Here is a 55,792-nt window from a genome sequence, read left to right on the forward strand (position 1 = left end):
CCCGGCGGCTGGCGCGACGACCCCGCCCTGCGCACCGCCGCCCAGACCCGCTTCACCGCCGCACGAGCGGCCGGGTACGACCTCCTGGTCGAACGCTTCCTGTACCGCTGGACACCGGAGCACGGACTGCCCGAACGGCCCGGGCGGCTGGTGTTCCGCGCCGAACCGGACGACGGCGTGTTCTTCGACGCGCTGCGCCGCATCCACTCCGTCACCCTCGACGCCCACGCGCTGAAGGCCATCGAGGAGGGCGGGCTCGACCGGGCCGCCCAGGAGGAACTCGACTTCTTCCGGTGGTGCCCGTCACCGAGGCAGTGGTGGCAGCTCGCCTGCACGCCCCAGGGCGAGCCGGTGGGCATCCACATCCCGGCGCACAATCCGTCGGGTCCGTGTGTCGGCTTCATCGGCGTCCTGCCGGAACATCGCGGCCGGGGCTACGCCTACGACCTCCTGGCCGAGTGCACCCACTTCCTCGTGGAGCGGGGCGCGGAGTTCGTCAGCGGGGCCACGGACCAGGGCAACTTCCCCATGGCCGCCAACTTCACCAAGGCCGGCTATCCGGTCGTCCGGGAACGGTTCAACTTCCAGCTCACGTTCCATCTCACGCAGAACGGCGCGTAGCACGAGGGAAGTTGGAAGGGAGCCGGAAGGGAGCCGGAAGGGAGAGGACGGGGAGGGGCGAGGGAATGCCACTCCTCGCCACTCTCAACGTATAGCCCACCGGGGGGCTTGCGGCAAGACCCCGATCGTGCCGCAGAATGCGCAGGCCGAGGCCAGTACCTGCGGAAACGAGGGATTCACCCAGTGTGTTTGTTGTTATCGGTTCATGGGACGTGCGCTCCGCCGGACTTCGCGGGCACCACCTCGGATCGGAGCTGACGTGACCTTGCTGACCACCAGTGCGTTCGACCTTCCCGACCAGCTCTCCGCCAAGGCGGACCCGAAGCTGATCGCGGGTGACGAGCAGCACTTCGCGGCCATCGCGGAGTGCCTTGAGCAGGCGATCGCCGAAGTGTCCGACCGCCTCGACGCCGAGCGCAGGGCGCCCGGCGGCCTCGGCCGGGAGGCGATGGACCGGGACGTCGAGATCCACCGGCTGACCGGTCGCCTGCGCGCCCTGCGCCGCTTCGGCCTGGACCTGTGCCTCGGGCGCATGGTCGGCGCGGACCACGCCGAGCCCGTGTACGTCGGACGACTCGGCCTCACCGACAGCGCGGGCCGGCGGTTGCTGCTCGACTGGCGATCCCCCGCGGCCGAGCCGTTCTTCGCGGCGACCCACGCCGACCCGATGGGGCTGACCAGCCGACGCAGGTATCGCTGGACCCACGGCCGGATCAGCGACTACTGGGACGAGGTGTTCACCGCCGACGAGCTCGAAGGGCATGCCGCGCTCGACGACCAGTCCGCCTTCATCGCCGGCCTGGGCAGCGCCCGGTCGAGCCGGATGCGAGACGTGCTCGCCACCATCCAGGCCGACCAGGACGCCATCATCCGGGCGGGATCCCGCGGCGCCCTCGTCGTCGACGGCGGCCCGGGCACGGGCAAGACCGTCGTCGCTCTGCACCGCTCCGCCTACCTCCTCTACTCCGACCCCCGCCTCGGTCACCGTCGCGGCGGAGTGCTGTTCGTCGGCCCGCACCGGCCCTACCTGGCCTACGTCGCCGACGTCCTCCCCAGCCTCGGAGAGGAGGGCGTGCAGACCTGCGTCCTGCGGGACCTCGTCGCCGGGGGAGCCGGAGCAGCGATCGACACCGACCCGGACGTGGCCCGGCTGAAGTCGTCCGCGAACATGGTGAAGGCGATCGAGACGGCCGTCAGGTTCTACGAGGAGCCGCCCACCGAGGGGATGACGGTCTCGACCCCCTGGTCCGACGTCTGGCTGAGCGCCGACGACTGGGCCGAGGCGTTCGAGGCGGCAGAACCAGGGACTCCGCACAACGAAGCCCGCGACCAGATCTGGGAGGAACTGGTCAGGATCCTGATGGACCGGCACGGCGGCGACGTCTCGCCCGGCCTGTTCCGCAGGTCGTTGCTGCAGGACGAGGAACTGACCGGGACGCTCGACCGTGCGTGGCCGCTGCTCGAAGCGGCTGACCTGGTCGGTGACCTCTGGTCGGTGCCCGCCTATCTGCGGATGTGCGCTCCGTGGCTCAGCCCCGACGACGTCCGGAAGCTGCAGCGAAAGGACGCTCAGGCCTGGACGGTGTCCGACCTGCCGCTCCTGGACGCGGCACGGCAGCGGCTCGGCGACCCGGAGGCGTCGCGGCGCAAGCGCCGGCACGAGGCCGCTGTCGCCGCCGAACGCGAGAGGATGCGCGACGTCATCGACAACGTGCTCGCGGCCGATGACGACGGTGAGGGCGCCGTGACGATGCTGCGTGGCCAGGATCTGCAGGACAGCCTGATCGACGAGACCGCACTGCCCGGCACCGAACCGGACCTGCTCGCCGGTCCGTTCGCGCACATCGTCGTGGACGAGGCCCAGGAACTGACCGACGCGGAGTGGCAGATGCTGCTGCTGCGCTGCCCGTCCCGCAGTTTCACCATCGTCGGGGACCGCGCCCAGGCCAGGCACGGGTTCACGGAGTCGTGGCAGGAGCGGCTCGAAGGGGTGGGGCTCGACCGGATCGACGTGGCGTCCCTGAGCATCAACTACCGGACGCCGCAGGAAGTGATGACGGAGGCCGAGCCGGTCATCCGGGCGGTGCTCCCGGACGCCAACGTGCCGACCTCCATCCGCAGCAGCGGCATCCCCGTCGCGCACGGCTCTGTCGCGGATCTCGACTCGATCCTCGACACCTGGCTCGCCACACATGCCGACGGGATCGCCTGCGTCATCGGCGATCCCACGTTCCGTGCGACGCCCCGCGTCCGGTCGCTGACCCCGGAACTGTCGAAGGGGCTCGAATTCGACCTGGTCGTCCTGGTCGACCCGGAGGCGTTCGGCGAGGGAATCGAAGGAGCGGTCGACCACTATGTCGCGATGACCAGGGCGACCCGGCAACTCGTCATCCTCACGAGCTCCTGAGGTCGGCCGGGACAGCGCATACGTCGCCGACCGGGCATACCGCCGTGACCGGCTAGCGTGCGTCGCTGTCCAGCAGGGCCTCGGCCGCGGCCAGTATCTCCGTGACCCGCAGGCCGAACGCGGCGTCGCACGGGTGCGCGCGCCCCGTACGGACGGCGGCGAGGAGGGCGTCCGCGGCCCGGCCCAGTGCCGGAACCGCTCCTTCCGAGCTTTCCGGAAGGAGCGTCACCCCGGCCCCGCCGCGCAGCTCCACGGCCGCTCCGGCCGCAGCGGGCGGGGCCGTCAGACTGAGGGTGAGGGTGCTGGAGGCGCCGCCCACATGGTGGAGGACCAGGTGGACGGTGTCCCCGGCACCGTGCGCGGCCGCCACCACGCGTCGGGCGTCACCGAGGACCGGCAGCAGCACGGACAGGGCATGCGGACCCACGTCCCACAGAGCGCCCTTCTCCCGCCGCCACGGCGAGTCGGCGAACGGGCTGTCACTGGTGAACACCGAGCCGAGCCACTGGGCCCGCGCCGTGAACCAGTCCTGTCTGCCCGCCTGTTCGGTGATCCACGCCTCCGTCTCGGGCTGGAAGCGGGTGGTGAAGAAGACGACCGAGGCGACACCGGCCTCCTCGGCCGCCTCGACCACGGCCCGCCCCGCCTCCACCGTCGCGGCGAGCGGCTTGTCCAGCAGCAGATGGCACCCCGCGCGCGTCGCCCGCACCGCCAGCTCGGCCTGTACAGATGGGGGCAGCGCGACGGCGACGGCGTCCACGTCGGCGAACAGCGCGTCGACGTCGTCGTAGGCCCGCGTGCCGTGACGGCCGGCCAGCTCCTTGGCGGCCTCCACCCGGCGACCCCATATGCCGGCGAAGTCCAGATCGTCGTGCCCGCTGAGGGCAGGGGCGTACGCCATCTGAGCCCAGGGGCCGGTGCCGAGCAGTCCGATGCGCATACCGTCGCCTCTCCACAGAGCCGAGCCTGATGACGACCGGCACCCACGGCGACCGGCCGAGGGTGAGCGTGCCACACGAACCGGGCGACAGCGCAAGCCCCTCTCGCCAAGCGCCGAGCCAGCAGCCCAACGGGGCTGGCAGCCTTCGGTTGGCATGCCTACCTCCCCTTGCCGAGTGCATGGCCTGGGGGGACCGGCTCCGGCGGCACTGTCAGATCGCGAGCGCGGCCTCCAGAATCGCGATCTGGGCAGGGCTGGTGCAGCCGTCGAGCGGGGGCGAGTTCGGCACCTGCGCGGTCCCGCCCTGATCCCCGGAAAGCCGGCGGCATCTCGGTGTCTCGCCTTCAGCGCGGTGTCGCCCTGCCCGGCGCGGAGGGAGAAGAAGGCCCGGAACTGGTCCCATTTCATTCATGTGGACGTGGGTGGGCGGTTTTCGCTGGTGCCGGATCGGGGTGTGAGCGTTGACGGCGCGGCTTGGTGCGGCTGGTCAGCGGGCTCTGCCTGGGGCTGGGTCGCTGCCAGGCTGGCCAGGAGCTTGATTCGGTCTTCGGAGGTGGTGCCCGGTTCGGCGGTGTAGAGGGTCAGGTCGTGCATGGCCCGGTGGGACAGGGGCAGGTCCAGGGACTGGTAGGTCAGCTCCAGGTCGCCGACCTCGGGGTGCCACAGTTTCTTCACCAAGAACCTCGCCTGACCGCAAGTGCCCCCGACAGGCCGGTACCGCCACCGGCCTGCCGGGGAGCCCCCGTGACCGCAACCGAGGCGGCAGGCAAACTGCCCAGCGGAAGCAGCCCGCCGTCGCGACCCCCATCTTCCCTTGGCCAAAGTCACAGGGGCACCCCCGGCCACCACATTCAGTTACGCGAGTGCTGGATGCGTTCTCTTTCTTCTATTGGACCTCTGCCTCCAGCTCAGCCAGGCTGGTGTACGTCCGGACGCCATCGCTGGGGAGCGACAGCCGAAATGAGGTCACGAGCACATGCACACTCGCCGTATCGGTGATGTCGAGGTCAGCGCGATAGGCCTGGGCGCGATGCCCATGTCGATCGAGGGACGGCCGGACGAGGACCGTTCCCTCGCCACCATCCACGCCGCTCTCGACGCCGGCGTGACGCTGATCGACACCGCGGACGCCTACCACCGGGACGCCGGCGAGGTAGGACACAACGAAACCCTGATCGCCAAGGCCCTCGCCTCCCATGACCGGGGCGGAGACGTCCTGGTCGCCACCAAGGGCGGCCACCTGCGTCCCGGGGACGGCAGCTGGACCCTGGACGGCAGCCCCCAGCACCTCAAGGCGGCCTGCGAGGCGTCCCTGCGGCGGCTCGGTGTCGAGGCCATCGGGCTCTACCAGTTCCACCGCCCCGACCCCCGCGTCCCGTACGCCGACTCCGTCGGCGCGGTGCGCGAGCTGCTGGACGAGGGGAAGATCCTCATGGCGGGGATCTCCAACGCGAACCCCGAGCAGATCAAGCAGGCGAACGAGATCCTCGGCGGCAGGCTGGTCTCCGTACAGAACCAGTTCTCCCCGGCCTTCCGCTCCAGCGAGCCGGAGCTCGCCCTGTGCGACGAACTCGGCATCGCGTTCCTGCCCTGGAGCCCGCTCGGCGGCATCGCCAAGGCGCGTGAACTGGGCTCCGCCTACGCGCCGTTCGCCCGCGTCGCCGAAACCCACGGGGTGAGCCCGCAGCGCGTGTGCCTTGCGTGGATGCTCGCCAAGTCGCCGGTGGTGATCCCGATCCCGGGAGCCAGCCGCCCCGAGACCATCCGCGACTCGATCGCCGCCGCGGAACTGACCCTCACCGCCGAAGAGATCGCCGAGCTGGACGCCGTCTGAGTCGCGACGGGCCAGGGGCGGGAGAACCCTCAGCCTCCCGCCCACCGGCCCCAAGCACCCGAAAATCAGGGCAGGTTGACGTCTGCCACACCTTCATCGCGTTCGTGCACTGGTTTCGGCAACCGCAACGTCCCTAGCATGTACTCTCGGTCATGCCAGTGCAGGTGGTGCGGTACGAGCTGGGGGAACGATGCAGACCGACAAGCAGCTGTCCACGGAGATCGATGCCAACGTGCCGACAGCAGCTCGCATGTACGACCACTACCTGGGCGGCAAGGACAACTACGCCGCCGACCGGGCGGCGTGCGAGCAGCTCGACAAGGTCGTCCCCAGCACCCGCGCACTGGCCGTCAACAACCGGCGCTTCCTCCAACGGGTCGTCAGGACGCTGGCCGCGGACTACGGAATCCGGCAGTTCCTCGATCACGGATCCGGTCTGCCCACCCAGAACAACGTGCACCAGGTCGCGCAGGGCATCGACCCCGATGCGCGCGTGGTCTACGTCGACAACGACCCGATGGTGCTGGTCCATGGCCGGGCGCTGCTGGAGCAGAACGACCGCACCGCCGTCATCCACGCCGACATGCGGCACACCGACACCATCTTCTCCCACGCCGAAACCGAGCGCCTCATCGACTTCTCGCAGCCGGTGGCCGTGCTGTTCAACTCGGTCTTCCACTGCATCCCCGACAGCGAGACCGACGGCCCGCCGGCCGTGGTCCGTCGCGTCGCCGAACGGCTCGTGCCCGGCAGCTACCTGGTCATGTGCCAGCTCGTGAGCGAGGATCCCGAGGTCCGAGACTTCGTCACCAGCTTCATGGACCAGGCGACGCAGGGACACTGGGGCCGCGTACGCCAGGAGAAGGACGTGGCCGAGTGGTTCGAGGGCATGGACGTCCTCGAACCGGGCCTGGTGGAAGTGTCCACCTGGCGGCCCGACAACGAGGTGGCTCCCCGTCAGCTCACGCAGGAGTGGATAGAGTTCGGCGGGGTCGGCCGCATCCGCTAGTCACAGCAGACGCGGGCGGCAGCGCTCGGCCCCTGCGCACCACGGGCCGCCGCCGCCTCTCGCGGCGGCCCTCAGCTCTCGGAGTAGCGCTGCTGCACAGTGTCGCGCAGCAACCGCAGGGACTCACGGGGTGTGAGCGCTTCGTCCGCCAGCCGGTCCAGGGCGAGCCGGTACTCCTCCGTCTCGTCCCGGTCCTCCAGGAAGTTGGCGCTCTTGATGTGCTCCAGATAGACGACGTCCGGCAGGTCGAGGCCGCCGAAGCGCAGATAGGTGACCGGGATCGCCGGAGCCGAAGCGTTCGTCACGTCCAGCGGCACCACCTGCAATGTCACATTGGGGCGCTGAGCCATCTCGACGAGGTGGTGCAGCTGCGCCCGCATGACGTCCCGGCTGCCCAGTACCCGCAGCAGGACGGATTCGTCGATGATCGCCCACAGCTGCGGAGCATCCGCGCGCGTCAGCAACTGAGCACGCCGCATGCGGAGTTCGACGCGCCGCTGCACCTCGCTCGCCGGCGCGTTCGGCAGGCCGCGCTCCACCACCGCCTGTGTGTACGCCGCCGTCTGCAGCAGACCGGGGACGTACTGGATCTCGAAGGTCCGGATGGTGGCGGCCGCCTCCTGCAGCCCGACCAGCCGGTCGAACCACTCGGGCATCAGACGCTTGTCGTAGCGCTGCCACCACCCGGGCTCACCGGCGCGCTGCAACAGCTTGAGCAGCACCGACGCCTCGTAGGGATCGGTGCCGTACAGCTCCAGCAGCGCGCGGACGTCGCGCTCGGTCGGGGGCCTGCGGCCCTTGCCGGACTCGATGCGCGAGAGCTTCGCCCCGCTGAACCCGAGTGCGCGGGCCGCCTGGTCCTGCGAAAGCCCGGCATCCTCACGGAATCCAGCCAGTTGAACACCGACGAGCATCTTCAGCAGGGTCGGAGCCGGCTCGGTCCGGTCGAGGTAGGGCTCAAGACGGGAGAGGCGATGCGGCGCGGCGGACATCCTGTACTCCCAGCAGACCGGCAGACTTGAGAAATCACACTAGCGCAATCCGCCGGGCCCCGGGGCCCGATCACACAGAACTCCGGGGCTCACAGGCGAGTCGGCTCCGTCTCACAGCAGATGGTCGAACTCGCCGTCCTTCGCACCGGCCACGAACGCCGCCACCTCCGCGGGCGTGTAGACGAGCGCGGGTCCGTCAGGATCGCGGGAGTTGCGCAGCGCGATGCCCCCGTCGACGGCAGCGACCTCGACGCAGTTGCCCTCGGCGTTGCTGTGCCGGCTCTTCATCCAGCGGGCGTCCAACGAGCTGGCCCGCACTCCGTTCTGCACTGGTGGCACCGCAGTCTCCTTGCTGTTCAGGTTCCCCGCCGTGCGCCGTGTGGGGAACCGGCCGCCGGGGGAGGGAGCGCGGACCGCGCCTCGTCGGCCCTACCGGCTCCCCACCGAATTTCGCGCAATTTCTCGTGCAATTGCACGCGAGCGCTGTCAGCGTGGATAATAGCTGTGGCGTCAACCCCCGGGTTAACGCCCTGCCTTGACGTCGCATCAGGGAGATGCCGTGTCATCACCTGCGCCCAGAGCGCTTCGGCCGCTGAGCCAGCTCGCGCCACGGGCGGGTGCGATGGGCCAGGTCGGCGGGCTGTCCCGCACGGCACGATCGGCCTCCGCGGGGGAGCGGCCGATCGCGCAGCCCGGGTCACCGGGCGGCAGGCCCGTCTCGGTCGCGCTGCGCATCGCGTGCGACCGGGACGGGTTCGCCCGCGCCCGTGCCTTCACCCGCGACACGCTGCGCGGGTGGTCGCTCGACCATCGCAGCGACGATGCCCTCCTGGTGATCACCGAACTCGCCTCCAACGCCGTGACACACGCGATGCCGTCGGCCGCGGCAGGGGGGACGGAGGTCGGGCTGGGGCTCGCCCTCGACCCGGGACATCTGACGCTGAGCGTCTGCGACTCCGATGACAATCCGCCCGTCTACCCGCCGCCGGACGGCGCCGACCTCGACGAGCACGGCCGCGGCCTGTGCATCGTCGACGCACTGTCGGAGGAGTGGGGCTGGACCCCCAGACCCCCCGCGGGCAAGACCGTCTGGGCCAGATTGTCGACCGTGTCCCCTCATCTGACATGACTGCCGCGGAAAGGCCCCACGCCATGCGCACCGCTCCGATCCAGCAGCCGGGCACCCAGCGCACAGAGCGCCACGCGCCGCCGAACAGGCCGGCCAGGACCGCGCCCCTCGCAGGGCTCGGCCAGGTGCCCTGGGCCGAGATCCAGGACTCCACCGGCTCCGCCGCCGCCATCCCCCTGCTGCTCAACAGCGTCGCCTGGGGGAACCCCGGCACCGCCCAGGCCGCCCTCGACGACCTGCGGAAACGCATCTGCCAGTACGGCTTCGTGGTGGAGCAGGCGACCGCCGCGACCGTCCCCTTCCTGTGGGAGCTCGCGCAGCTTCCCCAGGTGACCTGCCGCGCGCAGATCATCCAGCTGCTCAGGAACATCGCTGACGCCCGGCAGTGGGAGAGCACCGCCGCCGTCTACCCGAAGCTGCTCAACCACCGCGAAAATCCCGTGGTCTGGGAACGCAAGGCCCGGCAGGCCGTCCGCGCCCGGCGGAGCGCCCTGCGACACCTGCTGGCCGAAGAGGACGCCGAGATCGCCCAGGCCACGACGGAACTGGCACGCACGCTGGGGGAGTGAACCGACGCCTGCCACCGGCGGATTCCCGGAGTACGAAACGGTGTGGCGGCCTCCCTGCCGACCCGACGGGAAAGCGCTTGCCGCACCTTCGGCAACCAGGGAGGACCACCGCCGACGGCATCGCCGCTGGAGAGACCGCTCGACCACCGCTACCGGGGCGAGCATCCGGTCCGCACACTCGCCTACCTGTTCCGCGCCGACCGCCGGCGGCTGGCCACGGCCGTCGGCGTCATCACCGTCAAACACAGCCCCATCTGGCTGCTGCCCCTGATCACCGCGTCCATCATCGACACCATCGTCCAGCACCAGCCGGTCGGCCGGCTCTGGACCAGCACCGGGATCATCCTGCTCATCCGGTGATCAACTACCCGCTGCACGTGCTCTACGTGCGTCTCCTGTACGGCAGCGTCCGCCGTATGGGCACGGCCCTGCGCTCCGCCCTGTGCACCCGCATGCAGCAGCACTCCATCGGCTGTCACTCACGCGTCAGCGCCGGAGTGCCGCAGGCCAAGGTGGTGCGCGACGTGGAGACTGTCGAGCAGATGGTGCAGCAGACCGCGGAGAACGGCCTCGGCGCGCTCACCGTGCTCACCGGCGGCCTCGTCATCATCGCCGTCCGCACACCGGAGTTCCTGTCGCATGGACGGAACGCTGCGCCGACTGCTGACCTCCGGGATGCGTCTCGACCTGGTCAACGGCCGGTTCGGCTCGCTGGCCTGGGTCGTCCTCAACGTGATCGGCGTACTCGTCCTCGCCGGCGCGGGGCTGATCTCGTACTACGGCGTCTGGGGCGGCACGCCCGGCGACGTCGTCATGCTCAGCGCGTTCCTCACCACTCTCACCAACTCCACGACGACGCTGGCAGGACTCGCTCCGGTCATCACCAAGGGGCTGGAGTCCGTCCGATCGGTCGGCGAGGTGCTGCAGGCGCCCGAGCCGGAGGACAACGAGGGCAAGGCGGAGCTGCCCTCCCTGCGCGGGGCCGTGCCCTTCGACGCCGTCGGCTACTCCTACGAGACCGACGGACGTGCCGCCGTACGGGACTTCACCCTCGCCGTCGAACCCGGCGAGACCAGCGCTGGCGCTTCGTGTCGGTGGTGCCGCAGGAGTCGATCCTCTTCGACGGCACGGTCCGCGAGAACGTCGCCTACGGCAGGGACGACGCCGACGAGGAGACGGTGCGCGCGGCGCTGCGCGACGCCAACGCGCTGGAGTTCGTCGACCGGCTGCCGCAAGGCCTCGACACCCTGGTCGGGGAACACGGCGCACGCCTGTCCGGCGGGCAGCGGCAGCGCCTCGCCATCGCCCGTGCGCTGATCCGGGACCCCCGGATCCCGATCCTGGACGAGGCGACCTCGGCGCTGGGACACCCGCTCGGAGGCGCTCGTCCAGGAGGCGCCGGCGCGGTTGCTGCACGGACGCACCACGTTCGTCGTGGCGCGCCGGCTGTCCACCGCGCGGGGCGCGGACCGGATCGTGGTGATGGGGGACGGCCGGATCCGGGAGATCGGCACGCACGACGAACTCCTGCGCCGTGGCGGGGCGTACGCGGCCTTGCACAGCGGCCAGGCCGCCTGACCGCCGACCGGTGGCGGGCCTCACCCGGGGCCCGTCATGCGGCGCTGCTCCTTCGTGCCCGGTGGGCGCAGGTCGCGTCATGGTCGGTGCCGAGGCTCGTCCACCAGCGCTCGCAGCAGGCGGCGCCGAGCTCCGCGCTGACGATCACGTCGGCGACGCCGGCGTGCCCACGCGCCCGGGCCACCCGCTCGGACAGCCGTACCACGACACGGCGTTGGTCACGGATCACCGTTTCGCGGGCGGCGGCGACGACGGGCACGAGACTGGCGGCCCCGAACAGACACGCGGCCCACCAGGGGCCGTACCGGTACTCCAGGACCGCGATCCAGGCGAGCCCGGTGCTGGTGGAGAGGTAGAGGACGCAGAGCAGACGGCTGGAGCAGTTCATCGGGACACCGTTCCTGTGAGGGGGTTTGCTCTCTGCTCAACTGCGCGCGACGCGTGGGGAAGCGGGTGGTTCCGCTCCTTTTTGGGTAGGGCGCTGACCATTCGAGCTGACGGTCGGTCAGTTATCGAAAGTTTTTCGCCAACCAAGGACAAGTGAGGGCGGTGTGTGAATGTTTCGCCCCTGTACGGGCATACGCAGCGAAAATCGAGAGAGGGGCGCTTCGTGCTCGTACCGGACCCGAAGGTCGTCAGAGAGTTGCTGACGCGGTACGCGTCGCTGCAGATCGCTCAGGCTGAGCGGTACACGCCGGCGGCGGCACGTGAGCTGGAGGATGTCAGCTACACACTGTGCGTGATGATGGGCAAGACCGGCATCCACGACGCGATCGCCGAGGCGGACGCCCTGCTGCTGGCCGGCAGGCGCACGGTCGATGCCACCGAGGTGACGGATCCGGACGGGGAGAGCGGTCTGTCGCTGGCCGTCTGACACCGCCGGAACGGGGCCTGTCCTGCGGATCAGGCCGATCCCGGGCTGATCCGCAGGACAGGCCCCAGTCATCATCGACAACGAGGCGAGGTACGTCCGGACGGACGGTCAGGCGCTCGCCGAAGGGACGGCCTTCTTCCCGTGGAAGGCCGTGCGGTAGGCGTGCGGCGTCGTGCCGACCACCCGGCGGAAGCGCTCTCGGAACGCCGTGGGGGAGCCGAATCCGGCCTGCTGGGCGATCCGTTCGATCGGGTGGTCGCTGTTCTCCAGCAGATACTGAGCGCGTCGCACCCGCGCGCGGAGCAGCCACTGCAGAGGCGTGGTGCCCGTCTGCTCGCGGAACCGGCGGCTGAAGGTGCGCTCGCTCATCCCCGAGCGTGCCGCCATGGCCCCCAGGGTGATCTCCCTGGCCAGATTGTCCTCGATCCACTCCAGGACCGGTTCCAGCGCAGACCCCCGCGGTACCGGCGGATGCTCGTGCACGATGAACTGCGCCTGCCCGCCCTCCCGTTCCAGCGGCATGACGCTCATCCGGGCGGCGTCCGCGGCGACGGCCGAGCCGAAGTCGCGCCGGATCATGTGCAGGCACATGTCCAGACCGGCGGCGGCACCGGCCGAGGTGAGGATCTGTCCGTTGTCGACGTACAGCACGTCCGGCTGCACCTCCACGCGCGGAAAGCGGCGGGCCAGCATGTCGGCGGCCACCCAGTGCGTGGTGGCGCGCAGCCCGTCCAGGAGCCCGGCCTCGGCGAGGACGAAGGCACCCACGCACACGGACGCGATCCGCGTGCCCGCCTCCGCGGCCTGCCGCAGTGCCGCCACCACCCGGGCGGACGGCGGCCCCGCCTCGTCGGAGCAACCCGGCACGATGATCGTGTCGGCGTCCTCCAGTGTGTCGAGCCCCCGGTCGACCCGGAGAACGAAACCGCCGTCCGCCACCACTTCCGGCGACTCCGCGCACAGGCGCACCCGGTAGGGGTGCCGCCCATCGGGCAGCCGTGTCCAGTCGAACACCTGCATGGGGGCCGCCATGTCGAACGGCACCACATGATCGAGAACCAGGATCGCCACGGAGTGCATGCCGGCAACGATAAACGGATTCCCGCCACATGGATCTGCCTCGGCATACCGTCGGCATCGGGCCGACGGGCCTGGCCGAGGCATTGGCGAGAATCCGTTGGAACCTGTCATTTCAGCCTCTGTGCGCTCACGCTGCGGCTCCCTAGCGTGGGCTCGGCGCGTTGATCACTTGATGGCCGCGCCGCCCGCCCCTGCCCCTGTCCTCCGGAGCCCGCCCGATGACCAAGATCCTGCTGTCCCTCCACGTCCTGGCCGCCATCATCGCCATCGGGCCCGTCACCGTCGCGGCCAGCATGTTCCCGCCGGCCGTGCGCCGCGTGGCCCACGGCGGGGAGGGGGCCGGCGCGGCGGCGCTGAGCACGGTCCGGCTCCTGCACGGCATCTGCCGCGTCTACGCCGGTATCGGCGTGGCGGTGCCCGTTCTCGGTCTCGCCACCGCGCTGGCGATGGGCGTCCTGGGCAGCGGATGGCTCGTCACGTCCATCGCCCTGACCACCGCGGCCGCAGGCATCCTCGTCGCCTTCGTGCTGCCCCGCCAGGGCGAACTCCTCGAAGAGCTGGCCGCCGGACAGCCCGTCGAACACGGCAGAACGGTACAACTCGCCATGCTGACCGGCGTGTTCAACCTGCTGTGGGCCGTCGTCACCGTCCTCATGATCGTCCGTCCCGGCTCGACGACCGGTGCCTGACCCCGTGTCAAGTCCCTGGGGGTGATGCATACGCCCGGGCGCGTGGGCGCCTAGACTCGGCACGCGCGCCCCGGCATGGGGGCGGACGACAGGAAAGGCGCGTTGACGGGTGTTCCAGGATTCCCCCATCTACGACCGACTCGTCGCGGAATGCGGCGACGTACCCACGCAGGTGCGCCGGGAGGCCGAGCGCGTGAGCAGGGAACTGGAGGTCGCCATGCGTCCGCTCGCTCCCGGTGTGCTGTCCGGCGCCGAGCGCCCTCCCTCCCAGGGCGCGGGATGGCAGCGGACCGCCATGCTGCCGGGCCCGCGCCCGAGCTGACTCCGCCGCAGCGGACGCGCGCCGTATCGGTGACGACTCCTCGGCCGGTTCGTCGAGGAGGGCGACACGGTCGTCGCCCTCAGCGGCAGCGGCAGCGGTGCCCGCAGGCGGCACGGTGAGGTGCTGCGGTTCGTCCTGACCGTCACGCGCCGCGGTCAGGGAACCGTCGTGCTCGTCCCGTTGACGCGCACCGGTTCCTCCGGGACGGGGCGGGCGAGCCACTCGGCGATGGTGCGCGAGATCGGCTGCTCCGTCTCCACCTCGACGAAGCCGAACTGACCCGACTGGTTGCACTCCAGAAACCACCAGGTCCCGTCGCCGTCCTCCGCGAAGTCGAAGGCGCCGTACGCCAGCTGGGCATCCCGCAGGTATGTGCGGACGGCCGCGGCGATGCGCGGCGGGACGTCGACCGGGTGCCACGGCGTGTCCGACGAGGCGAAGCGGACGTCCACCTCGTGCGGGTCCGCGTCCGGTGCGATCGCCTTGCGGGCGGCCAGCAGCCGGTCGCCCACCACGGTGAGGCGGACGTCGGCCCGCTTCGCGACCCGGCGTTGCAGCAGGGTGGGGCCGAACGCGACGGCGGAGAAATCGGCCTCCGGCGAGACCCGGCTGGTCGGCACGGCTCTCGGCGGATCCTGTGGATGCGCGCCCGAGACGGCCTTGACCACCAGATCCGGGTAGCGGTCCGCGAACTCCCGGGCGGCCCGCGGAAAGGTCGTGATCAGTGTGGCCGGCACGGGCAGGCCGCACCGCTGGGCGAGCCGGAGCTGCCAGGGCTTGTGGCGTGCCCGGCGGGCCGCGTCGGGGTCGTTCATCCAGCGTGCACCGCAGTCGCGGAGCATGCCGTACAGCGCCTGTGAGGCCTCCTCGGTCAGCCATGCGGAAGGGTGGGCCGCCCGCGCGGCCGGTGTGCCCGGCCTGCGTACCCAGATCGCCCGCAGTCCCCCGATGCTCACCAGCCGGCCCCCGGACGACAGGTGGCCGCGGAAGGCGCCGTGGACGTACTCGCCGGAGAGCGCGACCCCGCCGGTCAGGTCGGCGGGATCGAGACGGACCACGGGGACGCCGGATGCGTTCAGGTGCACGACCACCATGTCCGCAGTGACGTCTTCTTCACAGGTCAGAATCAACACGGTCATTGTCGGTTTGTCCGCGTTCAGTCGTCGAAGTGGGTCTTCGATCCCGCGGTGGAGGTCGTGGTCCCCAGCTCTCTCAGCAGGGCGTGGTCGCAGGCCGCCACCCGCCCGTCCGAGAGCACGTTCAGCTGCAGCCCGGCGTCATAGACGTACGGAGTGGTGGCCTCCAACTCCACTGCGGGACGTGCGTAGTTGAGCACGAACGGCTGCATTGTCTCTCCCTCGTAGGTGCTGAGCCGATCGGGTGACGGCCCCACTTCGCCGTCGCCCGGTCCGCCGACGTTCCTCGGCTTCCTCGGCTTCCCAGAGACTTATACGAATCGAACGGGTGGTTGGTTTCCTTACGGAGCGTAGTCATGGGGCGAGTTGTGGTCCGGCTGCCGCGCCACCGTGCGCCCCCGTGCGCCGAGGGAGCCGTGCACGGAGCGCAGAGCGAGGAGAAGGACACCTATGTCGTCCAGGTACACCGGGTCGGGCAACAGGTCGGTCGGCAGAACGAAGTAGAGGACGGCTCCCCAGAAAACCCAGCGTGGGCCGGTCGGCAGCCCGGCGCGCCGCAGTCGGCGTCGGGCGCGGACCAGCCGCACCAGGACCCCGATGGCCAGAGCGAGGAGAACGGCCGCCAGTACCACGGCCGAGACGATCACTGCTGTGGTCGAATCCACCGGCCCTCCTCCGGGGTGCCATGACACACGCGTCCTCTTCCCGATTCCCGGTCAGGGCCCGGTTATGGCGTTCGGAGGACGACTCATCTGCGTACTCATCCCCGTGGCTCACCCGAGTGGCACGGCGTCACACCCGCGCCTAGTAATGGTCCACAACGCCGCGTGTGGCACGTAGGGACGCAGGATCGGCCGCACCCTCTCTATGGAGCAGACCATGACGACCGACTCTTCATCACCGGTTTCGAACGAGTTGGCCACAGACCCGATCGAGCTGTCCGCACTCCAGAAGGAGGCCGCGTCGCCGGCCGGTGACCCGGTCCGCGACCTGGTGCGGGCCGCCGTCGCCGACCGGCCCCTGGAAGAGGTCGTCGACCTCATCACCATGCTGGAGCAGTCACCCGAATACGCGGACGCGACCATCGACGCGCTCCGCGCGGTCGGCGTGAACCGGTCCGTTGAGGACCTCACCCGGATGGTCGCCCTGCTGACCCGTCCGCCACGCCATGCCGGCAGCGCGGACGAGGCGATCCGCGCCGCGGCCGAGGGCCGCTCGGTGGAGGACGTGACCCGGCTGATGGAACTGCTGCGCCGGACACCGCTGGTACCCCACTGCGGGCAGGAGGCGGTACGGGCGGCCGCCACCGGCCGGCCCGTCGAGGACCTCGTGGAGCTGATCGGCCGGCTCGCCGCGGAGCGACGCGGACGCGCGGACCGACCGGAGGCGGTGCCGCCGCAAGCGCTCGTGGAGACCGAGGCGCCGAAGCCGGCCGGACGCCCGGCCGGGCCCGTCGGCATCCCGTCGCGCGGGACGCGTCCGGTGCGCGGCATCCGGTGGCCGTCGACGTGGTCTCCCGGCACGGGGAGTGTGGCCCGGCAGGCCGACGGAACCCCGGCCTGGCCGGGCTGGCTCGCTGTCGGGATGCTCGCCGTATGCGGAGTCCTCTACTTCCCCCTGCGCCCGCAGGGCACCCCCCTCCAGGCCTACGGGATCGCCCTCGGGCTGTCGGCGCTCTGCCTCGTTCTGGCCCTGCTGCTGACCGTGCGGCACACCGTGCCGGTGCTCGCGGCGGCGGTCCTGGCTCCGGCTGCGCTCGCCGTGGCCAAGGTGTACGAAAGCCCGACGTCGTCGCTGGGGCTGTCCCGTGCCATGAACATCACGCTCGCACCGTCCTATGTCGCCGCTCCGGCCGCCGTCCTGGCGTCGCTGATCGGGCTGGCGGCGCTGCTGGGGCGGATGTCGTCGCAGGTGTCGGACGGGCGCTGGGCCGCACAGCCGATGGTCAGGGCGCGCCGCACGGCCGACTGACCCGTGCGTCACGTAGCCCGGGGCCGAGCCGAGGTGTCCGCACGGATCACCTGCCTGACGTCCCCGTGTGCCCGCTCCGTGCGAGCAGCCCGGTCAGCACCCGGTCGGGGGTGAGCGGGAGTTCCCGGAAGCGGACCCCGGTGGCGTGATGGACGGCGTTGCCGATCGCGGCCGCCGTGCCGACGATGCCGATCTCACCGATTCCCTTGCTCCCCATGGGATTGAGATGCGGATCGTCCTCGTCGACCCAGTGTGCCTCCACGGCGGGAACGTCGGCGTGCGCGGGCACGTGATACGACGCCAGATCGGACTCGGTGAAGTCGCCGAACGCCGCGTCCATGGTGCTGCCCTCGGTCAGCGCCATGCCCAGGCCCATCGTCATGCCGCCGACGAACTGGGAGCGTGCGGTGCGGGCGTTGAGGATGCGGCCCGCGGCGTACACCCCGAGCAGACGCCGGACGCGGACCTCGCCGGTGACCGTGTCGACCGCGACCTCGGCGAAGTGCGCCCCGAACGCGTGCCGCGCCCAGGGGCTGTCGGCGTCGGCCACTCCGGCGGTGTCGCCACGGGCCTCGACGCCCTCCTCGGGCAGCGGCCCCGTATGGCCGGAGAGGCGTTCCGCCAGCCGGGTGCACGCCTGGTGGACCGCCCAGCCCCAGGAGGCGGTGCCGGAGGAGCCTCCGGCCAGCGAAGCGGACGGCAGGTCGCTGCTGCCCACCTCGATCCGGACCCGCTCCAGCGGAGCGCCGAGGACGTCGGCGGCGATCTGCGCGAGGACCGTGCGGGCCCCGGTGCCGATGTCGGTGGCGTTGACGCGTACCAGGAAGGTCCCGTCGGGCAGTGCGATCGCCGTGGCCGTGGAAGGTCACGCCATGAAGGGATAGGTGGCGGCGGCCACCCCCGTCCCCACCAGCAGCGGACCGGCGGAGCCCGACGAGCGCGGCCGGGGATCGCGCCGGGACCAGTCGAACCGGCGGGCGCCCTCGCGCAGACACTCGACGAGATGCCGGCTGCTGAAGGGCTTGCCGCTGTCGGGCTCGGTGTCCGGCTCGTTGCGGATCCGCAGTTCCACCGGGTCCATGCCGAGTTCGCCGGCGAGTTCGTCCATGGCGGACTCCAGCGCGTACATGCCGGGTGCCTCGCCGGGTGCGCGCATCCAGGACGGTGAGGGCACGTCCAGCGCCGTCACGCGGTGGACGGTACGGCTGTGTGGCGCGGCGTACATCACGCGCGCGGGCGTCGCGGCCTGCTCCACGAACTCCGTGACACGGGAGGTGTGGGTCATGACCTCGTGGACCAGGGACGTGAGGCGACCGTCGGCATCGGCGCCGAGGCGGAGCCGGTGCAGGGTGGGAGCGCGGTGCCCGACGACGGCGGGCAGGTACCGGCGGGGCAGCGCCAGGGTGACCGCCCGGCCCGTGTGCCGCGCCGCCATCGCGGCGAGCACCACATCGGGGCGGGGCGTGCCCTTGGACCCGAAACCGCCGCCGACGTGCTCGGCGACGACGCTCACCCGGTCCTCCGGTATCCCGAACATCCCGGCGAGCACGGCCCGTACGACGGTCGTGCCCTGACTGGAGGTGTGCACCGTGAGCCGGTCGTCGTCCCAGCGGGCGGTGCTGGCGTGCGGCTCCATGGGGTGGTTGTGCAGCGGCGGAACCTCGTACGCGACGTCCACCCGGGCCGCCGAGGAGTCGAAGGCGCCGTCGGGATCGCCGTGTTCACGGCTGGCCGGATAGCCGCCGTTGGCCTGCTCGGGCACGTACGCGTCGGGGTGCGAAGGCGTCAGCGTCACGTCGTGCTCCTCCACGTCGTACGCGACGTGGACGGCGGCGGCACCGGCCCGGGCCGCTTCCAGGGTCTCGGCCACCACCAGGGCCACGAACCAGCCCCGGTGCGGCACGCGTGCGTCCTGCAGCACCGCGAGCGTGGGGTCGTCCGGCTCGGTGAGCCGCGGCGCGTTCTCATGGGTGAGCACGGCGAGCACACCGGGCACGGCGAGGGCGGACGCGGTGCCGACGTCGGTCACCCGGCCGCGGGCCACGGCGGCCGGTACGGGCCAGGCGTGGGCGCGGCCGGGGGAGTGGTACTCGGCGGCGTAGCGGGCCGTGCCGGTGACCTTCTCCCGCCCTTCCCGGCGCTCGGCCGGAGCGCCCACGGCGGTGTGGGTGACGGTCATCAAGTCCTCCTCGTGGACGCCGTACCGGACGCGATCCGGGTCAGTACGTCCAGGGCGAGCCGACGGGCGAGCGGCACCTTGTACGTGTTGTCCCGCAGGGGTTGCGCGGCGGAGAGCTCCAGGTCGACGGCGTGCTCGAAGGCCGCCTCGGTGGGAGCCGCGCCCAGCAGCGCGCCCTCGGCCCGCCGCGCCCGCCAGGGCCGGTGCGCCAGCGCCCCGAACGCGATCCCGGCCCGGTCCACGACCCCGTCCGTCACGCGCAGCACGGCGGCCACGGAGGCCAGAGCGAAGGCGTACGAGGCCCGGTCGCGGGCCTTGCGGTACGCCGACGGCAGCCCGGCCGTGGCGGCCGGCAACAGCACTCCGGTGACGAGTTCGCCGGGGCGGGCCTCGGTGTCCCGTTCGGGGTGGTCCCCGGGCAGCCGGTGGAACTCGGCGGCGGCGACGCTCCGGGCGCCCTCGGTGCCGTACAACTCGACGCGGGCGTCGAGGGCGGCCAGCGCGACCGCCATGTCGGAGGGATGGGTGGCGATGCAGTGCGCGGAGTGCCCGAGGACCGCGTGGTCGCGGTGGACGCCGTCCCGCGCGCCGCAACCGGTGCCCGGCGCACGCTTGTTGCAGGGCTTGGACAGGTCCTGGAAGTAGGGGCAACGAGTGCGCTGCAGCAGGTTCCCGCCGGTCGTGGCGGCGTTCCGCAGCTGTCCGGAGGCGCCCGCGAGCAGCGCCTGGGACAGCGCGGGGTACCGGTCCCGTACGACCGGATGGGCCGCCAGGTCGCTGTTGCGGACCAGGGCCCCGATCCGCAGCGAACCGTCGGGCAGCTCCTCCACCGCGTCGAGCGGGAGCCGGGTGACGTCGATGAGGGCGGCGGGCTTCTCGACGCCGAGCTTCATCAGGTCGACGAGGTTGGTGCCGCCCCCCAGATAGCGGGCGCCGGGCCGGGAGGCGTACGCCTCGGCGGCCTCCTCGACGGTCCCGGCCCGGACATAGGCGAAGGGCTTCACGGGATCACGTCCTCCACCGCCTCCGCGATCCGCGGATACGCCCCGCAGCGGCACAGGTTGCCGCTCAGCCGCTCCCGGATCTCCTCCCGGTCCAGCGGCATCGGCTCGCCCGAGGGCGCCGCGGGGTCGGTGACGTGCGAGGGGTGGCCGGCCGCGGCCTCGGCGAGTGCGCCGACCGCCGAGCAGATCTGGCCCGGCGTGCAGTACCCGCACTGGAAGGCGTCGCGCTCCAGGAACGCCCGCTGCAGCGGATGCAGTTCCTCCCCGTCACCGGCGAGCCCCTCGACGGTGGTGACCTCGCAGCCGTCCAGCGTCACCGCTAACAGCAGACAGCTGTTGACGCGCCGTCCGTCCACCAGAACCGTGCAGGCACCGCACTGCCCATGATCACAGCCCTTCTTGGCGCCCGTGAGGCCGAGGTCCTCACGCAGCACGTCCAGCAGGACGCGCCGGTTGTCGACGGTGAGAGTGCGCGGCTTGCCGTTGACCCGGAGCGTGGTGTCCGAGTGGTGATGGCTGTCCATGACGGGAATGACCTTCCGGGACGGGCCGTTCTGCTGTGCCCACCGCGTATCCAGGTTGCGTCGACTGACACGTGGGGTGCCCCCTTCCGGGGCCCTTGCCTAGGCTGCCGCCATGACCATGGGATGGCAGTACCACACCGATCCGGTCCAGCCGCTGCGCGACTCCTACGAGGCCCTCGCCGCCGTCGTACGCCCTCTCGGCGACGAGGAGTCCTGGCAGCCGACCGGCTGCGCCGGCTGGGCCGTGCGCGATCTGGTCTTCCACTGCCTCGCCGACGCCCAGCGGGCGCTGGTCGCCCTGCACACCCCTGCCGACGGCCCGACCGACCGGGACGCCGTGACCTACTGGGAGGACTGGCGGCCCGACGCGGCCGGCGCGGCGAACGGCCGGCGCTGGGTACGGGTCTGCGCGAGCATGTTCCTCGACTTCGGGCCGCTGCGGGAGCTGTACCTGGAGACCGCGGCGGCCACCGTGAGGGCCGCCGCCGCGGCAGCGCCGGACCACCGCGTCGCCACCCAGGGCCACACCCTGACCGCCGGCGACCTCATGACCACCCTCGCCGTCGAGGCCACCGTCCACCACCTCGACATGACCCTGCGGCTCCCGGCCGCGCCCGGACCGTCACCCAGTGGCCTGACCGCGGTCCGCGCCACCCTGGACGGCCTGCTGGGCCGCCCCGTTCCGGTGGACTGGAGCGACGAGCAGTACGCCCGCGCCGCCACCGGCCGGGCCCCGCTCACGGAGTCCGAACGCCATGCCCTGGGCACCGACGCGGAGCGCTTCCCGCTCTTCAGCTAGAGCCCGTCCTGGATCGGGAAGCGGTGGCCTGTCGACCACCGTGTGCGAGCAACAGCAGGTTTCCGGCGGAGACCGTCATCGGACGGATGTGCGAGGATCCCCGGGTGAACGATCTACGTGTCCGCCCGGCCGCTGAGGCCGATCTGGCCACCCTCGTCCGCCTCCGCGACGCCGCCGCCCGCTGGATGCTGGCCCACGGCATCACCGGGCAGTGGCGGCCGGGGGAGCTGGACGAGGGCCACTTCCGCCGGGTCATGGCGCATGGCGAGGTCTGGCTCGCGGAGGCCGGCGGGCACATCGCCGGCGCCTGGGAGCTGTGGTGGGAGGACGAGGCGGCCTGGGGTCCGCAGCCGCCCGTGGCCGGGTACGTGCACCGGCTCATGGTGGACCGGAGCACCGCCGCGCCAGGGACGGGGCGGCTGCTGCTGAGGGCCGCGGAACGCCGAGTGGCTGCGGTGGGACGGACGGCTGTGCGCCTGGACTGCCTGGCCGGTAACGCTCAGCTCAACGCCTACTACCGGAAGGCCGGTTACCGCGTCGTCGGGCTCAAGGAGGGCAAACCACAGCCGGGTGCGGCGCCGAAGTCCTTCACGTTGCTGGAGAAGGAGCTCCGGCACCCGGGGGAGCGCGGAGACCGGGGAGCTTCCGAACTCCCGTCGCCACCCGGACGCGGTACTGGGGGACCGAGGCCCGACTGGGCGCTCTGAAAAGCGAGGCCTTAGTCCTTCCGCGCCCACGGCCGCAGCTTCTCCGGGTTGCGGACCGCCCAGATCCGGGCGACGCGCCCGCCGGAGACGTCGAACGAGGCTACGGTCACGACGACGCCGGCACGCTGGGCCACCAGGCCCGGCACACCGTTGACCGACCGCTCCAGGAGTTCGAGCCCCGGAGCCTTGTCGGCGATGGCGACCATGTACTGGGCGATGCGCGCGCCGCCCTCGACCGGGCGCAGGACGGTGCCGACCATGCCGCCGCCGTCGGCGGTCATCACGGCAGCCGGGTCGAGCAGACCGACGAGGGCTGCGATGTCCTTGGTCTCCCATGCCTCTTTCACGTGCCGCACCACGTCGGCCTGGCCGGTCGCCGTCACCGGAGCGCGCGTGACGCTCACCCGCCGCCGGGCGGAGGCCGCCAGCTGCTTGCAGGCGGCAGGGGTGCGGCCGAGAACATCGGCGATCTCGGCGAACGGGTACCGGAAGACGTCGTGCAGGACGAACGCCACCCGCTCGGCGGGTGTCATCGACTCCAGGACGACGAGGAAGGCCATGGTCACCGACTCGTCCAGAACGATCTGGTCGGCCGGGTCCGCGGGACCGGTGGGGCCGGCGCCGCCCGCGTGGTCCCACTCGGTCCGGTCGGGCAGCGGCTCGGGCAGCCACGCGCCGACATAGCGTTCACGGCGGGCCCGCGCCGAGCCGAGCAGGTCCAGGCAGATGCGGCTGGTCACGGTCGTCAGCCAGGCGCCGGGGGACAGGACCTCCTCCTGCCGGCTTCGCGGCAGCCCGTACCAGCGTGCGTAGGCATCCTGGACGGCGTCCTCGGCCTCGGACACCGAACCGAGCAACCGGTAGGCGACATTGATCAGTTGGCGTCGCTCGCCGACTATCTCGTCTGCGTCGGTCCCGGCAGTCCCCATACTTGGCCGCCCCCTCGCCTTACCTTTCGCAGGCCCGCGTCGTCGGGCTGATGAGACCTTATCGATCTACTTACTGCCCGAGGGCGGAAAAGGGGACTGTGACATGGCCACTCAGGTGACGGCGAACGCACGACGCGGCTCCTCGTTCCTGCAGATCGCGATCGGCCTGCAGACCTTGACCATCTTCCTTCAGGCGGTCTCCGCCGGACTGCTGCTGACCTCGGCCTACGGAGAGACGCTGCACAGTGTCGGAGCCCGTGTGATGTACGGGGCGTCGATGCTGTACGTGCTCGCGGCGGTGCTGGCGTGGAAGCCGGGCGGCGGCTCCCCCCGGCCTGTCTGGCACGCGTCAGGATTCCTCGTACTCGCCTCGGTCCAGGTCGTGCTGGGCATCGCGCACGTCCCGTCGGTCCATCTCCCCCTGGGGGTCCTGATGTTCGGTCTGAGTGTGCTGGCGCTGGCCCGCCGCTGAGGTACGTGGTCCTAGGCGTCGCGGACCTCGCGGCTGTCCTCCCCGGATGTGCCGTCTCCCCTGACGGGTGCCGGACGCAGTGCCTTGGCGTTGTCCACGAGCTTCTCCAGTCTCCGCGTCAGCTGCCGCAGCGGGGAGCCGGTCTCCGGGTCGGGCTGCTGCGGCACGGGTGCGGCCGCGGCGGACTCGCGGTAGGCGGCCAGTGCCTCGTTGGCGCGCTCGGCCGCCTCCCGGTACAGGTCCCGGGACTTCGTCATGGCCTCCAGCGCCTCGCGGTACATCGTCACGAGCTCACGCGCGCGGGCCAGTTCCTCCTCCAGCGTGAGCAGACGCCACTCCTCCCGCAGTGCCGTCAGCGCCCTGTCGCCTTCCTCCGGCAGCGGCCGCGTCAGGGCGGCGAACCCCGTCACCGCCGCGATCAGCTCGGACGGCTCCGAGCCGTCCAGGAAGACGGTGCGTACGGAGAAGTCCTGGGCGTCGTAGCCGGACGGCACCGGCGTCCCGGGCAGCACCACCGCGCCGCCGCGCGGCACCTCCACGTCCACGTCCCGCAGCGCCCAGTTCACGACCCGCAGCTGGTGCGGCGCGGCCCGGTGCTCCACGACCCGGTGCCGCAGCCCCGGCGGCAGATGCTCCGCCAGCGGTACGCGGCCCCGGTGGTCGGGTGTCATCGCCTCGTGGACGACGATGTGGATGTTCCACGGGCTGCGTACGGCGTTCCTGAGCACCCGCCGCACGTCCTTGTCGTCCTCGGGCAGGCGGTTGATGCCCCGGAAGCGCAGGCCCGTGGCGATGTCGCGGTCCCAGGTGCTGTCCGGATCCCGGGGCCAGAACACGGCGGCCGGTGAGGGCCACTCAAGGCTCCAGGGCCGCTCCGCCTCGGCCACCAGGGTCCACTCCTGCCCGCCGCCAGAGGCGTGCGTCAGCGTCAGCCGGGCGCGGACCGTCACCTCCTCGGGCACCTTCCAGCGGGCTTCGAAGACCGGCCCCGCGGCGTCCTCGGCCTCCGGCGGCTCCAGGAAGTCGTCGATGACCTGGCTGTCCTTGAGCTGTCGGAGGGTGCGCCGGACGGCGTCCTCCGCGGCGGATCCGAGGTGGCGGCCGCGGGCCAGCCAGACGGTGGCGGGAGTGGTGGGGCGGTCGGTGGAGGAGGTCGGCATGAGTCCATCTGTGAGCGGGGGCACGTGCGGATGCCAGTATCGTCGCCCCAGGTCAACGGAGATCAACCGGGGGTCTTTCCGTGTCACCGCGCACCATGGGCACTGCCGTCGGCGATTCCTACCCCTGCTCACCCTCCCTGTCGGGGTGCGCCTCGCGGCCCGTGACGATGTCCGTCACCCCGGACTCGTCGGCCGCGTCCTCGCCCGGGCGGGGCGTGCTCCGGCCGCCGGCCTGGCCGCCACCGGTGGTGCCGTAGCCGCCCGGCACACCGGGGACGCTGTCCGCGTCGGCCTGCTCACGGCTGATGTGCCGGGTGGCGCGCACTCCGGCACGCCGCTCCTCATGGCGGTAGCTGAAGGGGCGGGCCTTCGCACGCTCCTCCTCGGCCTGCTCGGCCGCCCGTGCCTTGTCCTGTGGGTCGGGGGTCTTGTCAGTCATGGCGTCCGCGTACCCACCGGTGGCGGCGCCATGACCGGCTCATTCGTCCGGCGCCGCCCGCCGTCGGTCCTGGTCGTCCCAGGCGCGGGTGTCGCGGGGCTCGACGTACGGCTCGCTGTCGGGCGGATAGCCGGCGGCCATGACGCGCTGCCGGGACAGCTCTGCGTCGAACTCCAGGCCGAGAAGGATGGCGATGTTGGTCACCCACAGCCAGACCAGGAAAATGATCACGCCGGCCAGGGTTCCGTAGGTCTTGTTGTACGAGCCGAAGTTCGCCACGTAGAAGGCGAACCCGGCGGAGGCGACCAACCAGATCACCAGGGCGAGAAGACTGCCGGGAGTGATCCACCTGAAGCCCCGGACCCGGGCGTTCGGGGTGGCCCAGTACAGGATCGCGATCATGGTCGTGACGAGCAGGGCCAGCACCGGCCACTTGGCGATCGACCACACCGTCAGCGCGGTGTCGCCGAGGCCCAGGACGTCGCCCGCCTCCTCGGCCAGGCTGCCGGTGAACACCACGATGAGCGCGCTCACCACGGCCAGCAACAGCAGCACCACGGTCAGGGCCACCCGGAGCGGCAGCACCTTCCAGATCGGGCGCCCCTCGGCGACGTCGTACACCGCGTTCGCCGTGCGGATGAAGGCGGCCACATAGCCGGACGCGGACCATACGGCGGCCACCAGGCCGACGATCGCCAGCAGGGAGCCGAGACCGGCGTTGTTCTGCAGTTGCCGCACCGCGCTGGAGATGATGTCCCGCGCGGAGCCGGGCGCGAGCTGCTGGAGGTTGTCGAGGACCTGATCGGTGGCGGACCGGCCGGCCACCCCGAGCAGGGAGACCAGCACCAGCAACGCCGGGAACAGCGACAGCACGCCGTAGTAGGTCAGCGCGGCGGCGCGGTCGGTCAGCTCGTCGTCCTTGAACTCGGACAGCACACGGCGCGACAGCGCCAGCCAGGAACGCTTCGGCAGCTCGGTGGGCGACTCGGGAGCCGCACGTTCCGTCGCGGCGTCCGGACCGAACTCCGGTTCCGTCTCGTCCCGCGTCCGCTCCACGTGCTGTTCCCGGGCCTCTTCATCGGACGGTCGGCCTTCGTCCTGGCGGGGAGCGTGCTTTCCGCGGTGGGGGAGGTGCAGTCGGGTCATGGGCACCGGGTAGCCCGGTGGGCCAGGACCACGCACGGGGTGTGCGGGAATCACGCGAGGCGGTCACCGTTCACCCATGGTGCGGTCGGCGGGATGTCATGACAATGGGCGGGCGCGGGCAGGGCAGGCCCACCATCCGCATCGGGGCCGGCCCTGTCCGCGTTCCCGTGCCCGGACCCCTCGTCGCCGCCCCCATATCACGGTCATAAGTACCCGCGTGCAAGTTCCACTGGAAAATGCCAAAGCCCTCACCTGGGTCGAGCACTTTCCGTAGTCTCGATGTCACGTTCGCGGCGCACCCGTGCAAGGGGAGGGGATCCGGCGTGCCCGGAATCGACGAGAGTCTGCTCGAAGCCATGCGACTGCCCGGCGCTCGGGGCGCGTCGCTGGTCGACTGGATCAGCGGACTCACTCTGGGAGCGGTGGGCGACGCACCGGGCGGCGACGCGGAGGCGACCGCGGCCGAGACCGCGGAACTCGCCCGGCTCGCCGCCGAGAGCAACGCCCTGGCGCCCGCCGAGGGCGGCGCGGCGTCGGGCAAGGAGCCGCCCGTCCAGGACGTGATCATCACCAACGCGGACTCGTACCACCTGCTGAGGTTCATCGGCACCGCCTTCGACAGCACGGTGTTCCTGCACCTGTGGCTGGACCGCCACGACGGAAACCTGGCCCTGGCCCGCATACGGCTGGCCGAGATGGCGGATCGACTGGTGCTGGGATGACGACGGCTCCGAGAACGTACGAAACGACCTCGGCCTCCCTCGGCGCGCTCGCCGCCGAACGGGCGACCGGTGCCCTCTCCAGCGAGCGAGGCGTCATCTACCTCTCGGCGGGCCGTGTCGTGCACGTCGAGTCCGCCTTCACCCCCGACGTCGGGATCCTGCTCACCGGGAGCGGTGCCGTGGCCCCGGACGGCTGGTGGGAGGCGGTCGACCGGGCCGGGGCGCAGCACCTGGTGGGCCGCCGGCTCGTGGACAGCGGGCGTCTCGCCGCAGGAGCGCTGGAGCTGTGCCACCTGGGTGCCCTGTTCGACGCCGCTTACTTCGTCCTCGCCCATGACGGCCCCGTACGCCGCTTCCGGCCGGGGGCCGCGCACTGGCTCGGCGTGGTCCGTCCCGTATCGGTGGACACCGTCGTCCGCGAGTCGACGCGCCGCCGTGAACTGCTGCACCGCATATGGCCCGAACCCGACATCGACCTCGTCCCCCTCGCGCGCGTATCCGATGCCGGCTCCGCCGACCTGCCGCTGAGGCGGAGCCGGACGCTGGCCCAGGTCGACGGCGTCCGCACCGCCGCCGAGATCGCCGCGGCACTGGCCTGCCGTACGTACCACACCCTCGTCGAACTGCGCCGCCTGGCCGCCGACGGTCTCGTCGTCCCCGCCCCGCACAGCCCCGCGCCGGCCGAACCGAGCGGGGGCCGGTACGCGGTGGCCGGGGACGATCCCGACACGGCTCTGCTGCGACGGCTTCGAGACGCCTTGGAGGCCCTGTGATCCGCGCGCGTCGACAGCGTGCCGAAAGGAGACTGCTCATGGCCGTCGAGACGGACGTCCTCGACGAACTGCATCGACTGCGCACCCGCATCCCCCGGTTGACGGGCTCGCTCGCGGCCACCGTCGACGGGCTCGTCCTGGCGCACGACGTGCCGGAGACCGAACCGGAGGGGCTCGCGGCGCTCACCGCAGCCGCCCTCGGCGTCGCCCACCGCATGGCCGACGCCGCCGCGCGCGGCGAGTTCCGTGAGCTGCTGATGCGCGGGACCGAGGGGTACGTCGCCACCTACGCGGCCGGACCGACCGCCGTGCTCACCCTGCTCGCCGACGGCCGCGTCAACGTGGGCCGCCTGCACCTGGAGGGCCGGCGCAGCGGTGCGCGGATCGCGGACCTGGTGGCCACCCACGTCGGCCTGGGCCGGAACCGTCACGGCGACCCGCCCAGGACGCCCGAACCCCGCACGACGACACCCGCGGACGCGGCCCGCCCGATCGGCACCCTGCCGGTGCGCACGCCGCAGCGTCCCCAGCCCGGGGGCCACCGCTGACAGACCTGGCCCACCATCACCGCCACCATCACCGACGGAAAGGAACCGACGCATGGCCAACCTGGAGACCTCGCTGAAGGAATGCCTGAGCTCCATCGACGGAGCGACAGCTGCCGCACTCGTCGACTACACGAGCGGCATGGCCCTCGGAACGCTCGGCGGCAGCAAGGACTTCAACCTGGAAGTCGCCGCCGCCGGCAACACCGACGTCGTGCGGTCCAAGCTGCGCACGATGGAACACCTCGGTCTGAAGGAGGAGATCGAGGACATCCTCATCACCCTGAACACCCAGTACCACCTGATCCGCCTCATCAAGGGGCGCGGGGGCAGTGGGCTGTTCCTGTACCTCGTCCTCGACGCGTCCCGGGCCAACCTGGCGATGGCCCGCCACCAACTGCGCAGGATCGAGGCCGATCTGGAGGTCTGAGCCGCAACAGAGGCGAGGGGCGTGGGTCCGGTGGGCTCACGCCCCTCGCGTATGCCCCGTCTGCGTGCCCTCACCGTGTCCAGCCTCCTGGAATATATCGGCCGCCGATATATTCTGTCTCCATGGCATCGAGGAACATGACACAGGCGGCGTTCTTCGTCCTGACCGCCCTGGCCGACGAACCGCGGCACGGCTACGGGATCCTGCGGGAGGTCGAGGAGCTGTCCGAAGGCGCGGTGCGGTTGCGGGTGGGCACGCTGTACGGCGTGCTCGACCGGCTCACCGCCGACGGACTGATCGTTCTGGACCGCGAGGAAGTGCAGCAGGGCCGCCTCAGGCGCTACTACCGCCTCACCGACGAGGGGCTCCAGGCCCTCACCGCGGAGGCCGAACGGATGGCGGCCGGGGCCGACGCCGCGCAGAAACGGATCGCACGGGGCCGTCGCACCGCACCGCCCGCCACCGGACCCGGACTCGCCGGAGGTCTCGCATGACGACGCTGCTGGAGACGCGCTACCGCGCCGTGCTGCGACTGCTCCCCGCGTACTACCGCCGGGCGCGGGAGGAGGAGATGGTCGAGACGTACCTGTGGGACGTCGACCAGGAGACCCAGGACCAGAGCCGGCCCACCGTGGGCGAGGTGGCGAGCATCGCCGCCCTGGCGCTGCGCAGCAGGCTCGGTACGGTGCAGGCGCCCCGGCCCTACGCCGTGCTCGGGTCGGCCGTCCGCCTCTTCGCGCTGTTCGCCGTGCTGCTGCAGGCCGGATCCGCGCTCGTCGACCGTGTGCTGTCCCTGACCTGGGCGTCGACCGGTGGTCCCGCCCGGTGGGACATGTTCGTGTCCGACTTCACCGCCCATGGTCCGTGGTCCACGGCCGTCCAGGCCGCCGAGTGGACGCTCCCGCTGCTGTGGACGGTCGGCTACATCGCCCTCCTGCACGACCGCCGGCGCCTGGCCCGGGTGTCCGTGCTGCTGGCAGCGCTGCCCACGCTCTGGCCGCTCGTCGGACCGCTGGTGAGCGAAACGGTCCCGCCGGAGCCCGCCTACGCCACCGCGTCCGCGCTCCTTGCCTGGCTGTCGGCCCTCGCGCTCTGCGCGGCCCACCACCGCGACGCCCCTCCGGCGTCCCTGCCCGTGGGATCCCCCGGCATCGTCCTCATGGCGAGCTGTGTGGTGATGGGAGCCTCGATCGTGCTGCTGCCCGGCGCGGTCGACGCGGTGTGGGCCCCGGCCACGTTCTTCCTTGCGGGCTCGCTCGCCTGGCTGCTGTGGGGTGCCCGGCGCACGGACCGGACCAGCGCTTCCGGCGCACTCGCCCTGGCCGGGCTCGGCCTGCTGGTCCTGGTGGCACGCATCACCGCACTCGTCCCCTGGCTCGACGTACCCGTCCCGGCGGTGTACGTGGGCGGCGCCCTGGGGCAGACGGCCGCGCTGACCCTGCTGACCGCCGCACTGACCGTCGTCGGCACTCGCGCCCTGGCGACCCGGTGACGTCGTACGACCGGAATTCGGCTGCCGCGATGCCGGTGAGCCCGGTGAGGTACGTCCATGGACGGTGCCACCGAGCAGGCCCGACGGGCGGCGTCAGGAAGTGGCCGAACGGTCACGCCGCAACCGGCTCGATGACACAGGTCGGCAGTCCTCGCGGCTCTGATGCTGGCCGCCTTCACCTTCAACCCCGCGGAGAACCCGCCGATCGGCCTGCTGGAGCTCAACTCCGAAAACCTGCGGGTGTCGTTGTCGGCGGTCGGTCTCCTGGTCACCGGCTATGGCGTGACGGTGGCCGTCGCCTCTGTGCCGCTCGCCCACGTCCTGCGTGCGGTGCCCCGACGCCATGTGCTCACGGGACTGCTGGCCGCGCTGGTCGTGTCGAGTCCGGTGGCGGCACTGGCCACCTCCTACGGGCTGCTGCTCGCCGCGCGGCTGCTGACCGCGCTGGCCCAGGCGCTGTTCTGGGCCGTGATGGGGCCGGTCGCGGCAGGCCTGTTCGCGCCCGAGGTCCGCGGGCGCGTGGTCGGGGCGCTGTCCGTCGCCGGTTCGCTCGCCCTCGTGCTCGGCGTTCCCGCCGGGACCTGGCTGGGCCGGCAGAGCGGCTGGCCGGTGCCGGTCGCCGTGCCGGCGGCTCTGGGGCTCGTCTCTCTGGTGACGATCGCCGCTCTGCTGCCGACCACGCGCCCGGAGGAAGAGCGCGCCGCCTACGCATCCCGTCCCGACGCCCGCCGGTTCGGGACCGTGCTGACGACCGGGACGCTGTCCGCCGCAGGGGCGTTCACGGGACACACGTACATCGTGACGTTCCTGGGAGAGGTGAGCGGGTTCTCCCCGAGCACGGTCAGCGCCCTGTTCGTGGCTTTCGGTGCTGCCTGTCTGGCCGGGGTGAGCGTCACCGGGGCATTGCTGGACCGCTTCCCGGATTCCGCGCTGAGCACTGCCGTGGCCACGCAGGCGGTGGGCATGCTCGGCCTGTACGCGGCCGGCCCCGACCCGGTGGCGGCGGGGTGTTCCTCCTGCTGATGGGCGGTGCGCTCGGACCGGTGTTCATGACCACCCAGAACGCGATGCTGCACTGCGCGCCGGGCCGCACGGACATCGCACTCGCGGCGAACTCCGGTCCCTGCAAGGCCGGTATCGCGGCGGGCGCCGCGCTCGGGGGGCTCGTCCTGCCGCTCGCCGACGTGCGGGGCACCTTCCTGACCGGCGGGCTGCTGACCGCCTGCGCCTGCGCCGTGCTGCTCGCCGGCCGGCTGCTGCGTCACGGACCCAGGTCCGCCGCCTAGAACCCACAGCCGGGCATGGCGTGCCGCCCGGGAAGGGGCGGCGACAGGCGGAGCCGGTCCGGCTCCGCCGTTCAGCCGTTCACGCGCCGCTCGCCCTGAGCATCTCCTCACGCTCGACGATCTTCACGCGCTCGCGCCCCTGCGGCTCGCCCAGCGCCTTCTCCGCGGAGTCGAGTCGGTACCAGCCGTCCCACGTGGTGAAGCGGACGTTCCGCTCGGCTAGGAACGCGTCCACGGCCTCCGGGCCCGGCGACGCGGGCGTGTGGAGGCGGCCGTTCGCGTAGTCGTCCAGGAGGTTGGCCACCGTCTCGTTGGCGTCGCCCTTGGTGTGGCCGATGAGACCCACCGGGCCACGCCGGATCCATCCGGTGACGTACGTGGACTGCAGGTGCTCGCCGGTCTCCTGGATGACCCGCCCGCCCGCGTCGGGGACCGTACCGGAGTCGATGTCCCAGGGCAGCTTGGGGAGTTTGTCGGACAGATAGCCCACGGCGCGGTAGACGGCGGTGACGTCCCAGTCGGTGAACTTCCCGGTGCCCTTGACGTTGCCGGTGCCGTCGAGCTCGGTGCGCTCGGTGCGCAGGCCGACGACCCTGCCGTCCTCGCCGAGGATCTCCGTCGGCGATTCGAAGAAGTGCAGGAACAGCTTGTGCGGCCGGTCGCCGACGTCGCGGATGGCCCAGTTCTCCAGGGTCTTGGCGACCATGTCGGCCTGCTTGTTGCCGCGCCGGGTCGCGATCGAGCCCTCGTCGTAGTCGATGTCCTCGGGGTCGACGATGACCTCGATGTTGGGGGAGTGGTCCAGCTCCCTGAGCTCCATCGGGCTGAACTTCGCCTGGGCCGGGCCACGGCGGCCGAAGACGTGTATCTCCTTCGCCCGGTTGGCCTTCAGACCGTCGTACACGTTCGGCGGGATCTCCGTGGGCAGCAGCTCGTCGGCGGTCTTGGCCAGGACGCGCGCCACGTCGAGCGCCACGTTGCCGACGCCGAGGACGGCGACCTTCTCGGCCTCCAGCGGCCAGGTGCGCGGCACGTCAGGGTGGCCGTCGTACCAGGAGACGAAGTCCGCGGCGCCGTACGACCCGTCGAGGTCGATGCCCGGAACGGGCAGCGCCCGGTCGGCCATCGCGCCCGTCGCGAAGATCACGGCGTCGTAGAACGCGCGGAGGTCGTCGAGGCTGATGTCGGTCGGGTAGTCGACGTTGCCGAAGAGGCGTATCTGGGGTTTGTCGAGCACCTGGTGGAGGGCCGTGATGATGCCCTTGATGCGGGGGTGGTCGGGGGCGACCCCGTAACGGATCAGTCCGAACGGCGCCGGCATGCGCTCGAAGACGTCGATGGACACGCCGGGCTCGGCGGCCACGTCGGACTTGAGCAGAGCGTCGGCGGCATAGATCCCGGCCGGGCCGGATCCGACGATGGCTACCCGCAGAGGGCGGGGCATGATCAGGTTCCCTTCGAGCGATGACAGGCGTCTCGCCGGGAAGCCTAAACTAAGGCAACCCTTACCTGGTACGCGGGTCCGATCTATGAGCTCATAAGCGCGGTTTATGGCACAGGGGCGTGGACGTACCGGACCACCTCGTCCGCTCGGGTGGACGATCGGCCGGGCCGGGCGCGTGCTCTCCCGGCAGTCCCGCGGTGTGCGAGTTTGGACCGTCGGTCAAGGGTGACGCAGGCCTGAGTGACGACGTGCGGCCCGGCATCCGCCGTCACTCGGACCGAACTCGTGGAGGGAACCCTCGTGAACCGCGGTACGTGGGCGGACGAAAGCGGTCACGGCGACGCGCAGGCGGTGGACCGACCGGATCCGAACCGGTGGCGGGCCCTCAGGGTCACGCTGGTCGCCGGCTTCATGAGCCTGCTCGACGTGACGATCGTCGCGGTCGCCCTGCCGTCCATACAGCGGGATCTGCAGGCCTCGGCGGCGTCCGTGCAGTGGGTCGTGTCCGGGTACGCCCTGACCTTCGCCCTCACCCTGGTGACGGCCGGACGCCTCGGCGACGCGTTCGGCAGGCGCCGCGTCTTCCTCGTCGCGCTCGCCGCCTTCGTCGTGTGCAGTGCCGCGGCGGGCGCTGCCCCCTCGATCACGCTGCTGATCGTGGCCCGGCTCGCCCAGGGCATCGCCGCAGGCAGCCTCGCCCCGCAGAACTCGGCCCTGATCCAGCAGATGTTCCGGGGCGCCGAGCGCGGGCGGGCCTTCGGGCTCTTCGGCTCCACCGTCGGCATCTCCAGCGCCGTGGGCCCCATCACCGGCGGCCTCATCCTGGCCCTGGCCGACGGCCCTCAGGGCTGGCGCTGGATCTTCTACGTCAATGTGCCGGTCGGCGCGATCGCCCTGCTGCTCGGCAGCCGCCTCCTGCCCCGGGTGGCTCCCGGCCGCCGGGGACGCCTCGACCCCCTCGGGGTCGTACTGCTGGGCGCCGGGATCCTCGCCCTGATGCTGCCGCTGGTGCTCGCCGAAGCCGGTGCGATGCACCGCCTGTGGTGGCTGTTCCCGTCGGGAGCAGTGATCCTCGCGGGCTTCGTCCTCTGGGAACGCCGGGTCGCCGCCCTCGGCCGGGCCCCGCTGCTCGATCCGCGGCTGGTCACGGAAACCCGCGGTTATGCCACCGGGGCGGGCCTCGCCGCCCTGTACTTCGTCGGGTTCAGCGGTGTGTGGCTGGTCTTCGCGCTGTTCTTCCAGAACGGGCTGGACTACTCACCTCTGCAGTCCGGCCTGGCGGTGACGCCGTTCGCTGTCGGCTCCGCCGCCGCGGCCGCCGTGGCCGGCCGGCTGGTCGGGCGGCTGGGACGGCTGCTGACCGTCTGGGGCCTGGTCGGCGTCATGGCCGGACTGGGCGGCACCGCGCTGGTCCTGTGGCTGGCCCCCGCGCAGTGGGCCGCCTGGATCGCGGCGCCCCTGCTGTTCGCCGGAGGGATCGGCAGCGGCTGCGTCATCTCCCCGAACGTCACCATGACCCTGCGGGACGTCCCCGTCCGCATGGCGGGCGCCGCCGGAGGCGCCCTGCAGACGGGGCAGCGGCTGGGCGGCGCCGTGGGCACCGCCGCACTGCCGGGGCTGTTCTACCTGGTGCTCAACGCGACTCACGACGACTACCGCAGCGCCGTGGCCGTGTCGGTCGGCACCGGGGTCGCCGCCATGCTGTGCGCTCTGGCGGTGGCGGTCCTCGACTGGCGCCGCGACCGCGCCGACGGCAGCCGGCGCTGCCCGCCGGAGGTGTCCCACAGCCATATGCACGCGAGCCACGGCTGAGGCGACCTCTCCGGCCGACGCGCCGGTGTCTCTCAGTGGCCCTTGCGGAACTTCCTCAGCAGCTGCTGCGCCTGCGCGCGACGCCGGGGGTCCGCGGCGGCACGGCGCGCCTGCTCCATCGCCCTGCGTCCCTGCGGACTCCTCGCGAACTGCTTGAGCCGGTCCAGCACTCCCGCCATGACACTCCTCCGTAACGACAAGCCTTGCTCGGTCCGTCTACCCGGCAACCGCCCGATCAGCCCGGTGACTGGTGCCTGAAGGGGGAACGTGCACGCCGCACGGCTGGTTCCTCGTCCTGCCGTGTCCGGCCCCGACGGTGCCCTCAGGGCAACGGCTGTTCCGCCCAGATGACCTTGCCCGCGGGCGTGTAGCGGGTGCCCCAGCGTTCGGCGAGCTGGGCGACGAGGAACAGGCCACGGCCGCCCTCGTCCGTCATGGCCGCGTAGCGCAGGTGGGGCGAGGTGCTGCTGCTGTCGAACACCTCGCAGATCAGGCTGCGGTCACACAGCACGCGGACGTGGATCGGCTCGCCGCCGTACCGGATCGCGTTGGTGACCAGCTCGCTCAGGATCAGCTCGGTGGTGAACGTCAGCTCGTCCAGCCCCCACTCGGCGAGCCGCCGGGTGACCTGGGCGCGGACCTCGCCGACGGCCGCGGGATCGGAGGGCACCTGCCACTCGGCGACCCGGTCGGGACCGAGCGCACGGGTGCGCGCGACGATCAGGGCGATGTCGTCGCTGGGCTTCGCCGGGAGCCTGGCGTCCAGCACGGCCCGGCAGGTGTCCTCGGAAGACGTGCCCGCTCCCGCCAGAGCGGTGCGCAGCGACTCGAAGCCGACGTCGATGTCCCGCTCCCGCTCCTCGACGAGCCCGTCGGTGTACAGCACGAGCCGGCTGCCCTCCGCCAGCTCCAGCTCGGCCGTCTCGAAGGGCAGACCGCCCAGTCCCAGCGGGGGACCGACCGGCACGTCGGGGAACTCCACGCTGCCGTCGGGCCGGATCACAGCGGGCGGCGGATGACCGGCCCGGGCGATCACGCACGTTCGGGAAACCGGGTCGTAGATGGCGTACAGGCAGGTCGCGCCGGTGACCGGGGCGCTGCCGCCCTCGGCCGCCTCGTCCTGGTCGATGCGGCTGACCAGCTCGTCGAGCAGCGACAGCAGCTCGTCGGGCGGCAGGTCGAGGGCGGAGAAGTTGTGGACCGCCGTACGCAGCCGCCCCATGGTGGCCGCCGCGTGCAGCCCGTGGCCCACGACGTCGCCCACCACGAGCGCCACGCGGGCACCGGACAGCGGCAGGACGTCGAACCAGTCACCGCCCACTCCTGCCTGCGCCGGCAGATACCGGTAGGCGATGTCCAGGGCGTCCTGCTCGGGCAGGCGGCGGGGCAGCAGGCTGCGCTGCAGGGTCACCGCCATGCTGTGCTCGCGCGTGTACCGGCGCGCGTTGTCGATGGAGACCGCGGCACGCGCGACCAGCTCCTCGGCGAGCGCCAGTTCCTCCTGGTCGAAGGGCTCGGCCTTCTCGCAGCGCCAGAAGCTGACCACGCCGAGCACCAGGCTTCCCGCCCGCAGCGGCACGGTGATCAGCGAGTGGATGCCGTACTCCACCACCTGCGCCGAACGTTCGAGGTCCTGCGCCTGCCAGCCCGGGGCCTGGGCGAGGAACGGCTCCAGGACGGCCTGGCCGGTGCTCAGGCTGTTCCCCTGCGGAGAGGACGGGACGAACCTGATCTGCCGGCCCACCGGGTAGAGGGGGACGTCCTTGCGGATGCCGCTGAGCGCGACGCGGCGCAACGGGGTCACGCCTTCCGGCTGACCGCCGCTGAGCACCGCGTCGAACAGGTCGACGGTGGCGAAGTCCGCGAACCGGGGCACGGCCAGCTCCGCCAGCTCCTCGGCGGTGCGGTTGACGTCCAGGCTCGTCCCGATGTGCACGCCGGCCTCGTACAGCATGTTGAGGCGTTCCCGGGCCGCCTCGGCGCGGCCGGACAGGGCGCGCAGCTCGGTGGAGTCACGCAGCGTGGCGACGGTGCCGGGCGGGCCGCCCTGGGTGTCCGTGGTCCGCTGGTTGATCGCGAGCAGCCGGTCCTTGACCAGGTGGACCTCGTCCGTGGCGAGCCGTCCGGAGGCCAGCAGGTCGGCCGTGTCCGCGGGGAGCCGGAGATCGAGCACGTGCCGTCCCTCGGCGTCCCCGGGCAGATCCAGCAGCCGGTGCGCCTCGTCGTTGGCGAGCAGCAGGGTGCCGTCGCCACCGACGATGAGCACGCCCTCCCGCACGGCGTGCAGCACGGCGTCGTGGTGCTCGTACATGCGGGTCATCTCGTGCGGGCCGAGACCGTGCGTCTGGCGCAGCAGCCGCCTGCTGACGAGTGCGGTGCCCGCCGTGGCGAGGGCCAGCCCCGCGGCCGCGGCGCCCAGGACCACCGGCATCTGCTGGTTCGCGGCACCGCCCACGTTCTTCGTGGTGATCCCCGCGGACACCAGGCCCACCACGGAGCCGTCGTCCGCCTTGACGGGAACCACCGCCTGCACCAGCGGGCCGATGGTCCCGGTGATCTGCTCGGTCACGACGCGCCCGGCCAGCGCGGGCGCGATGTCCCCCACGAACTTCTTGCCGATGCGGTCCGGTTTGGGGTGTGTGTAGCGGATCCCGTCGGTGTTCATCACGACGATGAAGTCCACCTTCGTCGCCTTGCGGGCCGCCTCCGCCCGCGGTTGCAGCACCGCCGACGGGTCGGGGCCGCGCAGCGCCTCACGGGTGCCCGGGGAGTTGGCGAACGCCTCGGCGACGGCGACCGAGCGGTTGCGCGCCTCCCGGGTGCTGTCGTGCCGCACCTGCAGCACCAGCGCGATCACAGCCGCCACGACCAGCAACAGCACGATCACGACCTGCAGCAGGAACACCTGTCCGGCGACGCTGCGCCCGCCCAGCGCGGACCGTACTCCTGTGCCCTGTTCCCGCTGCGTCCGGTCCGCGACTCGCTCCTGCTGAGCGAGAGGACCGCCGGGACGCCGCCGAACTCCCGATCGACCCACCTGTCGGACCATGTGCTTATGTCTACACTGCCACGCCTCCGGAGGCGAGAGGCAGCCCCCTGAGTGATCGCCGTGCCCTGCCGCACGACCGGTCTCACCGAGGGCCGCGGAATCCCGTGCGGCGGGTGGCGAGCAGGAGTGCGATGTCGTCGGGGCGGTCGGTGGTGTGCCGGGCCGTCGCGGTGAGCCGGTCGGCCACGCCCGCCAGGGACCGGCGGCCCGCACGCGCGGTGGGAGCACCGAACCTCGCCAGGGCCACCCGCAGGGCGCTGATGCCGTCGTCGATGTCGACGCCGGACCGCTCGACCAGCCCGTCCGTGTACAGCGCCAGGACGGAGCCGGACTCCAGCTGAAGCTCCGTCACCGGGTACTGGGCGTCCGGGTCCACGCCGAGCACGACCCCGCCCGGAACGTCCAGCACATGGGTCCGGCCGTCCGGGTGGCGCAGCAGCGGCGGCGGATGCCCGGCCCGGGCGGCACGGGCCCGTCCGCTGGCCGGATCGAGCCGGATGTAGCAGCAGCTCGCGAACTGACCGGAGTCGAGATCGATGAGGAGGCGGTTGGAGCCGCTCATCACCTCGTCCGGCGGACGGTCGCCGAGCGCGAAGGCCCGCACCGCACTGCGCAGTTGTCCCATCGTGGCCGCCGCCTGCACACCGTGCCCCTGGACGTCCCCGATCACCAGGGCCAGGCAGTTCCCCGTCGTGACCACGTCGTACCAGTCACCGCCCACCTCCATGCCCTGGGTGCCGGGCAGATAGCGCCCGGCGGTCTCGATCAGCGGGTGCGCCGACAGGCGCCGGGGGAGCAGGGCCTGCTGCAGGCCACGGGCCAGCGCGGCCTCGGTCTCGTAGCGCTGTGCCTTCTCCATGGCGTGCGCGATCAGCCCGGCGAGGGCGGTGAGCACCGTGCGCTCCTCGGTGCTGAAGCTGCGCGGACGGTCGAAGCCCAGGATGCAGGAACCGACCGGGCGCCCGGAGGCGATCAGCGGCAGGAAGGCGCGGGCTCCCTCCGTCGCGTCCAGCGGAATGCCCGGGTAGGCGGCGGCCAGCGCCTGCATCGAGTCGAAGAAGAGCGGCCGGCCGCTGGTGAGGGTCTCGACACCGGGGAGCCGGGCGTCCAGCCCCACCCCCTCGAACGGCGCGAGGAAGCCCGAGGGGAAGCCCGACTCCCACGCCAGGTACAGATGACGTTCCTGCAGCAGGTAGATGGCGAGCCGGCGGCCGCCGAACGCCGGCAACACCTCCTTCATCACCACGGCCGACACCTGGCGCGCGGTCACCGCCTCCGTCAGGGCGACGGCGAGGACGATGGGACGGTACTGCGGGGCCGTGGAGGCGACGACGGGCGCGGTCGGCGTCGTCGCGGACGCCTCGGCCTCCCCCTGCGCGGGGTCGGCGGGCGGGTCGGACACCCGGTTGGCCGGACGGACCGTGCAGGTCAGGATGTCCGGCCCGGGATGGGCGGACAGGGCCAGCCAGTCGCCCTCGTACGGTTGCGGGGCCGTCGCGGGTGTGCCGCTGGGAGGCCGTCTGACGTGGAAGTGCACCGGCTCCGGCGACAGGAGCGCGCTCCGCAGGTGGTCCTCGAACGCCGGCTGGCTGAGCCACGGCACGGCCTCCCACAGAGGCCGGCCGAGGAGCCTCGGCCGTGGCCGGCCCAGCAGATGGGCGGCGCGCGGGTTCGCGTAGACGATCACTCCCAGCCGGTCCAGGCAGAACACGCCGTCCGGCAGCAGATCGGCGGCGGCGTCGGCCACCGAGCCCGGGCCGGGGTCGAGGACGACCCCCCGCACGGCACGGGGGCCGGACAGCGGCCCGAACGCGGTGGGCGCGGCGTGCGGATTCCACAGCTCCACCAGCCGCGGCGCACCGTCGGGGGTGCGTACGTGCAGGGGCAGCGGCGGAGGCCGGCCGGCGGCCGCCTGACGCAGCGCGGACCCGAGCACATGCCCGTCGGCGGGCGCGACGGCGTCCGTGAGCGCCTGCACCGTGTCCGGGGCCTCGCCCGCCGGCCCGCCGAGCAGCGCGCGCAGGGGATCGTCGACGGTCACGACACCGGTCACCGGGTCCCAGGCGAAACTCCCGGCGCGCTGCACGGGGCGCCGGGCCGCCGGCGGCCGGACACAGACGGGCTCGCCGTCCCACACCACGGACGAGGCGCCTGTGCCGTCCAGGCTGCCCAGCTCCGCGCCGAGAGCCTCGGCCAGCCCCGCCAGCCGGTCGGCACCCTCCAGCATCTCGGTGGCGTCCGAGGCCGAGGGGCGCAGCACGGTCAGGACACCGAGGGGCCCCGCCGGCCCGACCACGGGCACGTGCAGGGATCCGAAGGGGAACGGCAGCCCGGCCGCGAACTGGGGGTAGCGGCGCATCGTCTCCGTGGCGTTCGGCAGGACCACCTGGACACCCAGCCGAAAGGCGTCGGCGACGGGGAACGGCCGCTCGGAGTGCAGCCGCCACCAGGGGCGGAACAGCGGCCCGGGCAACCCCGCGAGCACGGCCAGCCGGAGCAGTCCGGGCGTGCTGGAGCGCAGGTAGACCCCTCCCGCGTGGCCGGCGGCCGCGCTGATCGCCTCCGTCGAGGCGTCGGCCAGCAGCGTCGCCAGCCGCCCGGCGGTCCGGTGTGCGTCCTCGGCGCCTGCTGTCATCGGCCCCACCTCGTCCGTGCGCCGTCGCGGGGGACACAGCAAGAATGCGCCAGAACACCCCCGCCGCGCACCTGGGCGGACGGGGGGAATCAGGACGGAGGTCTCAGGGCACGATGCCGGCCGGGCTCGGGGGCGCAGCCGTTGCCGTACGCACGGCTCGTCGCTGACTCCAGATCCGGCCGTTGCGGGACCGTTCCCGCCGGACGCGGGCCGTGTGACCGGCCCGAATCGCCGCAGTGACAGGTCGGGTATGCGATGCAGGCATGTCGTTCCCTCTTCCGGGCCGCGGACCGAGTGCGCCGAGCCCCGTCGGTGCAGAACCGGCACCAGGGTGCGGGCGGACGGTGCGGGAGTGCTATGCGTAGAAGTGCGTACGCACGCACCAGGACGACACGAGAGGGCGGACGACAGGCGTGAGCGGGGAGCCTTACGAACGCATGCTCGCGGTGGCACTCGCGGCCCTGCACGAGCGCGATCCCGACCGCCTGTGGCCGCTGATCGCAGCGGCGCTGCCGGCCCTGTGCGGCGGCGAGACGCTGGTCTACAAGCTCGACGAGTGGAGCGACCACGGCGGTACGGTCGCGCTTCCGCCCACGGCCGGGTCGGCCACCGGCCTCGTCGAGGAGGCCGCGGCGGCGCTGAGGGAGGGGTATCCCTTCGCGGGCCACTACGGCACCACGCCCGACCGGCACCCGCTGACGGCACGCCAGGCAGCGGGTCCGCACTGGTCCTCCAGCCCGACGGCCCGGCTGCTCCGCCGCACCATGGGCGCCGACCATGTGCTGGGCATCCCCCTGCCGCAGACCACCGACCCGGTCCTGGGCTGTCTCGTCTTCCGCTCCGGCAGGGACTTCACCGACGACCACGTGCTCGCCGCCCGGCGGATCCAGCCGCTGCTGGCCGCCGTCGAGGAGCAGCGGCAGCTGCTCGCGCGCTGGCGGGCCACGGCGACGACACCGGAGGATGCCGGCAGCCCGGACGAGCGGGCGGCGGACTGCGGCCTGACGCCCCGGGAAGTGACGGTGCTGCTCCTGCTCGGCAGGGCCCTCACCGCAGACGCCATCGGCCGCCGCCTGGGCATCTCGGTGCGCACGGTGCACAAGCACGTGGAGAACCTGTACCGCAAGCTCGGCACCCGGGACCGTATGAGCACGGTGCTCCGCGCGCAGCAGCTCGGTCTGATCCCCATGCCCACGTCGAAAGTTCCGAAGCACTCCTGACAGTGCGCCCCCACTCTGACGTCCCCGCAGAAGATCTCGGCGACCGGACGCACCGGGCAGCCGGGTTCTGTGGCGGTCGGCTGCCCGGTGCGTCTTCGGGGGTCAGGCGTGCTCGCGGGCGGCCCCGGGACGCTTGCCGCCGCGCAGGCGCAGCAGTGACGGCCCGCCCGCCAGGCACCACACGGCGATGACCGGGTCGCAGAGGGCGCAGCCCAGTGACGAGTCGTGCGCGAACGGGATGATCGGGTTGCCCTTCAGATGGTGGACGACGTCCCAGGCGGTGTGCAGCAGCCAGCCGATGCCGATGAACGTCCACGACTCCAGGCCGCGGTAGGCGACGTACGTGACGAGCGCGGTGAAGGGGAACTCCCAGCCGCCCATCCCGCCGCTGCCGAGATAGGCGGCGCCCGCCCCGGCGACCATGACCGCGTTGAAGCGGCGCCGGTGGGGTTCGCGGATGAGGGACATCAGCAGTGCGTAGAGGACGCCGATGCCGATGGGCAGCACGTAGGGCATGGGGAGCTTCTTCCTGAGCGTGACGGTACGTTGGCCGCGCGGCGTGGCAGCTCACACGCTAGGTCCGTGCCTGTGCGCCGCCCAGAGGCATTACCGACAGGTTCCAACGGATTGTCGCCGCCCCGCCGCGGGCCCGCTGCTCAGTCGAACGGGTCGAGCGTCAGGTAGGCCTGACGGGGACGTGCGTCGTGCAGAAGCGACTCGTGATGCCCCACGTCGTCGAAGGCGAAGGCGTAGGCCTTGCCGTCGGCCGTCCGGGCGTGGATCTCCCGGGCGTAGTGGTTGGTCACGGAGTCCCGGTAGAAGTCGGCGGAGCCGGTGTCGGGCTGGTTGGGGTTGACGAGGAGGGTGGACCGGTTGAAGCCGGCGCACAGGGTGCGGGAGATCGGGCCGCGTACCTGGTCGTTGGGGGCGTCCAGGCGCTTGTGACAGCCGAAGACGCTGTCCGCGTCGGGCTTCTGGAAGCTGGTGACGACCGTGCCGGCGCTGTTGGTGAAGTTCAGGACGCCGCCGGAGACGCGGCCGTAGTACTTGGTGTTCGGCTGGTCGGCGAACGGGGTGACCGTCAGTGTCGACGTCGTGTACTTCTGCCAGACGCGGTTCACATAGTCGTCCATCACCGAGGCGGGCAGGGCGCCGGTCTCCAGGCCGTGGCCGGGGGAGAGGGCCCGCAGCACGGTGCCGTCCGGGCGGGTCTGGATCAGGGCCGCCCAGCCGCCGGGCCGGCCGCGCAGGGCGGTGAAGAACCCTTTGTAGCCACCGGGCTTGAGGCGACCGGTGCTGCTCGTGCTGCCGTCGGCCCGCTGCACGCCGACCGCGTACGGCGCGGAGAACATGTCGACCTGCGTGCTGTTGATCCACAGGCCGGAGTCGTTGAGGGTGTACTCGGACCAGTTGAAGAGGATGTTCCGGTTGGGGTCGCTCGGATTCTGCACCGCGGGCTGCACGAGACCGCCGGTGGCCAGCTTGAACACCAGCTTCTGGCCGTACGAGAAGTAGATCCGGCCGGAGAACTTCGGGATCCGGATGGTCGTGGACCGGCCCGGGGCGGGGCCCGTGAGGGCGGCGTCGGGCGCCGGGACGGGCGGGTTGCCGCCCGCGGGCCAGGCGTGGAAGGTGCCGTCGGCGTCGGCCCAGCCCTGTCGGCCCGTCGACAACTGTGTGCCGAGGTTGTAGACGTACAGCGGCTCGGTGCGGCCGGAGTTGTTGGTGATCTTCAGTGGGACGGTCTCGGGGACCGCGGCGGCGGACGCGGGCGCGCCGACCGCGAGCAGGGCGCCGGTCAGGGCGGTGGCGAGAGCGGACGCCGCGGCGGCGATCCGGTCTCGGAGACGTCTGGTCACGCTCTACCTCCGTACGGGCTGCCTCCGTGCCGAGCCGGCGGGCTCGCGGCGCGGAGTCGTGGGGGATTTGGTCCGTACTAATCCTTGAGAGCGCTCTCAGCCTTACGCTGTGCCGCGAACATGTCAACAGCCCGGATCTCTCCGGATTCCGGACGTGGCGGCTCGACGCGCGGAATGCCGGCCTCCTCCTTAAGCTCTTGGCGTGTGGCTCACACATTCGAAGAGCTCGTGGAGAAGCGGCGTGCAGCGGACCAGGCGCACAACCGGGTCGAGGAGCTGCGTGACTCGTACGGGCCGCCCACCCAGGCCAAATGGACCCAGCGGCAGTCCCGCACGTACGAGACCGCGGTGCGCGCCTGGCGCGACCTCGACCGGGACGTACAGGCCGCGATGACGGAGTACGCCAGGGAGCACGGCAAGACCCGACGCGCGGTCGAGGCCAGGGTGCGGAAGGTCATCCAGGGGGCGGAGCAGGGACAGGAGCGCTAGCCCGGAGGCAGCCCGCACGCGCCCGGCGCCGCGACCAGGGGTTTCAGACCTGCCAGCCCGGTGCCTCGCCCAGCAGGGCCCGCACGGCGTCCAGCGCTGCGGCCCGGTCGTCGGGTACCAGTCCGATGCGGGTGCGCCGGTCGAGCAGGTCGGCTTCGTCGAGCGCGCCCTCGTGACGGACGGCCCACAGCAGTTCGGCGCCGGTGACCGGGTGGCCCGGCAGGACGGGGCCGGCCAGGCGGGGGTCGTGTGTGCCGAACGCGTGGACGTCCGGCGCCTCGGTGCCGTAGCGCTGGATCAGGCGCCGGGGGGCCCGCAGGGAGACGAGGGCGTGGGGCGGCGCGGCGCCGACGAGCGGGAGCGTGGCGGTGGGGGAGGGGCCCGCGGTGAGCCGGCGGGCGGCGACGGCGGCGTCGACGGCGTCCTCGGCCATGCGCCGGTATGTGGTGAGCTTGCCGCCGACCACGGTGATCACCCCGTCCCGCGAGGTCAGCACCGCATGCCGACGGGAGATGTCGGCGGTGCGGCCGGCGGTGCCCGACGGCGTGGTGTCCAGGAGGGGGCGCAGGCCCGCGAACGCCCCCACGACGTCGTCCCGGTGGACCGGAATGTCGAGGACGGAGCCGAGCACGTCGAGCAGGAAGCCGATGTCCGTCTCGGGCGCCCGGGGAACGTCGGGGATGTCACCGTCCACGGGTTCGTCGGTGAGTCCGACGTAGACCCGTCCGTCGCCCTGCGGCAGGACGAGGACGAAGCGGTTGGTCTCCCCGGGGACCGGGATGTGCAGGCCCGCGGGCAGCGGGCCGAGGTGCTCGGAGCGCAGGACGAGATGGGTGCCGCGGGACGGCCGGACCCGGATGCCGTCCACGAGGTCACCTGCCCACACACCGGAGGCGTTGATCACCGCACGGGCCCGGATCTCGCCCTCCTCGCCGGTGAGTTCGTCGCGTATCCGGGCGCCGGAGCCGGTGATCTCCAGGGCCCGGACGCGGGTCAGGATCCGGGCCCCGTGAGCGGCCGCGGTGCGGGCGAGTGCCGTCACCAGGCGGGCGTCGTCGGTGAGCCCGCCGTCCCAGGACAGCAGGCCGCCACGGAGGCCGTCGGCGCGCAGGGCCGGGGCCAGATGGCGGGTCTCCACCACGGAGAGCCTGCGCGGCGCGGGCAGGGTGGCCCGGGCCGTACGCGCCGCCAGGCGCAGCGTGTCACCGGCCCGGAAGCCGGCCCACGCCAGCGCGGCCTGACCGCCTGAGACCAAGGGAGTCAGGGGCAGGACGAACGGCTGGGCCCGTACGAGGTGGGGAGCCGTGCGTTCCATCAGCACCCCGCGTTCGACCGCGCTCTCGTGGGCCACGTCGAGCTGGGCGGAGGCGAGGTAGCGCAGCCCGCCATGGATGAGCTTGGAGCTCCAGCGGGAGGTGCCGAAGGCCAGGTCGTGGGCGTCGATCGCGACGACGTCCAGTCCCCGCGCAGCCGCATCCAGAGCGGCTCCGGCACCGGTCGCGCCGAGGCCGACGACCAGCACGTCCACGACGGGACCGCCGACCGTGCCGGCCAGTTCACGCGAGCGCCGCGCGGCGGACAGCGACGACCCGGAGGCGGGACTGCTCATGGCGTGAGTGCCCTCTCCAGGACGGTCCGCAGCTCCCCGAGGAAGGCCGCGCTGCTGAGGTCGGCGTCGTCCTCGTCGGTCATGGTCCGCAGGGACAGCGTGAAGGACTGCACGATCAGCAACAGGGACCGCGCCTGCCGTTCGGGGTGGGTCGCGCACACCGACCCGTCGGCGTGCCCCTCCCGCAGCGCGTCGGCCAGCAGCTTCAGCAGGGCCTCCTGGCTCGCCCCGCGCCGGTCCAGTACATAGGGAAGCAGCAGCTCGGGGTCGACGTCGACGATCTTGCGGAAGAGCGGATGGGTACGGAAGGCCTCCACGCCCGCCACGAGCCCGTCCACGACGAGAGCACGCGCCTGCGTCCCCGGCCGGCGCTCCGGCATGGCCCGCATGGCCACGTCGATCCATTCCCGGGTCATCAGATCGCCGACCAGCGACCGCACATCGGGCCAGCGCCGGTACAGCGTCATCCGCGAGACCCCCGCTCGGCGGGCCACGTCGGTCAGCGTGGTGCGGCGGACCCCGACGGCCAGGACGCAGTCGCGCACCGCGTCCAGTACGGCATCGGCGTTCGAATGGTTGTGACGAATAGGCGTCATGTGTCACAGTGTAACGCCCGCGGGGCCGGGCGGAAGACGGCACCCCAGGAACCGAGCGATGAGGACGACAGGAATGGACATGCTGTGGAACGGCTGGGGCGACCCGATCAGGGCGACGCCGCTGCCCGACACGGTGACCGAACTGCTACGTGACGTGCTGGGCGTCAAGCCGCGCGGCACCGCACCGCTGCGCCTGGAGGACATCGCCGTCCCCGACTCGCCGCTGGACCACGCCGCACACCGGGCCCTGCTCACGGCGGTCGGCGAGGAACACGTGCGCACCGACGCCGAGACGAGGATCCGGCACACCCGCGGCAAGTCCACCCCCGACCTGCTGCGGATACGGGCCGGCGACGTCTCGGACGTCCCCGCGGCCGTCGTCCTCCCGGCGAGCCATGACGAGGTGCTGGCCGTGCTGCGGGCCTGCGCCGCACACGACCTGCCGCTCGTCCCCTTCGGCGGCGGCACGTCCGTGGTCGGTGGTCTGTCCCCACGGCGGAGCGTCTTCGTCGCCCTGGACCTGCGTCGTATGGACGCTCTGCTCGCCCTCGACCCGGTCTCCCGCACCGCCACCCTGCAACCCGGCCTGCGTGCCCCGCAGGCCGAGGCACTCCTGGCCGGACACGGCTTCACCCTCGGCCACTTCCCCCAGTCCTACGAGTGGGCCACCCTCGGTGGCTTCGCCGCCACCCGCTCCAGCGGACAGGCGTCCGCGGGCTACGGCCGCTTCGACGAGATGGTCCTGGGCCTCACCCTCGCCACCCCCGAGGGCACCCTCGACACCGGCCGCGCCCCGCGCTCGGCGGCCGGCCCCGACCTGCGCCAGCTCCTCCTCGGTTCGGAGGGCGCCTTCGGGATCATCACGTCCGTGACCGTACGGATCCGCCCCGTCCCGCAGACCCGCCACTACGAAGGCTGGCGCTTCCCCTCCTTCGAGGCGGGGTCCGCCGCCCTGCGCAGGCTCGCCCAGGACGGGCCGCGTCCGACCGTGCTGCGGCTCTCCGACGAGACCGAGACACTGATCGGCCTGGCCCAGCCCGACGCCCTCGCCTCCTCCCGCGCGCAGGAGGCCGCCGGATGCCTGGCGATCGCCGGCTTCGAGGGCACGGCCGACGACACCGCGCACCGCCGGAACGGCGCCACCGCCGTCCTGCGCGACTGCGGCGGCACCCCCGTCGGCGAGGATCCGGGACGGCGCTGGGCCGACGGCCGCTACTCCGCCCCCTACCTGCGGGACGCGCTGCTCGACGCGGGCGCGTTCGCCGAAACCCTCGAAACGGCGGCCTACTGGTCCTGCCTCCCCGAGCTGTACGCCTCCGTCCGCGAGACCCTCACCGGCACGCTCACCGAGGCCGGCACACCGCCCCTGGTCATGTGCCACATCTCCCACGTCTACGAGAACGGCGCGTCCCTGTACTTCACCGTCGTCTCCGCCCAGGGCGACGACGCCGTGGCCCACTGGACCCGCGCCAAGCACGCCGCCAACGAGGCGATCCTCGCCGCCGGCGGCACCATCAGCCACCACCACGGGGTGGGCACCGACCACCGGGACTGGTACGTAAGGGAGGCCGGGCCCCTCGGCGTCGAGGCCCTGCGCGCCGTCAAACGACGACTGGACCCGGCCGGGCTGCTCAACCCGGGCGTCCTGCTGCCTCTCGATTGACCCCTCGATTGACCCCGCACCCACCCCGTGAGCCCCGCCCGGAGGCAACCGATGCGCCAGTACACCGCCGTCGTCAACCCCACCGCGGGAGCGGCCGGCTCGGCCGCCGCGCTGCTCGCGGTGGCCCGGCTGCTGCGGGAGGCCGGCGCCGCGCTGGAGACCGAGTACAGCCGCAGCCTGGCCCACGCCCAGGAGCTCGCACGCCGGGCCGGGGAGCAGGGACGGGTGGTGCTCGCCGTCGGCGGGGACGGAATCGCCGGCGGCATTGGCGGAGCCCTCAGCGGAACCGGCGCCCTGCTCGGCCTGGTCCCGGCCGGCCGCGGCAACGACTTCGCCCGCGCCCTGGGCCTGCCCACCGACCCCGCGGCCCTCGCCGACGTGCTGCTCCACCACGAGCCGCGCGCCGTCGACACCATCCAGCTCGAATCGGCCGTCCACGACCGCACCGTCGTGCTCGGCAGCGTCTACGCAGGCGTCGACGCGCTCGCCAACCGCCACGCCAACCGCGCGAAACTGCTGCGCGGCGCCGCCTCCTACTACGCCGGCGGTCTGCGCGCGGTCACCACCTGGCGCCCGGCGCGCTACCGGGTCACCGTCGACGGCCGGGAACACCCGCACAGCGGCTACACGGTGGTGGCCGCCAACTCTGGCTCCTACGGCTCGGGCCGCCTCATAGCCCCCGACGCCCGCCTCGACGACGGCCTCCTGGACATCGTGATGATCGGCGAGGCACCACGGCGGCTGTTCTTCGCCCTGATGAACGACCTCAAGTCGGGCACCCACGTCGACCGCCCCCAGGTGCGGATCCTCCGCGGCAGGGAGATCCGCATCGAGGCCGACCGCGAGGTGCCCTACGGAGCCGACGGCGAGGTCGAGGCCGCTCTGCCCGTCACGGCGAGGGTGCTGCCCGGGTCGCTGCGCGTGCTCTGCTGACCGCTGCGGAGCGCACCGGGGCGCGGACACGAGCCGTCAGGCGCCGGCGGGGAAGCGTTCCCAGACACGGTGGGCGCCCAGCAGCTCGGTCACCTGCCGCAGAACGGCCGTACCGCTGTCGCCGAGGACCACGCCAGGCGCGTCGGAGGGCACACCGGCCGCCTCCAGCACGGCCTCGCCGCCCGCCCAGGCGCCGATGGCCTTGCCGTGCCGGAACGCCTCGGACACCAGCAGTCCCATCCGGGGGTCGCCCGCGGCCCGCGACACGGCAGCCGGGGCGGCCTTGGCGTCACGGGCGCCGTACGCGTCACCGCCCACACTCGGCGGGCCCGCCAGCAGCACGGCGTCGAACTCCACGGACCGTGCCGTGGCGTAGGTCCGCTGGACCGTCACCGCGTCGTCGCCCGCGCCGAGCCTGCCGCCCGACGGCGCGACGACCAGAGGAACCATGCCCGCGTCGACGACGGCCTCCCGCACGGCACGTACGCCGTCCAGGTCGCCGTCCTCGCCGGACACGATGCCGATGATCCGCCCGTCCGCCGGCCAGGTCCGCCCGACCTGGGACAGCGCCGGGCTGGGCGCCACGTCGGCCAGGGGCACGGTGGGCTCGGGCGCCGGCAGGCCGAGGCCCTCGGCGACCTGCTCGCACAGCTCCGGGTCGATGTTGGCGAGGACCTGCAGCGCCCGCTCCTTGACGGCCTGTTCGTAGCACTTGCCGAGTTCGAAGGTGTAGGCGCCGACGATGTGCTCGCGCTCCACCGGGCTCATGCTGAGCCAGAACCGGCGCGGCTGGCTGAAGTGGTCCGCGAACGACTCGGGAGCCTCCCGTACCTTCCTCGCCTCCGGTACCCGCACGGGTGTCTCCACGTACGCCCCGGCGTCCGCGCCGGCGGTGAACGGGCAGCCGCCGTCGAGGGAGTTGGGCCGGTACGGCGCGGCGCCCCGGTGCACGGCCGTCTGGTGCATGCCGTCGCGCTGCATGTCGTTGACCGGGGCGTGCGGGCGGTTGATCGGCAGCTGCGGGAAGTTGGGGCCGCCCAGGCGGGTGATCTGGGTGTCCAGGTAGGAGAACAGGCGGCCCGCGAGCAGCGGGTCGTCGGTGATGTCGATGCCGGGAACGAGGTGGCCGACGTGGAAGGCGACCTGCTCGGTCTCGGCGAAGAAGTTCGACGGATTGCGGTTGAGGGTCAGCAGCCCGACCGGCTGCACGGGCGCGAGTTCCTCCGGGACGAGGTTCGTCGGGTCCAGCAGGTCGATGCCCTCGAAGGTCTGCTCGGGCGTGTCGGGGAACGTCTGGATGCCCAGCTCCCACTGCGGATACGCACCCGCCTCGATGGCGTCCGCGAGGTCCCGGCGGTGGAAGTCCGGATCGACACCGCCCGCGATCTGCGCCTCCTCCCACACCAGGGAGTGCACGCCCAGCTTCGGCTTCCAGTGGAACTTCACCAGCGTCGTGCCGCCCTCGGCGTCGACCAGACGGAAGGTGTGGACGCCGAAGCCCTCCATCATCCGGTAGGAGCGCGGGATGCCCCGGTCGGACATGTTCCACAGCGTGTGGTGGGCGGCCTCGGTGTGCAGGGTGACGAAGTCCCAGAACGTGTCATGGGCGCTCTGCGCCTGCGGGATCTCCCGGTCCGGATGCGGCTTGCCGGCGTGGATGATGTCCGGGAACTTGATCGCGTCCTGGATGAAGAAGACCGGCATGTTGTTCCCGACCAGGTCGAAGACGCCCTCGCCGGTGTAGAACTTGGTGGCGAATCCCCGGGTGTCGCGCACGGTGTCCGCGGACCCCCGTGACCCCAGCACCGTGGAGAACCGCACGAACACCGGCGTCTCCACGTCCTTGCCGAGGAACGCCGCCTTGGTCACGGAGGCCGCCGTGCCGTAGCTCTTGAAGACGCCGTGCGCCGCCGCGCCCCGGGCATGGACCACGCGCTCCGGGATGCGCTCGTGGTCGAAGTGCATGATCTTCTCGCGCAGGTGATGGTCCTGCAGCAGCACCGGCCCGCGCGGACCGGCCTTCAGCGAGTGATCGGTGTCGTGGAGCCGGGTGCCCTGCGCGGTCGTCAGACGGCTCCCGGCCTGAGCCACCCGGGCCCGGTCGGCCCCCGTCGGCTGGCCGGTCGGCGACACGGTGTCCGGACCGCTCTGGTCCGGTTTCGGCGGCAGCGGCTCCCGGGGCTCCGTCGGCTCGGCCACGGACGGCGACTCGGGACCCGGCTTCCCGGGAATGCCCTCCTCCGGCCCCGTGCCGTCGCCCAGCACGCTGTCGGTCACCTTCTCGGCCGCGCGCTTGAGGGGGTTGGGCTGGCTCATCCGTATCGCTCCTTAAGCTTCTGCCCGGGCCACGATCACCGCGGCCGCGTGGTCAACCGCCCTCTGCGTACCCCTGAACCAGGACTCAAGGCGTGCCAGAAGACCGTCACCGCAAACCGCGATCTTCATCCGTTTCAGGGCCCCGGCCCGGTATCGGGCCCACCGGGAACGCCCGGCCCGATACCGTCGCCGTCACGCCTTGCGCGGTGGCGCCGGGGGCGTTCTGGTGGGAGGGAGGAGGCACCCATGGACTACTACGACCTCGGCACCCACAGCCGTCCGGTGACGACCTCGTCGCCCGAGGCCCAGACGTGGTTCGACCGTGGGCTGGTCTGGACCTACGCCTTCAACCACGAGGAGGCCGTCTCCTGCTTCGAGGCGGCCGCCGCGGCCGACCCCGAGTGCGCCATGGCCCAATGGGGCATCGCCTACGCGCTCGGCCCCAACTACAACAAGCCGTGGGAGTTCTTCGACGAACACGACCTCCTACGGACCGTCGAGCGCACCCACACCGCCGTGGAACTCGCACACGCCAAGGCCGAGGCCGGAGCCACCCCCGTCGAACGGACCCTGATCGGCGCGCTGCGGGCCCGCTACCCGCAGGCGAAGGCCGTCGAGGACTGCTCGGTGTGGAACACGCCGTACGCCGACGCCATGCGTGCCGTCTACGACCTGGCCCCCGACGACCCCGACATCGCCGCCCTGTACGCCGACGCGCTGATGAACCTCACCCCCTGGCAGCTGTGGGACCTTCCCACCGGGGGTCCCGCCGAAGGCGCCCGGACGCTCCAGGCCAAGTCCGTCCTCGACAAGGCGCTCGCCACCGGGACCGGGGAGAGGCACCCGGGCATCCTGCACCTGTACATCCACCTGATGGAGATGTCCCCGACGCCCGAGGCTGCCCTGACCGTGGCCGACCGGCTGCGCGGCATGGTGCCCGACGCCGGTCACCTCCAGCACATGCCCTCGCACCTGGAAGTCCTGTGCGGCGACTACGGCCGTGTGGTGTCGGACAACAGCGACGCGATCGTCGCCGACGAGAAGTTCCGCGCCCGGGCGGGGGAGATGAACTTCTACACCCTCTACCGGGTGCACAACTACCACTTCAAGATCTACGGCGCGATGTTCCTCGGCCGGTCCAGGACCGCCCTGGAGACCGCCGATCAGCTCGAAGCGACCATCCCGGAGGAGCTGCTGCGCGTGCAGAGCCCGCCGATGGCCGACTGGCTGGAGGCCTTCCTCGCCATGCGGGTCCACGTGCTGATCCGCTTCGGCCGCTGGGCCGAGATCCTCCGGCTGCCCCTGCCCGCCGACCCGGAGCTGTACAGCATGACCACGGCGATGCTGCACTACGCCCGTGGCGTCGCCCTGTCGGCGACCGGGCGGATCGCCGAGGCCGAGGCCGAACGCCGGCTGTTCCGTGCGGCGGTCCCCCGCGTCCAGGAGACGCGCATGCTGTTCAACAACACCTGCGCCGACATCCTGGCGATCGCGTCGGCGATGCTCGACGGCGAACTCGAATACCGCAAGGGCGACCACGACGCCGCCTTCGCCGCGCTGGAGCGGTCGATCGCCCTGGACGACGGCCTGCCCTACGACGAGCCGTGGGGATGGATGCAGCCCACCCGGCACGCCTACGGGGCCCTGCTGCTGGAACAGGGGCGCGTCGAGGAGGCGGAGGCGGTGTACCGGGCCGATCTGGGGCTGGACGACACCCTGCCGCGCGCGCTGCAGCACCCCGGCAACGTCTGGGCCCTGCACGGTATCCACGAGTGCCTGGTCCGCCTGGGCAGGCCCGGGGAGGCGCAGATCGTGGCCCAGCAGCTGAAACTCGCCGCCGCCATGGCGGACGTACCGATCGAGTCGTCCTGCTTCTGCCGCCTGGAAACCGTCGCGGGCGCCGCCGACGCGGGCGACTGCTGCGCCACCCACGATCACTGAAGGGTCAGCCGGCCGGCGCCCTCGCGTCCCGCCGGCAGCACAGGAAGAGGTGGGGTTCGGGGGCGGCATCGGAGTGGGCCGGAGTGAACAGCACGCTCTGATCGGACACCACGGCAAGGCCGGCCCCCTTCACCAGGGCGACGACGTCCTCGGTGGCGAAGCTCGTCGCCCGGACAGGCTGCCCCATGAAGACGAACTCGACGTCCTCCACGTCGGCGGGCACGGTGGCGAGCACCAGACCGCCTCCCGGCCGCAGCGCCCGCACCAGACGCCGTACGAGCTCCGACTGCTCCTGGCGGGACATCATCAACAGCGAGAAGTACACGCAGACCGCGTCGAACGAGCCGTCCTCCAGCTCGACGTCGCGGATGTCGGCGCAGCGGAACTCGGCGGCGGGCACCTGCCGGGCGGCGAGCTCCACCATGACGGGGGAGACGTCGATCCCCAGCACCTCGTGACCGGCCTCGGTGAGCGTGGAGGCCGTGGGACGCCCCGTTCCGCTGCCGACGTCCAGGACGCGGCTGCCGGGTGCGAGCAGACCGAGCAGCCACTGCAGCGACGCGCGGTGCGCCTCGGAGTGGGCGAACGCCTTCTCGTACGCCGGCCCGAGCGCGTCGAAGACCGCCGCCGCCCGCCGTCCGTGTTCCTCGCCGGCCACGATGCCCTCCCCCGTCGTGATGGGTGCGCAGATCGTCCCACACGCGGCCTCCGTCATGGTGCGACTTGCGGCCGAAAGCCACCGCACGGCAGGGTTCCGGTGTGGCCACCCTGCTGATCGTGCATCACACGCCCTCGCCCAACTGCCAGGCGATGTTCGAAGCCGTCGTGTCCGGCGCGACCGACCCGGAGATCGAGGGCGTCCAGGTCGTGCGGCGCGCCGCGCTGTCCGCCACGGCGTCGGACGTGCTGGCCGCGGACGGCTTTCTGCTCGGCACCCCGGCGAACCTCGGCTACATGTCCGGCGCCCTCAAGCACTTCTTCGACCTGGTCTACTACCCCTGCCTGGACAGCACCCGCGGCCGGCCGTTCGGCGTCTACGTGCACGGGGGCAACGACGTCACCGGAGCCCTGCGCGGCATCGAGGCGATCACGACGGGCCTCGGCTGGCGCCGTACCGCCGAGCCGGTGATCGTGACCGGCGAGCCGGGCAAGGCCGACCTGGAGGCGTGCTGGGAGCTGGGCGCCACGGTCGCGGCCGGGCTGATGGACTGATCCCGGCCCGGCCGGACCGCTGAACGGCGGGCGGCGGCCGGTCACGGCTTGCGCGCGACCGCTCCGTACATGGCGATGTCCTCGTCGCGGATGTTCTGCTCACCCGTGCCGTCCGGGTGCCACTTGTGGACCTGGACGATGCCCGGCTCGACCAGCTCCAGCCCCTCGAAGAACTCGTGGGCCTCGTCGATGGTGCGCAGCCGCATCGGCATGTTGCGGGCCGCGTACTCGCGGGCGACGCGGCCCACCTCCTCGGGCGCGAACTCGGCGGTGCCGATGGTCATCGCGAGGTAGCTGCCCGACGGGAGGGGCTCCAGGAGGCGGCGGACGATGCCGACCGCGTCGTCCTCGTCGAGGACGAAGTGGACGATCGCGATCACGGTCAGCGCGACCGGCTTGCTCAGATCCAGCGTCTCCCGGAACTCGGCCGAGCCGAGGATGGCCTCCGGCTGCTGGAAGTCCGCCTCGATGTACGCCGTCTTCCCCTCGGGCGTGCTGGCCAGCAGGCCCTGCGAGAGGGTGAGCACGATCGGGTCGTTGTCCACGTAGACGACCCGGGACTCGGGAGCCACCGACTGGGCGATCTCATGGAGGTTGGGGGAGGTGGGAATCCCCGTGCCGATGTCGAGGAACTGGCGCATCCCCGCCTCCTCGGCCAGCCAGCGCACCGCCCGGTTCATCCAGTCACGGTTGGCACGCATGTGGATCGGCAGCGCGGGCCACTCCCGCGCCATGGCGTCGCCCGCCTCTTTGTCGGCGGGGTAGTAGTCCTTACCACCGAGGATGTAGTCGTAGATACGGGCCGAATGCGCGTTCTCGGTGTCGATACGGTCGGCCGGCCATCCGTTGTCGGGCAACGCCGCCCCTCCCATTCAGATCATCGGGGTGAGTGAAGGCTCAAGTAAATCAAGGGTCTTGACGGACTGCTCAGAAACCCAACGGTGTCAGAGGAGGAAGTCGGCATCGCCCGCCTTCACGCCCGTCAGGAAACTGGACATCTCGTGGGGCGTGAACACCAGCGCCGGACCGTCCGGATCGGTCGACTGGCGCACGGCGACGCACCCGTCGGCGAGCTGCTTCACTTCCACGCAGGCGCCTCCGGCGTCGTCGCTCCACGGCTTGGACCAGCCGCGTGCGCCCAGCTCCCGGGCCGGCATGCCGTTGCTTATGTGGTGGTGCACGTCAGAGCTCCTTGCGAATGGCTCCGAGGAGAGCCTCGGTCTTGCGGGCGGGCGCAGCCTGGGCGCCCAGCCGGT

The 55,792-nt window shown here is 72.0% G+C and carries 54 protein-coding genes and 3 pseudogenes (2 of these 57 cut by a window edge); 28 read left to right on the forward strand and 29 right to left on the reverse strand.

What is annotated here, in order from left to right; all coding sequences use genetic code 11:
* Both NW895_RS22805 and helR read left to right on the forward strand, forming a co-directional pair.
* Positions 1–621: the 3' portion of a GNAT family N-acetyltransferase gene (locus tag NW895_RS22805; protein ID WP_289937652.1), read on the forward strand. It extends 291 nt beyond the left edge of the window; only the last 621 of its 912 coding nucleotides appear in the window; the start codon falls outside the window, past its left edge; it ends in the stop codon at positions 619–621.
* Positions 622–880: 259 nt separating this feature from the next.
* Positions 881–3,028 carry an RNA polymerase recycling motor ATPase HelR gene (gene helR / locus NW895_RS22810; RefSeq protein ID WP_289937653.1) on the forward strand — a complete coding sequence of 716 codons (2,148 nt, stop codon included), beginning with the start codon at positions 881–883 and terminating at the stop codon, positions 3,026–3,028.
* Positions 3,029–3,080: 52 nt separating this feature from the next.
* Here the strand turns inward: helR and NW895_RS22815 are convergent, their stop codons facing one another.
* Together NW895_RS22815 and NW895_RS22820 are read right to left on the reverse strand one after the other, a co-directional pair.
* On the reverse strand, positions 3,081–3,968 hold the full coding sequence (locus NW895_RS22815) for a Gfo/Idh/MocA family oxidoreductase (protein ID WP_289937655.1): 888 nt from the start codon (positions 3,966–3,968) through the stop codon (positions 3,081–3,083).
* A 408-nt stretch (positions 3,969–4,376) separates the two neighbouring features.
* On the reverse strand, positions 4,377–4,817 hold the full coding sequence (locus NW895_RS22820; protein WP_354670103.1) for a hypothetical protein: 441 nt from the start codon (positions 4,815–4,817) through the stop codon (positions 4,377–4,379).
* A 127-nt stretch (positions 4,818–4,944) separates the two neighbouring features.
* On the opposite strand from NW895_RS22820, the gene NW895_RS22825 reads away from it, so the two are divergent.
* Both NW895_RS22825 and NW895_RS22830 read left to right on the forward strand, forming a co-directional pair.
* The gene (locus tag NW895_RS22825; RefSeq protein WP_289937658.1) at positions 4,945–5,802 is read left to right on the forward strand and encodes an aldo/keto reductase; all 858 of its coding nucleotides are present in this window, start codon (positions 4,945–4,947) and stop codon (positions 5,800–5,802) included.
* A 190-nt stretch (positions 5,803–5,992) separates the two neighbouring features.
* Positions 5,993–6,811 carry an SAM-dependent methyltransferase gene (locus tag NW895_RS22830; RefSeq protein ID WP_289937659.1) on the forward strand — a complete coding sequence of 273 codons (819 nt, stop codon included), beginning with the start codon at positions 5,993–5,995 and terminating at the stop codon, positions 6,809–6,811.
* A 71-nt stretch (positions 6,812–6,882) separates the two neighbouring features.
* Here NW895_RS22830 and NW895_RS22835 read toward each other — a convergent pair whose 3' ends face one another.
* Both NW895_RS22835 and NW895_RS22840 read right to left on the reverse strand, forming a co-directional pair.
* A complete protein-coding gene (locus NW895_RS22835) occupies positions 6,883–7,803 on the reverse strand; it encodes a helix-turn-helix transcriptional regulator (protein WP_289937660.1) in 921 nt (306 codons plus the stop codon).
* A 111-nt stretch (positions 7,804–7,914) separates the two neighbouring features.
* Positions 7,915–8,142 carry a DUF397 domain-containing protein gene (locus NW895_RS22840; protein WP_289937661.1) on the reverse strand — a complete coding sequence of 76 codons (228 nt, stop codon included), beginning with the start codon at positions 8,140–8,142 and terminating at the stop codon, positions 7,915–7,917.
* A gap of 220 nt (positions 8,143–8,362) precedes the next feature.
* Between NW895_RS22840 and NW895_RS22845 the strand changes: the two genes are divergently transcribed.
* From NW895_RS22845 to NW895_RS22855, 3 genes and pseudogenes are all read left to right on the forward strand, one after another.
* Entirely contained in the window at positions 8,363–8,932 is a 570-nt protein-coding gene (locus NW895_RS22845; RefSeq protein WP_289937662.1) for an ATP-binding protein, read from the forward strand.
* Positions 8,933–8,955: 23 nt separating this feature from the next.
* On the forward strand, positions 8,956–9,501 hold the full coding sequence (locus NW895_RS22850) for a hypothetical protein (RefSeq protein WP_289937663.1): 546 nt from the start codon (positions 8,956–8,958) through the stop codon (positions 9,499–9,501).
* 126 nt (positions 9,502–9,627) lie between these two features.
* Positions 9,628–11,079: pseudogene (locus NW895_RS22855) on the forward strand (ABC transporter ATP-binding protein/permease).
* Between the two features lie 34 nt (positions 11,080–11,113).
* Here NW895_RS22855 and NW895_RS22860 read toward each other — a convergent pair.
* Complete coding sequence (locus NW895_RS22860; RefSeq protein ID WP_289937664.1) at positions 11,114–11,467, reverse strand: hypothetical protein; 354 nt, start codon at positions 11,465–11,467, stop codon at positions 11,114–11,116.
* Positions 11,468–11,689: 222 nt separating this feature from the next.
* On the opposite strand from NW895_RS22860, the gene NW895_RS22865 reads away from it, so the two are divergent.
* The gene (locus NW895_RS22865) at positions 11,690–11,953 is read left to right on the forward strand and encodes a DUF5133 domain-containing protein (RefSeq protein ID WP_289937665.1); all 264 of its coding nucleotides are present in this window, start codon (positions 11,690–11,692) and stop codon (positions 11,951–11,953) included.
* 108 nt (positions 11,954–12,061) lie between these two features.
* On the opposite strand, the gene NW895_RS22870 is transcribed toward NW895_RS22865, so the two are convergent.
* Entirely contained in the window at positions 12,062–13,033 is a 972-nt protein-coding gene (locus NW895_RS22870; protein ID WP_289937666.1) for a helix-turn-helix domain-containing protein, read from the reverse strand.
* 218 nt (positions 13,034–13,251) lie between these two features.
* On the opposite strand from NW895_RS22870, the gene NW895_RS22875 reads away from it, so the two are divergent.
* The gene (locus tag NW895_RS22875) at positions 13,252–13,722 is read left to right on the forward strand and encodes a hypothetical protein (protein ID WP_289937667.1); all 471 of its coding nucleotides are present in this window, start codon (positions 13,252–13,254) and stop codon (positions 13,720–13,722) included.
* 109 nt (positions 13,723–13,831) lie between these two features.
* Positions 13,832–14,044, forward strand: a complete 213-nt coding sequence (locus NW895_RS22880; protein ID WP_289937669.1) for a hypothetical protein — start codon at positions 13,832–13,834, stop codon at positions 14,042–14,044.
* 155 nt (positions 14,045–14,199) lie between these two features.
* On the opposite strand, the gene tgmB is transcribed toward NW895_RS22880, so the two are convergent.
* From tgmB to NW895_RS22895, 3 genes are all read right to left on the reverse strand, one after another.
* Entirely contained in the window at positions 14,200–15,183 is a 984-nt protein-coding gene (tgmB, locus tag NW895_RS22885) for an ATP-grasp ribosomal peptide maturase (protein WP_289937670.1), read from the reverse strand.
* Positions 15,184–15,200: 17 nt separating this feature from the next.
* A complete protein-coding gene (tgmA, locus tag NW895_RS22890) occupies positions 15,201–15,392 on the reverse strand; it encodes a putative ATP-grasp-modified RiPP (RefSeq protein ID WP_289937671.1) in 192 nt (63 codons plus the stop codon).
* A gap of 129 nt (positions 15,393–15,521) precedes the next feature.
* A complete protein-coding gene (locus NW895_RS22895; RefSeq protein WP_289937672.1) occupies positions 15,522–15,845 on the reverse strand; it encodes a YkvA family protein in 324 nt (107 codons plus the stop codon).
* 214 nt (positions 15,846–16,059) lie between these two features.
* Here NW895_RS22895 and NW895_RS22900 point away from each other — a divergent pair, with 214 nt between their 5' ends.
* Positions 16,060–17,151: a hypothetical protein gene (locus NW895_RS22900; protein WP_289937673.1), complete on the forward strand. Its 1,092-nt coding sequence runs from the start codon at positions 16,060–16,062 to the stop codon at positions 17,149–17,151.
* A 46-nt stretch (positions 17,152–17,197) separates the two neighbouring features.
* On the opposite strand, the pseudogene NW895_RS22905 reads toward NW895_RS22900, so the two are convergent.
* The 3 genes and pseudogenes from NW895_RS22905 to NW895_RS22915 all read right to left on the reverse strand — a co-directional run bounded on the left by NW895_RS22905 (position 17,198) and on the right by NW895_RS22915 (position 20,858).
* Positions 17,198–19,330, reverse strand: a pseudogene (locus NW895_RS22905) (xanthine dehydrogenase family protein molybdopterin-binding subunit).
* Entirely contained in the window at positions 19,330–20,334 is a 1,005-nt protein-coding gene (locus NW895_RS22910; RefSeq protein ID WP_289937674.1) for a xanthine dehydrogenase family protein subunit M, read from the reverse strand. Before NW895_RS22910 ends, NW895_RS22905 begins: the two are co-directional and overlap by 1 nt.
* A complete protein-coding gene (locus tag NW895_RS22915) occupies positions 20,331–20,858 on the reverse strand; it encodes a 2Fe-2S iron-sulfur cluster-binding protein (protein WP_289937675.1) in 528 nt (175 codons plus the stop codon). The genes NW895_RS22910 and NW895_RS22915 overlap by 4 nt, the downstream gene beginning before the upstream one ends.
* 112 nt (positions 20,859–20,970) lie before the next feature.
* Between NW895_RS22915 and NW895_RS22920 the strand changes: the two genes are divergently transcribed.
* Positions 20,971–21,657: a maleylpyruvate isomerase N-terminal domain-containing protein gene (locus NW895_RS22920; RefSeq protein ID WP_289937676.1), complete on the forward strand. Its 687-nt coding sequence runs from the start codon at positions 20,971–20,973 to the stop codon at positions 21,655–21,657.
* Positions 21,658–21,743: 86 nt separating this feature from the next.
* A complete protein-coding gene (locus tag NW895_RS22925) occupies positions 21,744–22,364 on the forward strand; it encodes a GNAT family N-acetyltransferase (protein WP_289937677.1) in 621 nt (206 codons plus the stop codon).
* 11 nt (positions 22,365–22,375) lie between these two features.
* On the opposite strand, the gene sigJ is transcribed toward NW895_RS22925, so the two are convergent.
* Positions 22,376–23,293 carry an RNA polymerase sigma factor SigJ gene (gene sigJ, locus NW895_RS22930; RefSeq protein WP_289937678.1) on the reverse strand — a complete coding sequence of 306 codons (918 nt, stop codon included), beginning with the start codon at positions 23,291–23,293 and terminating at the stop codon, positions 22,376–22,378.
* A 103-nt stretch (positions 23,294–23,396) separates the two neighbouring features.
* On the opposite strand from sigJ, the gene NW895_RS22935 reads away from it, so the two are divergent.
* Positions 23,397–23,765 carry a hypothetical protein gene (locus NW895_RS22935; RefSeq protein ID WP_289937679.1) on the forward strand — a complete coding sequence of 123 codons (369 nt, stop codon included), beginning with the start codon at positions 23,397–23,399 and terminating at the stop codon, positions 23,763–23,765.
* Between the two features lie 11 nt (positions 23,766–23,776).
* On the opposite strand, the gene NW895_RS22940 is transcribed toward NW895_RS22935, so the two are convergent.
* The 3 genes from NW895_RS22940 to NW895_RS22950 form a co-directional block, all read right to left on the reverse strand.
* Entirely contained in the window at positions 23,777–24,925 is a 1,149-nt protein-coding gene (locus NW895_RS22940; protein WP_289937680.1) for a hypothetical protein, read from the reverse strand.
* A 118-nt stretch (positions 24,926–25,043) separates the two neighbouring features.
* Entirely contained in the window at positions 25,044–25,364 is a 321-nt protein-coding gene (locus tag NW895_RS22945; protein ID WP_289937681.1) for a hypothetical protein, read from the reverse strand.
* 39 nt (positions 25,365–25,403) lie between these two features.
* Positions 25,404–26,510: a YihY/virulence factor BrkB family protein gene (locus NW895_RS22950; RefSeq protein WP_289937682.1), complete on the reverse strand. Its 1,107-nt coding sequence runs from the start codon at positions 26,508–26,510 to the stop codon at positions 25,404–25,406.
* Between the two features lie 323 nt (positions 26,511–26,833).
* Here NW895_RS22950 and NW895_RS22955 point away from each other — a divergent pair, with 323 nt between their 5' ends.
* The 7 genes and pseudogenes from NW895_RS22955 (at position 26,834) to NW895_RS22985 (ending at position 31,758) form a co-directional block, all read left to right on the forward strand.
* On the forward strand, positions 26,834–27,232 hold the full coding sequence (locus NW895_RS22955) for a hypothetical protein (protein WP_289937683.1): 399 nt from the start codon (positions 26,834–26,836) through the stop codon (positions 27,230–27,232).
* On the forward strand, positions 27,229–28,005 hold the full coding sequence (locus tag NW895_RS22960; RefSeq protein ID WP_289937684.1) for a hypothetical protein: 777 nt from the start codon (positions 27,229–27,231) through the stop codon (positions 28,003–28,005). The genes NW895_RS22955 and NW895_RS22960 overlap by 4 nt, the downstream gene beginning before the upstream one ends.
* Positions 28,006–28,043: 38 nt before the next feature.
* Entirely contained in the window at positions 28,044–28,553 is a 510-nt protein-coding gene (locus NW895_RS22965; RefSeq protein ID WP_289937686.1) for a roadblock/LC7 domain-containing protein, read from the forward strand.
* Between the two features lie 52 nt (positions 28,554–28,605).
* Positions 28,606–28,980: a hypothetical protein gene (locus tag NW895_RS22970; RefSeq protein WP_289937688.1), complete on the forward strand. Its 375-nt coding sequence runs from the start codon at positions 28,606–28,608 to the stop codon at positions 28,978–28,980.
* A 137-nt stretch (positions 28,981–29,117) separates the two neighbouring features.
* On the forward strand, positions 29,118–29,474 hold the full coding sequence (locus NW895_RS22975; RefSeq protein WP_289937816.1) for a PadR family transcriptional regulator: 357 nt from the start codon (positions 29,118–29,120) through the stop codon (positions 29,472–29,474).
* Positions 29,471–30,472 (forward strand): hypothetical protein, encoded by a 1,002-nt coding sequence (locus NW895_RS22980; protein WP_289937689.1) that lies wholly within the window; start codon positions 29,471–29,473, stop codon positions 30,470–30,472. Before NW895_RS22975 ends, NW895_RS22980 begins: the two co-directional genes overlap by 4 nt.
* 162 nt (positions 30,473–30,634) lie before the next feature.
* Positions 30,635–31,758 (forward strand): annotated as a pseudogene (locus NW895_RS22985) (MFS transporter).
* 79 nt (positions 31,759–31,837) lie between these two features.
* On the opposite strand, the gene NW895_RS22990 reads toward NW895_RS22985, so the two are convergent.
* Positions 31,838–33,202 carry an FAD-dependent oxidoreductase gene (locus NW895_RS22990; protein WP_289937690.1) on the reverse strand — a complete coding sequence of 455 codons (1,365 nt, stop codon included), beginning with the start codon at positions 33,200–33,202 and terminating at the stop codon, positions 31,838–31,840.
* Between the two features lie 351 nt (positions 33,203–33,553).
* Between NW895_RS22990 and NW895_RS22995 the strand changes: the two genes are divergently transcribed.
* Positions 33,554–35,014, forward strand: coding sequence for an MFS transporter (locus tag NW895_RS22995; protein ID WP_289937818.1), 1,461 nt, complete (start codon positions 33,554–33,556; stop codon positions 35,012–35,014).
* 32 nt (positions 35,015–35,046) lie between these two features.
* Here the strand turns inward: NW895_RS22995 and NW895_RS23000 are convergent, their stop codons facing one another.
* The 3 genes from NW895_RS23000 to NW895_RS23010 all read right to left on the reverse strand — a co-directional run bounded on the left by NW895_RS23000 (position 35,047) and on the right by NW895_RS23010 (position 40,698).
* A complete protein-coding gene (locus NW895_RS23000; RefSeq protein WP_289937691.1) occupies positions 35,047–35,193 on the reverse strand; it encodes a hypothetical protein in 147 nt (48 codons plus the stop codon).
* Positions 35,194–35,336: 143 nt separating this feature from the next.
* Positions 35,337–38,063: a SpoIIE family protein phosphatase gene (locus NW895_RS23005; protein WP_289937692.1), complete on the reverse strand. Its 2,727-nt coding sequence runs from the start codon at positions 38,061–38,063 to the stop codon at positions 35,337–35,339.
* An 82-nt stretch (positions 38,064–38,145) separates the two neighbouring features.
* Positions 38,146–40,698: a SpoIIE family protein phosphatase gene (locus NW895_RS23010; protein WP_289937693.1), complete on the reverse strand. Its 2,553-nt coding sequence runs from the start codon at positions 40,696–40,698 to the stop codon at positions 38,146–38,148.
* A 437-nt stretch (positions 40,699–41,135) separates the two neighbouring features.
* Here NW895_RS23010 and NW895_RS23015 point away from each other — a divergent pair, with 437 nt between their 5' ends.
* On the forward strand, positions 41,136–41,918 hold the full coding sequence (locus tag NW895_RS23015) for a LuxR C-terminal-related transcriptional regulator (protein ID WP_289937820.1): 783 nt from the start codon (positions 41,136–41,138) through the stop codon (positions 41,916–41,918).
* 102 nt (positions 41,919–42,020) lie between these two features.
* Here NW895_RS23015 and NW895_RS23020 read toward each other — a convergent pair whose 3' ends face one another.
* On the reverse strand, positions 42,021–42,434 hold the full coding sequence (locus NW895_RS23020; protein ID WP_289937694.1) for a DUF6010 family protein: 414 nt from the start codon (positions 42,432–42,434) through the stop codon (positions 42,021–42,023).
* A gap of 140 nt (positions 42,435–42,574) precedes the next feature.
* Positions 42,575–43,777: a glycoside hydrolase family 64 protein gene (locus NW895_RS23025; RefSeq protein ID WP_289937696.1), complete on the reverse strand. Its 1,203-nt coding sequence runs from the start codon at positions 43,775–43,777 to the stop codon at positions 42,575–42,577.
* Positions 43,778–43,981: 204 nt separating this feature from the next.
* On the opposite strand from NW895_RS23025, the gene NW895_RS23030 reads away from it, so the two are divergent.
* Positions 43,982–44,266 (forward strand): hypothetical protein, encoded by a 285-nt coding sequence (locus NW895_RS23030; protein WP_289937697.1) that lies wholly within the window; start codon positions 43,982–43,984, stop codon positions 44,264–44,266.
* A gap of 43 nt (positions 44,267–44,309) precedes the next feature.
* On the opposite strand, the gene NW895_RS23035 is transcribed toward NW895_RS23030, so the two are convergent.
* Both NW895_RS23035 and NW895_RS23040 read right to left on the reverse strand, forming a co-directional pair.
* On the reverse strand, positions 44,310–45,875 hold the full coding sequence (locus tag NW895_RS23035; protein WP_289937701.1) for a glycerol-3-phosphate dehydrogenase/oxidase: 1,566 nt from the start codon (positions 45,873–45,875) through the stop codon (positions 44,310–44,312).
* Positions 45,872–46,471: a TetR/AcrR family transcriptional regulator gene (locus tag NW895_RS23040; RefSeq protein WP_289937703.1), complete on the reverse strand. Its 600-nt coding sequence runs from the start codon at positions 46,469–46,471 to the stop codon at positions 45,872–45,874. Before NW895_RS23040 ends, NW895_RS23035 begins: the two co-directional genes overlap by 4 nt.
* A 73-nt stretch (positions 46,472–46,544) precedes the next feature.
* Between NW895_RS23040 and NW895_RS23045 the strand changes: the two genes are divergently transcribed.
* Positions 46,545–48,134 carry an FAD-binding oxidoreductase gene (locus NW895_RS23045; RefSeq protein WP_289937822.1) on the forward strand — a complete coding sequence of 530 codons (1,590 nt, stop codon included), beginning with the start codon at positions 46,545–46,547 and terminating at the stop codon, positions 48,132–48,134.
* A gap of 51 nt (positions 48,135–48,185) precedes the next feature.
* Positions 48,186–49,067 (forward strand): YegS/Rv2252/BmrU family lipid kinase, encoded by an 882-nt coding sequence (locus NW895_RS23050; protein WP_289937704.1) that lies wholly within the window; start codon positions 48,186–48,188, stop codon positions 49,065–49,067.
* Between the two features lie 36 nt (positions 49,068–49,103).
* Here the strand turns inward: NW895_RS23050 and NW895_RS23055 are convergent, their stop codons facing one another.
* Positions 49,104–51,383, reverse strand: a complete 2,280-nt coding sequence (locus NW895_RS23055) for a catalase (protein ID WP_289937705.1) — start codon at positions 51,381–51,383, stop codon at positions 49,104–49,106.
* A gap of 246 nt (positions 51,384–51,629) precedes the next feature.
* Here NW895_RS23055 and NW895_RS23060 point away from each other — a divergent pair, with 246 nt between their 5' ends.
* On the forward strand, positions 51,630–53,324 hold the full coding sequence (locus NW895_RS23060) for a hypothetical protein (protein WP_289937706.1): 1,695 nt from the start codon (positions 51,630–51,632) through the stop codon (positions 53,322–53,324).
* 4 nt (positions 53,325–53,328) lie between these two features.
* Here NW895_RS23060 and NW895_RS23065 read toward each other — a convergent pair whose 3' ends face one another.
* Positions 53,329–54,039 (reverse strand): class I SAM-dependent methyltransferase, encoded by a 711-nt coding sequence (locus NW895_RS23065; protein ID WP_289937708.1) that lies wholly within the window; start codon positions 54,037–54,039, stop codon positions 53,329–53,331.
* 44 nt (positions 54,040–54,083) lie between these two features.
* On the opposite strand from NW895_RS23065, the gene NW895_RS23070 reads away from it, so the two are divergent.
* Positions 54,084–54,536, forward strand: coding sequence for an NAD(P)H-dependent oxidoreductase (locus NW895_RS23070; protein WP_289937710.1), 453 nt, complete (start codon positions 54,084–54,086; stop codon positions 54,534–54,536).
* 41 nt (positions 54,537–54,577) lie between these two features.
* On the opposite strand, the gene NW895_RS23075 is transcribed toward NW895_RS23070, so the two are convergent.
* From NW895_RS23075 to NW895_RS23085, 3 genes are all read right to left on the reverse strand, one after another.
* Complete coding sequence (locus tag NW895_RS23075) at positions 54,578–55,393, reverse strand: SAM-dependent methyltransferase (protein WP_289937711.1); 816 nt, start codon at positions 55,391–55,393, stop codon at positions 54,578–54,580.
* An 87-nt stretch (positions 55,394–55,480) separates the two neighbouring features.
* Positions 55,481–55,693 carry a DUF397 domain-containing protein gene (locus tag NW895_RS23080; RefSeq protein ID WP_289937823.1) on the reverse strand — a complete coding sequence of 71 codons (213 nt, stop codon included), beginning with the start codon at positions 55,691–55,693 and terminating at the stop codon, positions 55,481–55,483.
* A gap of 25 nt (positions 55,694–55,718) precedes the next feature.
* Positions 55,719–55,792, reverse strand: partial view of a helix-turn-helix transcriptional regulator gene (locus tag NW895_RS23085; protein WP_289937712.1) — the 3' portion only. Its footprint extends 802 nt past the window's final position; the window shows 74 of its 876 coding nt (coding positions 803–876); its start codon lies beyond the right edge, outside the window — the gene reads right to left on this strand; it ends in the stop codon at positions 55,719–55,721.

The organism is Streptomyces sp. S.PNR 29, assembly GCF_030386795.1.
Taxonomy (GTDB): domain Bacteria; phylum Actinomycetota; class Actinomycetes; order Streptomycetales; family Streptomycetaceae; genus Streptomyces.

Bases quoted from the DNA above. Each gene is read 5' to 3' on its own strand.
- NW895_RS22980 (WP_289937689.1), top strand. From the start codon at position 29,471: ATGACGACGCTGCTGGAGACGCGCTACCGCGCCGTGCTGCGACTGCTC.
- NW895_RS22830 (WP_289937659.1), top strand. From the start codon at position 5,993: ATGCAGACCGACAAGCAGCTGTCCACGGAGATCGATGCCAACGTGCCG.
- sigJ (WP_289937678.1), bottom strand. From the start codon at position 23,293: ATGGGGACTGCCGGGACCGACGCAGACGAGATAGTCGGCGAGCGACGC.
- NW895_RS22950 (WP_289937682.1), bottom strand. From the start codon at position 26,510: ATGACCCGACTGCACCTCCCCCACCGCGGAAAGCACGCTCCCCGCCAG.
- NW895_RS23065 (WP_289937708.1), bottom strand. From the start codon at position 54,039: ATGACGGAGGCCGCGTGTGGGACGATCTGCGCACCCATCACGACGGGG.
- NW895_RS22935 (WP_289937679.1), top strand. From the start codon at position 23,397: ATGGCCACTCAGGTGACGGCGAACGCACGACGCGGCTCCTCGTTCCTG.
- NW895_RS23045 (WP_289937822.1), top strand. From the start codon at position 46,545: ATGGACATGCTGTGGAACGGCTGGGGCGACCCGATCAGGGCGACGCCG.
- NW895_RS22920 (WP_289937676.1), top strand. From the start codon at position 20,971: ATGACCATGGGATGGCAGTACCACACCGATCCGGTCCAGCCGCTGCGC.
- NW895_RS22965 (WP_289937686.1), top strand. From the start codon at position 28,044: ATGGCCGTCGAGACGGACGTCCTCGACGAACTGCATCGACTGCGCACC.
- NW895_RS22990 (WP_289937690.1), bottom strand. From the start codon at position 33,202: ATGCCCCGCCCTCTGCGGGTAGCCATCGTCGGATCCGGCCCGGCCGGG.
- NW895_RS22825 (WP_289937658.1), top strand. From the start codon at position 4,945: ATGCACACTCGCCGTATCGGTGATGTCGAGGTCAGCGCGATAGGCCTG.
- NW895_RS23060 (WP_289937706.1), top strand. From the start codon at position 51,630: ATGGACTACTACGACCTCGGCACCCACAGCCGTCCGGTGACGACCTCG.
- tgmA (WP_289937671.1), bottom strand. From the start codon at position 15,392: ATGCAGCCGTTCGTGCTCAACTACGCACGTCCCGCAGTGGAGTTGGAG.
- NW895_RS23055 (WP_289937705.1), bottom strand. From the start codon at position 51,383: ATGAGCCAGCCCAACCCCCTCAAGCGCGCGGCCGAGAAGGTGACCGAC.
- NW895_RS22945 (WP_289937681.1), bottom strand. From the start codon at position 25,364: ATGACTGACAAGACCCCCGACCCACAGGACAAGGCACGGGCGGCCGAG.
- NW895_RS22915 (WP_289937675.1), bottom strand. From the start codon at position 20,858: ATGGACAGCCATCACCACTCGGACACCACGCTCCGGGTCAACGGCAAG.
- NW895_RS22860 (WP_289937664.1), bottom strand. From the start codon at position 11,467: ATGAACTGCTCCAGCCGTCTGCTCTGCGTCCTCTACCTCTCCACCAGC.
- NW895_RS22900 (WP_289937673.1), top strand. From the start codon at position 16,060: ATGACGACCGACTCTTCATCACCGGTTTCGAACGAGTTGGCCACAGAC.
- NW895_RS22815 (WP_289937655.1), bottom strand. From the start codon at position 3,968: ATGCGCATCGGACTGCTCGGCACCGGCCCCTGGGCTCAGATGGCGTAC.
- NW895_RS23050 (WP_289937704.1), top strand. From the start codon at position 48,186: ATGCGCCAGTACACCGCCGTCGTCAACCCCACCGCGGGAGCGGCCGGC.
- NW895_RS22960 (WP_289937684.1), top strand. From the start codon at position 27,229: ATGACGACGGCTCCGAGAACGTACGAAACGACCTCGGCCTCCCTCGGC.
- NW895_RS22850 (WP_289937663.1), top strand. From the start codon at position 8,956: ATGCGCACCGCTCCGATCCAGCAGCCGGGCACCCAGCGCACAGAGCGC.
- NW895_RS22940 (WP_289937680.1), bottom strand. From the start codon at position 24,925: ATGCCGACCTCCTCCACCGACCGCCCCACCACTCCCGCCACCGTCTGG.
- NW895_RS23080 (WP_289937823.1), bottom strand. From the start codon at position 55,693: ATGCCGGCCCGGGAGCTGGGCGCACGCGGCTGGTCCAAGCCGTGGAGC.
- NW895_RS23010 (WP_289937693.1), bottom strand. From the start codon at position 40,698: ATGACAGCAGGCGCCGAGGACGCACACCGGACCGCCGGGCGGCTGGCG.
- NW895_RS23005 (WP_289937692.1), bottom strand. From the start codon at position 38,063: ATGGTCCGACAGGTGGGTCGATCGGGAGTTCGGCGGCGTCCCGGCGGT.
- NW895_RS23015 (WP_289937820.1), top strand. From the start codon at position 41,136: ATGCTCGCGGTGGCACTCGCGGCCCTGCACGAGCGCGATCCCGACCGC.
- NW895_RS23000 (WP_289937691.1), bottom strand. From the start codon at position 35,193: ATGGCGGGAGTGCTGGACCGGCTCAAGCAGTTCGCGAGGAGTCCGCAG.
- tgmB (WP_289937670.1), bottom strand. From the start codon at position 15,183: ATGACCGTGTTGATTCTGACCTGTGAAGAAGACGTCACTGCGGACATG.
- NW895_RS22925 (WP_289937677.1), top strand. From the start codon at position 21,744: ATGTGCGAGGATCCCCGGGTGAACGATCTACGTGTCCGCCCGGCCGCT.
- NW895_RS23035 (WP_289937701.1), bottom strand. From the start codon at position 45,875: ATGAGCAGTCCCGCCTCCGGGTCGTCGCTGTCCGCCGCGCGGCGCTCG.
- NW895_RS22975 (WP_289937816.1), top strand. From the start codon at position 29,118: ATGACACAGGCGGCGTTCTTCGTCCTGACCGCCCTGGCCGACGAACCG.
- NW895_RS22970 (WP_289937688.1), top strand. From the start codon at position 28,606: ATGGCCAACCTGGAGACCTCGCTGAAGGAATGCCTGAGCTCCATCGAC.
- NW895_RS22870 (WP_289937666.1), bottom strand. From the start codon at position 13,033: ATGCACTCCGTGGCGATCCTGGTTCTCGATCATGTGGTGCCGTTCGAC.
- NW895_RS23040 (WP_289937703.1), bottom strand. From the start codon at position 46,471: ATGACGCCTATTCGTCACAACCATTCGAACGCCGATGCCGTACTGGAC.
- NW895_RS22835 (WP_289937660.1), bottom strand. From the start codon at position 7,803: ATGTCCGCCGCGCCGCATCGCCTCTCCCGTCTTGAGCCCTACCTCGAC.
- NW895_RS23020 (WP_289937694.1), bottom strand. From the start codon at position 42,434: ATGCCCTACGTGCTGCCCATCGGCATCGGCGTCCTCTACGCACTGCTG.
- NW895_RS22875 (WP_289937667.1), top strand. From the start codon at position 13,252: ATGACCAAGATCCTGCTGTCCCTCCACGTCCTGGCCGCCATCATCGCC.